30 protein-coding genes and 1 rRNA gene (1 of these 31 running past the window's edge) are annotated in these 42,144 nt (G+C 49.8%); 21 read left to right on the forward strand and 10 right to left on the reverse strand.

Annotation, left to right across the window (positions count from 1 at the left end; all coding sequences use genetic code 11):
• From DUE52_RS18820 to DUE52_RS18830, 3 genes are all read right to left on the reverse strand, one after another.
• Positions 1-536, reverse strand: partial view of a SusC/RagA family TonB-linked outer membrane protein gene (locus DUE52_RS18820; protein ID WP_229312221.1) — the beginning only. Its footprint begins 2,893 nt before the window's first position; 536 of the gene's 3,429 nt are visible here — the first part of the coding sequence; it begins with the start codon at positions 534-536; its stop codon lies off the left edge, out of view.
• Positions 537-742: 206 nt separating this feature from the next.
• Positions 743-1,831, reverse strand: a complete 1,089-nt coding sequence (locus DUE52_RS18825; RefSeq protein ID WP_114407581.1) for a FecR family protein — start codon at positions 1,829-1,831, stop codon at positions 743-745.
• On the reverse strand, positions 1,828-2,412 hold the full coding sequence (locus DUE52_RS18830) for an RNA polymerase sigma factor (RefSeq protein WP_114407582.1): 585 nt from the start codon (positions 2,410-2,412) through the stop codon (positions 1,828-1,830). The genes DUE52_RS18825 and DUE52_RS18830 overlap by 4 nt, the downstream gene beginning before the upstream one ends.
• 390 nt (positions 2,413-2,802) lie before the next feature.
• Here DUE52_RS18830 and DUE52_RS18835 point away from each other — a divergent pair, with 390 nt between their 5' ends.
• Complete coding sequence (locus tag DUE52_RS18835; RefSeq protein WP_114407583.1) at positions 2,803-3,804, forward strand: type I glyceraldehyde-3-phosphate dehydrogenase; 1,002 nt, start codon at positions 2,803-2,805, stop codon at positions 3,802-3,804.
• Between the two features lie 60 nt (positions 3,805-3,864).
• Positions 3,865-4,338, forward strand: coding sequence for a Dps family protein (locus DUE52_RS18840; protein WP_114407584.1), 474 nt, complete (start codon positions 3,865-3,867; stop codon positions 4,336-4,338).
• Positions 4,339-4,465: 127 nt separating this feature from the next.
• Here the strand turns inward: DUE52_RS18840 and DUE52_RS18845 are convergent, their stop codons facing one another.
• A complete protein-coding gene (locus DUE52_RS18845; protein WP_114407585.1) occupies positions 4,466-7,372 on the reverse strand; it encodes a T9SS type B sorting domain-containing protein in 2,907 nt (968 codons plus the stop codon).
• Between the two features lie 122 nt (positions 7,373-7,494).
• Between DUE52_RS18845 and DUE52_RS18850 the strand changes: the two genes are divergently transcribed.
• Positions 7,495-7,800: a hypothetical protein gene (locus DUE52_RS18850; protein WP_133299875.1), complete on the forward strand. Its 306-nt coding sequence runs from the start codon at positions 7,495-7,497 to the stop codon at positions 7,798-7,800.
• A gap of 110 nt (positions 7,801-7,910) precedes the next feature.
• On the opposite strand, the gene DUE52_RS18855 is transcribed toward DUE52_RS18850, so the two are convergent.
• Positions 7,911-9,596, reverse strand: coding sequence for a hypothetical protein (locus tag DUE52_RS18855; protein WP_114407587.1), 1,686 nt, complete (start codon positions 9,594-9,596; stop codon positions 7,911-7,913).
• A gap of 215 nt (positions 9,597-9,811) precedes the next feature.
• Positions 9,812-11,212 (reverse strand): dihydrolipoyl dehydrogenase, encoded by a 1,401-nt coding sequence (gene lpdA / locus DUE52_RS18860; protein WP_114407588.1) that lies wholly within the window; start codon positions 11,210-11,212, stop codon positions 9,812-9,814.
• 185 nt (positions 11,213-11,397) lie between these two features.
• On the opposite strand from lpdA, the gene DUE52_RS18865 reads away from it, so the two are divergent.
• The 3 genes from DUE52_RS18865 to DUE52_RS18875 all read left to right on the forward strand — a co-directional run bounded on the left by DUE52_RS18865 (position 11,398) and on the right by DUE52_RS18875 (position 14,300).
• Entirely contained in the window at positions 11,398-12,255 is an 858-nt protein-coding gene (locus DUE52_RS18865) for an RpnC/YadD family protein (RefSeq protein ID WP_114407589.1), read from the forward strand.
• A gap of 133 nt (positions 12,256-12,388) precedes the next feature.
• Positions 12,389-13,466 (forward strand): peptide chain release factor 2 gene (gene prfB, locus DUE52_RS18870; RefSeq protein WP_114407590.1). Its coding sequence is split into 2 segments (ribosomal slippage): positions 12,389-12,448 and positions 12,450-13,466, totalling 1,077 coding nucleotides; the frame shifts between segments, so codons are not numbered across the junction.
• Positions 13,467-13,541: 75 nt separating this feature from the next.
• Entirely contained in the window at positions 13,542-14,300 is a 759-nt protein-coding gene (locus DUE52_RS18875) for an alpha/beta fold hydrolase (protein WP_114407591.1), read from the forward strand.
• On the opposite strand, the gene DUE52_RS18880 is transcribed toward DUE52_RS18875, so the two are convergent.
• Positions 14,297-14,974 (reverse strand): TVP38/TMEM64 family protein, encoded by a 678-nt coding sequence (locus DUE52_RS18880; protein ID WP_114407592.1) that lies wholly within the window; start codon positions 14,972-14,974, stop codon positions 14,297-14,299. The genes DUE52_RS18875 and DUE52_RS18880 overlap by 4 nt on opposite strands.
• A gap of 66 nt (positions 14,975-15,040) precedes the next feature.
• Here DUE52_RS18880 and DUE52_RS18885 point away from each other — a divergent pair, with 66 nt between their 5' ends.
• Positions 15,041-16,180, forward strand: a complete 1,140-nt coding sequence (locus DUE52_RS18885) for a cystathionine gamma-synthase (RefSeq protein WP_114407617.1) — start codon at positions 15,041-15,043, stop codon at positions 16,178-16,180.
• 91 nt (positions 16,181-16,271) lie between these two features.
• On the opposite strand, the gene DUE52_RS18890 is transcribed toward DUE52_RS18885, so the two are convergent.
• Entirely contained in the window at positions 16,272-18,653 is a 2,382-nt protein-coding gene (locus tag DUE52_RS18890; RefSeq protein ID WP_114407593.1) for a TonB-dependent receptor, read from the reverse strand.
• Positions 18,654-19,013: 360 nt separating this feature from the next.
• Between DUE52_RS18890 and DUE52_RS18895 the strand changes: the two genes are divergently transcribed.
• The 6 genes from DUE52_RS18895 to DUE52_RS18920 all read left to right on the forward strand — a co-directional run bounded on the left by DUE52_RS18895 (position 19,014) and on the right by DUE52_RS18920 (position 26,293).
• A complete protein-coding gene (locus tag DUE52_RS18895; protein ID WP_114407594.1) occupies positions 19,014-19,955 on the forward strand; it encodes a ring-cleaving dioxygenase in 942 nt (313 codons plus the stop codon).
• Positions 19,956-20,033: 78 nt separating this feature from the next.
• Positions 20,034-20,699 carry an alpha/beta hydrolase gene (locus DUE52_RS18900; RefSeq protein ID WP_114407595.1) on the forward strand — a complete coding sequence of 222 codons (666 nt, stop codon included), beginning with the start codon at positions 20,034-20,036 and terminating at the stop codon, positions 20,697-20,699.
• A gap of 13 nt (positions 20,700-20,712) precedes the next feature.
• Positions 20,713-21,009, forward strand: a complete 297-nt coding sequence (locus DUE52_RS18905) for a muconolactone Delta-isomerase family protein (protein ID WP_114407596.1) — start codon at positions 20,713-20,715, stop codon at positions 21,007-21,009.
• Positions 21,010-21,040: 31 nt separating this feature from the next.
• Entirely contained in the window at positions 21,041-21,478 is a 438-nt protein-coding gene (locus DUE52_RS18910; protein ID WP_114407597.1) for a barstar family protein, read from the forward strand.
• Positions 21,479-21,571: 93 nt separating this feature from the next.
• Positions 21,572-24,925, forward strand: coding sequence for a transcription-repair coupling factor (gene mfd, locus DUE52_RS18915; protein WP_114407618.1), 3,354 nt, complete (start codon positions 21,572-21,574; stop codon positions 24,923-24,925).
• Positions 24,926-25,015: 90 nt separating this feature from the next.
• On the forward strand, positions 25,016-26,293 hold the full coding sequence (locus tag DUE52_RS18920; protein ID WP_114407598.1) for an SUMF1/EgtB/PvdO family nonheme iron enzyme: 1,278 nt from the start codon (positions 25,016-25,018) through the stop codon (positions 26,291-26,293).
• 36 nt (positions 26,294-26,329) lie between these two features.
• Here the strand turns inward: DUE52_RS18920 and DUE52_RS18925 are convergent, their stop codons facing one another.
• Positions 26,330-27,046: a ComF family protein gene (locus DUE52_RS18925; protein WP_229312222.1), complete on the reverse strand. Its 717-nt coding sequence runs from the start codon at positions 27,044-27,046 to the stop codon at positions 26,330-26,332.
• A 136-nt stretch (positions 27,047-27,182) separates the two neighbouring features.
• Here DUE52_RS18925 and DUE52_RS18930 point away from each other — a divergent pair, with 136 nt between their 5' ends.
• From DUE52_RS18930 to DUE52_RS18955, 6 genes are all read left to right on the forward strand, one after another.
• Positions 27,183-27,542, forward strand: coding sequence for a hypothetical protein (locus tag DUE52_RS18930; RefSeq protein ID WP_114407599.1), 360 nt, complete (start codon positions 27,183-27,185; stop codon positions 27,540-27,542).
• Between the two features lie 141 nt (positions 27,543-27,683).
• Positions 27,684-31,151, forward strand: coding sequence for a DUF4175 family protein (locus tag DUE52_RS18935; RefSeq protein ID WP_170315703.1), 3,468 nt, complete (start codon positions 27,684-27,686; stop codon positions 31,149-31,151).
• A 173-nt stretch (positions 31,152-31,324) separates the two neighbouring features.
• Positions 31,325-33,187 carry a tRNA uridine-5-carboxymethylaminomethyl(34) synthesis enzyme MnmG gene (gene mnmG, locus DUE52_RS18940; protein WP_114407600.1) on the forward strand — a complete coding sequence of 621 codons (1,863 nt, stop codon included), beginning with the start codon at positions 31,325-31,327 and terminating at the stop codon, positions 33,185-33,187.
• 62 nt (positions 33,188-33,249) lie between these two features.
• Positions 33,250-34,080 carry a class I SAM-dependent methyltransferase gene (locus DUE52_RS18945; RefSeq protein WP_229312223.1) on the forward strand — a complete coding sequence of 277 codons (831 nt, stop codon included), beginning with the start codon at positions 33,250-33,252 and terminating at the stop codon, positions 34,078-34,080.
• 56 nt (positions 34,081-34,136) lie between these two features.
• Positions 34,137-35,744, forward strand: coding sequence for an Ig-like domain-containing domain (locus DUE52_RS18950; protein WP_114407602.1), 1,608 nt, complete (start codon positions 34,137-34,139; stop codon positions 35,742-35,744).
• A gap of 452 nt (positions 35,745-36,196) precedes the next feature.
• Positions 36,197-38,005 carry a tetratricopeptide repeat protein gene (locus tag DUE52_RS18955; protein ID WP_229312224.1) on the forward strand — a complete coding sequence of 603 codons (1,809 nt, stop codon included), beginning with the start codon at positions 36,197-36,199 and terminating at the stop codon, positions 38,003-38,005.
• 37 nt (positions 38,006-38,042) lie between these two features.
• On the opposite strand, the gene thrC is transcribed toward DUE52_RS18955, so the two are convergent.
• On the reverse strand, positions 38,043-39,347 hold the full coding sequence (gene thrC / locus DUE52_RS18960) for a threonine synthase (RefSeq protein ID WP_114407604.1): 1,305 nt from the start codon (positions 39,345-39,347) through the stop codon (positions 38,043-38,045).
• A 157-nt stretch (positions 39,348-39,504) separates the two neighbouring features.
• Here thrC and pruA point away from each other — a divergent pair, with 157 nt between their 5' ends.
• Both pruA and DUE52_RS18970 read left to right on the forward strand, forming a co-directional pair.
• Entirely contained in the window at positions 39,505-41,136 is a 1,632-nt protein-coding gene (gene pruA / locus DUE52_RS18965) for an L-glutamate gamma-semialdehyde dehydrogenase (RefSeq protein ID WP_114407605.1), read from the forward strand.
• Positions 41,137-41,383: 247 nt separating this feature from the next.
• Positions 41,384-42,144 (forward strand): 16S ribosomal RNA (locus DUE52_RS18970); the annotation flags it as partial.

The following is a 42,144-nucleotide window of genomic DNA, read 5'->3' on the forward strand; positions in this document are numbered from 1 at the left end:
ACCAGCACCGATTTGGTATCCGGCACCGAAAGGCGAAAAGCGCCCTCGGCATCGGTGGACGTTCCTTTGGTCGTGCCTTTCACCACCACGCTCACCCCGGGAAGCGCCAGCCCGGCTTCATCCCGCACGGTTCCGCTGACGGTTTGCTCGACCGAACCCACAAAAGCCGTGTTTTCACTGGCTACCGGAAGGGAAGACTCAGGTTTGGAAGGCTCCGGAATCGGCGAAATAACAATCTGACGTCCAACGACTTCATAGCGAAGCCGGAGCGGTTTTACCACTTTATCCAAAACCGCCCCCAGCGATTCGTTGGACACAATGAGGGTCGTTTTGCGGTCGAAGGGAATCTCCCGGGGCCGGAACGCAAACCGGATGTTGGTCTGGTTTTCGATTTCTTTCAGCACCTTGCGTAAGCCCTGATTTTCAAACCGAAAGCTTACCCGCTTATTCAATACTTCCTGGGCGGTGGCGTCGTAGGCCAGCGAAACACCCGTACAAATCATGGCCAGAATGACCTGGGCCAGCGAGAGTTTCATGAGTAATAGCAGGGTTTGGATTGGTATTGGTTTTTTCATTAGCTTTAAAGGTTTTGTTAATTTTTAGGACAAAACAACCCTCTTCATCCTGAAAAGGACGACGGCAAAACCAGCGCATCGAGGGGAATCGGCATCAGTGGTGTTACGAGCACCACTGATGTTTTTTGGGCAAAAAGCTTATCGGATTGGCATACCAGCAGGGTTTTTTACAGGGGTTTAGGACAGCCTTTGCTATAGATGACAATCTGTGCATTGAGCAGTTTATAGCGGGCGTCGAGCACTTTGCAAATGACATCCAGTTTCTGAAAAAGATCTTCATTGTCGATGCTCATCGTCAGCGTACAATGCTGCATCACTTCCTCATCGAAAATAATATCGATCCCGTAAGCCCGCTCAATGGCCGTAAAAACCCGGTCTACGGAAGCATCTTCGAACACAAACCGCTGCATTTCTTTTTTAGGAATCAGCGGAAGCGGTTTTTCCACTACCAGTTTGTTGAGCGTTGCAGCGTCGCGCTGAAAAACGACTTTCTGGTTGGGTGTCAACACCATTCCTTTTGATTCAGGATCCTGAACGCGGCTCGGCTGGTTGGGGTAGACCGACACCCGACCGGTTTTGACATCCACCGTCACCGTCGGTGCATCGGCGGGAGCTTTGATCCGGAAACTGGTTCCCAACACCTTTGTTACCAACCCATTGGCATAAACGACGAACGGTTTTTTAGGATTCTTTTTCACATCAAAAAAGGCCTCCCCGGTCAGAAAAACTTCCCGCTGGGTTCCCGCCAGTTCTTTCCGGTAGCGGAGACGCCCGCCTTTTTGCAGGTCGACCCGGCTGCCATCCGCCAGTTGAATGTGCATGATCTGGCTGGCTTCATTGAGTGTTTCCACCCATTCATTCCCGGTCAGAGAACGTTCCATCGGCGAAAAACCGGCTTTGTGCAGTTGCTGCCAACCGAACCAGCCGACGCCCAGCATCAGCAAAACCGCTGCCGCCACTTTCCAGCTCCGGGAGCCTGTCAACCAACGTTCCACCGGCATCGGACGGGTACTTTCGAGCGTGTTTTCGATCCGGTTCCAGATGGCGTCTACGTTTTTCGTGAGCGCGGGCTGGTGCTGAATGTCCCGCAAACCGCTCACCAGTTGCCGGGCCTCCGCTACCTGGTAATATCGCTCCGGATACTCCCGCAGGAACTCCGTCCAGAAGGCCTCTGTTTCGGGACCGGGCGAGCTGACCCACTCCTTGAAGTAGTCGTCAGCCGCCAGATCCTCCGTGCTGAATTGATAATAATTCATGGTTGTATATGCGTTAAGAATCCTTCTAGCCCGACCCACAAAAGTCCCCAGGAAAAAATCCGGACGGCTTCCCGGAGGGTTTTCAACGCGGAGTAAATAAACCGGCAGGCCGACTGGTAGTTGACGCCCATGATGCGGGCGATTTCTTCGTTGCTGAAGTGCTGGTAAAACCGAAGATTCAGGGCTTCCTGCTGGCGGGGTGTCAGCAGCTCGTAGCTTTTGCGAAGCTGCCGGTGTACCTGTTCCTGCTGTTCGTGCTCGATGAGGGTATTTTCAATGATAAAATCGTCCGCCGTATGAACGGTGTCAATGTCCGAAGCCTGAAAAAACGGATCGCGGTGGCGGGTTTTGTTAATCTTGTTGCGCAGCGATCGAAACAGATAGAACCGGATCGAATCCGTGTCGCTCAGGTTAGCCCGGCTTTGCCACAGTTCGATGAACAGGTCGTGGATGCTGTCTTCGATGAGCGGCACATCGTTGGTTACTTTATAGCCATAATTGAGCAAATCGCGCGCATACAACCGGTAAATCTGTTGAAAAGCCGCTTCATCCCCCTGGCGGAAGGCATACCACAAATCCATAGGGGGATGATGAGTCGGCACAGTGGTAAAAAGTCGGGTTAGGAATAGTTGAACAATGGTAGGATTTATCTGCCCAAAACCATGTCCGTTTAATTACTAATGCCGAGTCGTATCAATTTTAATCCTTTTTTTTCTAAAAATAGTTGAAAATCTGGGCTGAGAGCTTAGAAATACCGGTTTTAGCGGGTTCGAGAAATAACCGTTCATTGGTATTCTACCTTTGTTAAACGCCTTGTGAGCACAATTTCCCGGTTCGTATATTTATTACAGTTCACTGAACTTTTTGAAGGCTCCTCTCCCTTATCATTTTGTAAGGGCGTCGAGATCAGCCGACCATTTTAGCGTGCATCTACGCCACATTCCCCGTTTGTTCAACAAATCATCTTTCGTATGGCAACTATTGCATTGTATGGATTCGGTCGCATTGGGCGGCAGTTTCTGCGTGTTGGTTTGAGCAATAATCTCTTTGTTCCCGTTTCGATTTCCGACATCCGTGATGAGCCCACCCTGGCGGCTCTGTTTGCGGTTGATACCAACTATGGCCGCTGGCCGGAGCCGGTTTCCGGCAGTGAAGGCCAGTTGACCATTGGCGACCGGACCATTCCGTATATCAATTCCGCCAAGGAAGTCCCCGACTGGAAGGCGCTGGGCGTCGATCTGGTAGTCGATTGTACGGGCCGGGCCACCACCCGCGCCGGAGCACAGGTTCACCTGGACCGGGGCGCTAAATACGTACTCATCAGTGCGCCCAGCAAATCCCTGGCCGACTGCGACGCGGTGTTGCTGAAAGGCATTAACCTCGACACGTTCGATCCCGAAAATCACCACATCATCAGCATGGGCAGTTGCACGACCAATGCGCTGGCGGCCGTGGTGAAAGTGATTCGGGAGAATTTTGGCATTCAATACGGTTTATTTTCGACGGTTCACTCGTATACCAACACCCAGTCGCTGACCGATCAGCCGATGAAAGACCGGCGGGATTCGTGGGCTGCGGCCGAAAACATTATTCCGTCGTCTTCAGGAGCCGCCCGCGCCTTGCAATTTATCTGGAAAGACCTCAAAATCACCGGGAAAGCCTACCGCGTTCCGACGCGCACCGGCAGCATTGCCGAGTTGAATCTGATTACTGAAAAAGACTGCACCGTTCAGGAAGTCAACGACGCATTCCGCAAAGCTGCATCGGAAGGGCCCTTGAAAGGCGTACTGGATGTGCTGGAGCAGGAGTGGGCCTCGTCGCGGATTGTGGCCGACCCGCATTCGTCGATTATCGATCTGCCGTTGACGGCCAAAGAAGGTAATCTGCTGTCGGTAGCTGCCTGGTACGATAACGAGTGGGGTTTCTCAAACCGTCTGGCCGAAGTGGCCGCCCATCTGGCCGAACGGATTTAACAGCGTTTTCTCTAAATTGCCCTTCAAGCCACTCAGTTACCGTTTTAACACACACAAAAGATGAAAACAAGTATTGGTATTTCAGCCGAAAACCGGGAGGTTGTCGCTCACCAACTGGCCAAATTGCTGGCCGATGAATTTGTATTGTACACAAAAACCCTCAATGCCCACTGGAATCTGGAAGGCATGGATTTCCATTCGGTTCACCTGTATTTTGAGGAGTTATACACGCAGTCCGCCGGCATTGTGGATGACGTCGCCGAACGGATTCGCCAATTGGGACATTACGCGCCCGCCACGCTGAAAAGCTTTCTGGAACTGACGCATTTAACCGAGCACGATGCCGGTGGTAACGACAGCCGCAGCCTGATCAAAAAACTGCTGGCCGACCACGAAAGCATCATTGCGTTTATCCGGGGCAATATCGACGAGTTTGCCGATGCCCACAAAGATGCCGGAACGAGTGATTACATTACCGGTTTAATGGAAAAACACGAGAAAATTGCCTGGATGCTGCGGGCGCATATTAAATAAAAGGGATTTTTAAATGTAAAATGATGAATATTAAATGGAGAAGTGCCAGAACAGGAGGTACTTTTATATTTAGAATTCATCATTTTACATTTAAAATTCAGATTCGTTCAAAACCGGAATCGCTTCATCAATTCGTTCCGCCGGATTCTCTCAGAATCTCCACCCAGCCTTTGTAGATTTCCTCGGGTGCCGCGCAATTCAGCCGCGTGAATTTCACCCGAATCTGGTAATAATATAAACCGCCCGGCAATTCCTGACCGCGGCTGTTGGTACCGTTCCAGGTCAGAGCACCATCGACGCTGTTGTTCTGATAGACTTGCCCACCCCACCGGTTTACAATAATCAATTCGGCCGACTCCACAAACCGGGGGCATTGCATAGGCTGAAACTCGTCATTTTTGCCATCGCCATTGGGCGTAAAGACATTGGGCATCATCAGATACGGGCAATTGTCCTTACAAACCCGGTTGGAAGCCACACTTTCCTGACCACTCCGACTCACCGCCCGGACTTCGTAACAGCCCGCAAAGGAAGTCAGATTTTCGTGCCGATAGGTCATCGTAGGCGCGTTCACCGACGCCAGTAAAACCAACTCCTGGCCTTCGCAAGGCGCATAATAGATATTGTATTTGACCACGTTTTGGTCACATTCGCCCGTTGTCGGCCTTTGCCACGTTAACGTGTTGGCAAAGGTTGTCTGATTGCAGAACGCTTCGGGTGTCAGACTGGCGCAATTGAGCGTATCGATGGCCAACTGCGGGGGGCACGGTCTGGTCGTGTCAATAGGCATGGCACACACGCCCTGCGAGAAATTGTTCAGCAACATCGTCGTCAGCGGAGCCGAATAACGCCCTACGGTTTCCACCCGGTAACAATAATTGCTATCGACCGACATGGTCACGGGCTGAACGCCATCGGCCGCGTAGGTATCGGCTCCCTGATCGGTATACGTGTAGCTATTCGCCGTGGTAACCGGAACCACCGCCACCAGGTTGAACGGCCCGTTGGGGCCGGTTTTGCTGCGGTACACGCGGTGCTGCTGGTTGTCGTTGCTCCAGGGCACGTTGGCTTCCCAGGCAAGCTGAACGCGTCGCGTGCCGGGGGTTGCTGTCAGCCGGACCGAACTGGCGTTTTCCGTCGCATCGAGCCGCTGCAACTGGCCGGAAGCCGGGTCGGTGAAATAGAATTCGATGCGGTAGCGGTAGGCATTCGCCACGGTATTCAGCCCACGGTCGGTATACACTGTATCCGCAACACCAGGTTGCAGCGTGGTGCTGATGGCCGCAATCTGGGTAAAGTTGGTGCCCGTGAGACCGGTAGCCCGGAACAGACGGTACTGAAACGGGCCGGTGCCATCGTTGGGGTCGACACCGGGTGGGCGGGTCCAGCGAACCGTGACAACGCCCCGGGTATCGTAGGTACTGTCGACCGTAACGTGGGTAATCAGCGGCACCTGTTGGGGAAGCGTCACACAAACCTGCTCAGAAACCGCACTTTGGCCGTTGTTAGGACGCGGTAGAATAACCACAATCCGGTAGCTATACTGCACACCCCGCGATAGTCCCTGACTGGAATTGTTATCCGTAAACGTGGTTTGGTCGATCGGTACTTCGCCAATTTTCACATAACCGGTCGACGCCAGCAAACCGGCCTCGGTGCAGGGGTCGAGGATGAGGTTCTCACAGCCTTCCTTGCGATAAATAGCCATTTGCGTATCCGACGGCAGCGACGAAACTCCGCAGGCATAGGCAGCCCAATTGAGAATGATGGCACGGCCGGCCGGATCCGTGGTTGGTCGGGCGGTCAGATTCTGGGGTTTGGGAGCATAAATCCTGATTCGGAACGATTCGAGTGTTGCCAGTTGAGTCTGACCCGCTCTTTGCGGGAAATCGACAACGCGGAAAATGACATCGTACGGTTCGGCCCGGACGTGGGCGCAGTTGGTTTGCCAGCGAAAAGTCGATGTTGCGGGACTGTTCTGAACACCCGCTGGCGTCAGCGTAGCGGTCGGCGGAGCCACCAGTTGAACGGTGGCATTGTTGGGGCCTCTGTTAAAAGGCCCGCCATAACCGGTCAATTCCAGCCGGTTTCCGTCGGGATCGGTAGCCGTAATGGTCTGGTTGATGAGCGTTCCGGCCTCCACACAGAGATCTTCGGGCACCCTCAGTTCCGGACGTTTGTTGATCGAGGGCGTCACAATGATTTGAATATCCCGGACAATTTCGCCGATTTTGACACCATCCCGCCATTCTTCCACAATGAACGCAATGTTGTATTGCCCTACTTCGGCCGGAGCGTCCCAGCACACATCGCCGGTCAGGGCGTTGACTGTCAGGGTCGCCGGGCCGGTATTGGCTTCATTGACCCGATTGAGACCAATTGTCGTGGGGTCCGAATAACCGGCCACAAAACCCAGGTCGCAGGAAGCATCGTCGGTCTCGTTTATTTTCCCGGAAGGCGTGTAAAGCCGGTAAGCCAGACTATCGCCGTCAGCATCGAAAGCCGCCGGGTTGTGGCACCATTTCTGGCCAACACGGGCCGAATCCAACGGGGGGTTCAACAAAACCGGGGTGCTGTTGAGCCCCAGATTGGCATTCACCACAATGGTGGTCCGCAGTTTAAAGCTGGTATTGATCGAAACAGGAATATTACGGGTTCCTTCGTTCCGGTTGACGATGGTGCAACTGATATCGTAGACACCGGGACCCGAATAGGTATAGGTGGTTCGGTAAATGTTGATGGTGGTATTGGCATTGATGTTTCGGGTTTCAGCATCGACCCGGGGCACCCGGCGCATTTGCTGCCCAACGCCGAAACAGAAATTGACATCCCGTTGAGCAAGAGCGGCATCAAAGCCCCCGCCGGGGCCGCGTGTGACGTCGTAATAAACCGTTAAAGTGATTTCGTAGGTCAGCGACGTAGACGACACCCGCCGGGTCGTAATTTCACCCGCCCGAACGTGGGTGGCCAGCGCATCCGAAACCGCTGCCAGATTCAGCAATGCCCAGAAGATCAGAAGTAGATACCTTTTCATAGAGCCCGTCGTATTTCATATAAACGGCTCATCATCTGGTTTTTGCATACCCATCCATCGCTTTTGCGTGAAAAAAAACGGCGGTGCTGCTTATATTGCGCTATAAAATTCAATTCCCAATCATGGATACAACGATCGAAAAGGTTTATAAACGCATCCGGCAGCTCTGGAACGATGAATTTGAGCTAAATCCCGGCCACCGGATTATTCAGTCGGTAGAGATGACTCCCGACGAGAAAATCGAGGTAGAACTGCTGGATTTTCGCTTCTCCTTAGCGGCTGAAAAAGATCACCTGACGGCTACCTTTGAATCAATACCGCATGTTGATGCTCCCTCGGCCGAGGACATGAAAGCCGTTGTCGTTCACGTAGCGGACCTGGTCAAAAACCTGACGGGTGATCTGCCGGTTGAAATTATTCCGGCCTGACGATTACGGTCTTTGGGCCTTTCTGGTTGCTTAAAAACCAATAGGGGTTTGGCATAAACGATCGACGAAAACCGTTTCTGCCAAACCCTTTGCAGGAGGTGTGGATGTTATTAATTCGATACGCAGTTCCGAATCAACTGCCTGAACGCTTCGGCTACGTAGCGGCCTTTTTCAATGTCGCCAAGCTGAATTTTTACCGTGTGGACGTAGTCGGAAGGCTTTCCGTCTTTAAAGGTTTTCACCAGTTTTTCTTTGCCTTTGGTTACCAGACTGACGTAGACCGTTTTGCCGTCGACATCAAAGTTGGTGGCATCCGCATTCAGGTCTTTCAAAGCCAGGTCATAGACGAGTTCCGACACTTTCCGTCCGCCTTGTGCCACCGTCAGCTTCAGATCGCAGGTACCATTTTCGGCCGCCAGTGTATAAGTAACCGGCTCTTTTTCACCGGATTCCTTGGGAAGCTGCTGCGAAATCCAGTCCAGCCGGGCTTGTTGACCAGCCGTTGGCACGGGGCTTTTCCGGGATTGCGCACACACCTGAACGGCTTTCTCAAACGCCTGTGACATGTATCGGACGTTCTCCAGGTTGTCGGACGCCAGTTCGATTTCGGACACATAATTTTGACGAACACCGTTCTTGGTATACCCAATAAACCGGCGGTTGTCGCGCGTTTTCAGATCGATGGTGTAGAGTTCTTTATCGACACCCAGTTTGGCACCTTTCTCCGCCAGATCGGCCAGATTGAATTCATAGACTTCTTCGGTATTGTTTTTATTGTAGGTTTCGCGCCGGGTGTACGTACAGATGCAATCCGGTTTCAGGCTCTGCTCAATCGTGCGGTCGTTCGTTTTGGCCGGTTGGATGCTCGATTCCAGGTATTTCTGAGCAGCAGGCATCGCGGCAAAAACCGGCTTTTTTGATTCCAGTTGCTTGACAGCCAGCGGAATCAGCTTGCGCCAGGCGGCAGCCACATCCCGGATTTTGTCGGCATCGCCACTGATGATTTCAAACGTCTGAACGACGTTATCCAGTTTTCCGTCCTTCGCGTAGCCCATCAGCTTCTGTTTTTGCTGAACGACCAGCGACAGTTCAAATCGCTTGCCTTTTGATTCAATTTGCAGCCCTTCCAGCCCCAGATCACCGAGGTTAAACGAGAACGTTTCTGAAGAGGCCGATCCTTTTCCGCCCACTTCGCTCCGGCGGAAAACCGCCCGCAATGGATTATCAAAATCAAAGGTAAGCGCCTGTTCGTATTTGTCGGAACCGATGGCTTCGTTGCCAATGTTGGTTTTCAGCCACTGGCGCAAATCGTCCAGCGTCTCGGGCGTACGGGCGGGTTTATACGATTTTTCAGCCGCCAGAATCGCCTTTTTCAACGACTCGACGAGTGCTTTGGCAATGTCCGGATTATCGGCGTAGAGTTTAACGCGGTCGGTCAGGTTTTTCAACTCGCCGTTTTCGCTGTAGCGGACAAATTTGCGGTGTTGTTTGGTATCGGCCAAAACCGCAATCACGTCTCGTTCAACCTTATACGTTACCGTTGAGACATCCAGATCCGATAGATTCAGAAAATACGTATTTTCATCGCCTTTGCCTTTATCGCTGGTTTTGGTCACCGAAAACGTCGCCCGGTAGTTGGGTTGCGATGCTTCAATTTTCTGAATAAACTGCGCATTCCCGGTTTTGACGGGTTTCAATTGGGTGGATACGCCGGAAAGCGGCCCGGTCATGAGGTCTTGGGCATTGGCCGCGACACAAAAGGTGGCTGCCAACCAGAACAGTACTGGTTTTTTCATGAGTGTTTAGCGGTATTTGTTGTTGGTATACCGGTTTTATAAACCGTTCGACAAAGATAGGCGCGCGGGGACAGGCCGAAAGCAGACAAATCAGCAAACGGAAGTTCAGCACGTTCAACTGCACATTTTGCTGACTGAATCGTAAAACAGAAATGCCGCCGGGAACATCCTCCCGGCGGCATTTCTGTAAAAAACTAAAACTCTATTTTCCTGACTTAGAGGTGAATTGCTTCGCCGTAAGCCGCTTCCGTCGCATCCTTGATGGATTCCGAGATGGTCGGGTGGGGGTGAACTGCTTTCAGGATTTCATGCCCCGTGGTTTCCAACCGGCGGGCGACAACCACTTCAGCAATGATTTCAGTAACGTTATACCCGATGAAGTGAGCGCCCAACCACTCGCCGTATTTTTTATCGAAGATCACTTTCACAAAGCCTTCCGGCGCACCGGCGGCTTTGGCTTTTCCTGATGCCGACAACGGAAATTTTCCAACCAAAATGTCATAACCGGCTTCTTTGGCCGCAGCCTCCGTGTAGCCAACCGACGCGATTTCCGGCGTACAGTACGTACAACCCGGAATGTTGTTGTAGTTCATCGGCTCGACATGATCGAGACCGGCGATTTTTTCCACGCAAATGATGCCTTCCGCTGAGGCAACGTGCGCCAGCGCCTGACCTTTTGTACAGTCACCGATGGCGTAATAACCGTCCACATTCGTGCGGTAAAAGTCGTCCGTGGTAATTTTACCCCGTTCAGTTTTGATCCCGGTTTCTTCCAGACCGATGTTTTCGATGTTAGCCACCACACCAGCCGCCGACAGCACTACTTCCACATCGAACGTTTTTTCGCCATCCGGCGTCTTGACGTATACTTTGCTGAGTTTTCCGCTCGTATCGACTTTAGTTACTTCCGAGCTTGTATAAATATCAATGCCCAGTTTTTTGTAATTTTTAGCTAGTTCTTTCGAGATTTCCTCGTCTTCGACCGGCACAATGCGCGGCATAAATTCGACAATGGTCACTTTCGTGCCCATCGACGCGTAGACATAGGCAAACTCCACTCCAATAGCCCCTGAACCAATCACCAGCATCGATTCGGGTTGTTTTGTCAGTGACATCGCCTTGCGGTATTCGATCACCTTTTCACCATCGATCGGAACGGCGGGCAGGGCGCGGGCGCGGCCACCGGTGGCAATGATGATGTGTTTGGCTTCATATTCGGCGGTTTTACCGTCTTTATCCGTTACGTCGATTTTCTTACCCGGTTTTACTTTTCCATTACCGAGCAGAACATCGATTTTATTTTTCTTCATCAGGAAGGTAACGCCCTTGCTCATGGAATCGGCCACACCGCGGCTGCGTTGAATTACCGCACCAAAATCGGGTTTGGCTTCACCACTGATGGTAATACCGTATTTGTCCGCATGTTTGATGTATTCAAAAACCTGCGCGCTTTTCAACAAGGCTTTGGTTGGGATACAACCCCAGTTCAGGCAGATTCCACCCAGACTTTCGCGTTCGATAATGGCGGTTTTCATACCTAATTGCGACGCGCGAATAGCAGCTACGTAGCCTCCGGGGCCGCTGCCAAGAACAATTACATCATATTGTGATGCCATAATTTGCGGAATGTTAATGAATAGTAGAATGAACCGTAACTCTATCAGGGGAACGCAAAGTTAGTTTGAAAAGTTGATTTACCACCTACTTCTACTCCGTCCCGGTTTTCAATCCTTACCTATTCCCGCATTACTTTCCACAACCTTTCCCGTCTAAGGAGAAACCGCTTTGAAATCGTGCGTTCATGTCACAGGATTACGATAAGATTTTTCGGGAAAATCTGGCAACAATTATCTTACCTCTGGTTCGGAAAACCGTTGGCCTGAATCCGATAAGGCTCGAAAATCTGCCGGAAAAATTGCAGCGAACCGTCGAACGGATTCCCGACTTTTTAAAGAAAGTCGTCGATGTGGAGAATGATCCATACATTCTCCACATCGAGATTCAGACCACCGACACGCCGGATATGGTGTACCGGATGCTGGAATATGCCGCCATGATGCTGCGGAAGTACAAGTTACTGGTTCGGCAGTATGTGTTTTACATTGGTGAAGGCCACGCCCGAATGCCGGTTCAATTGGAAACCGGGACCTTGCGGTATCAATTCACACTCGTCAATCTGAGCGAAATTCCGTATCAGCAATTTATCAATTCCGAAAAACCGGAAGAACTGATTCTGACGATTTTAGCGGATTTTCAGCAGGAAAAACCGCGTGAGATTATCAGCCAGATTTTACTGAATTTACATCAGTTAGCGCCCGATCATCTCCAGTTGGGCAAATTCATCAGGCAGTTGGAAATCTTGTCCCAACTCCGTAATTTTAATTCAATCGTTTCAGAAGAAGCAGAAACCATGGCACACGGATTCGACATCACCATTGACCGGCTTTATATCAAAGGCCGGGAAGAAGGCATAAAAACCGGGATAAAAGAAGGTGTACGGGAAGGCATGGAGAATGGCGTTAAGATAGGCAAAGAACAGGCTCAACGGAAGTTGATTTTTTCTGCTCTTCGAAAAAATTTATTATCCACTGAACAGATCGCCGAACTACTCGATATTCCGATTGCCCTGGTCCTCGACGTCCAACAAAAAGGCATTTAACCGGTTTTATCTCCACAATGGGAAGCGGATGATTTCATCCGCTTTTTTGTTGCGTTCGGATAGCGGTTTGCAAAATCGTATCTTTGCAGGCTAATTACTGAGACATTCACCATTCAATTATTTTTTCACGCATATGACGACCGACCAATTAAAGGACGTGAGGGCCAGAGTAGAGGCCCTGAGGGGGTATCTTTGACTACGATAGCAAAAAAGAACAACTCGCTGATTTAGAAGACCGAACAACGCAACCGGAGTTCTGGCAGGACGCCGAAGGTGCCGAGAAAACCATGAAGCAGGTCCGCGCCCTGAAAGGCTGGACGGGCGGTTTTGAGCACGTCGACTCCTTAGTGGGCGACCTCGAAACGCTTTATGAATTCTACGAAGCCGGCGACGTTACGGAAGAAGAAGTTGACGCCGAGGGCGAAAAAGTAAAAGCCGCGCTCGACGATCTGGAGCTGAAGAAAATGCTCAGCAACGAGGAAGACCAGCTTAGTGCGGTGTTGGAAATCAACTCGGGCGCGGGCGGAACCGAAAGCCAGGACTGGGCCGATATGCTCTACCGAATGTACCTGATGTGGTCCGAAAAACACGGCTACAAGGTGAAACAGGTAGATTATCAGCCCGGCGACGGTGCCGGTATCAAGTCGGCGACGCTGGAAGTGGACGGCCCACTGGCCTACGGTTTCCTGAAATCGGAAAACGGCGTTCACCGGCTCGTGCGGATTTCGCCGTACGACGCCAACGCCCGTCGGCATACGTCGTTTGCTTCCGTTTACGCCTATCCGCTCATCGACGATTCGATTGAGATTGAAGTCAATCCGGCTGACATTGACTGGGATACGTTCCGGTCGGGTGGTGCTGGTGGTCAGAACGTTAACAAGGTCGAAACCGCCGTACGGCTGCGTCACCGGCCCTCGGGTCTGATCATCGAATGCCAGCAGGAGCGGAGCCAGTTGCAGAACAAGGAAGTGGCGATGCGGCTGTTGAAATCGAAACTGTACCAGATCGAAGTTGAAAAACGCAATGCGGCCCGCGCGGAAGTGGAAGCCAGCAAAAAGAAAATCGAGTGGGGCTCTCAAATCCGCAGTTACGTCCTCGACGACCGCCGGGTGAAAGATCACCGCACCGGTTATCAGACATCCAATACCGATGCGGTTTTGAACGGCAACCTGGACGAATTCATCAAAGCGTATCTGCTCATGCAGGATTAAGTCTTTTTGGTTCCAACACCTTGTCCCCGATAGGCTCTGGCTTGTCGGGGACAGTCGTTTATTGTATGTTTGGCCATGCTCCCGGTTTTCAAGCTGTCAAACGGCCCCGTTCCCTTATTGGCTTTCCACGGAATTGGTCAGGATCACCGGGCCTTTGAACCGCTGGCGCAGCAACTGGAAGGGCGGTATGCGGTTTATGCTTTCGATCTGTTTTTTCACGGTTCCCAACCTGCTCCGGTTTCTGACGATGTCCTGACCAAACAACGGTTTCAGGAAATCATTCAGGCTTTTCTGCATCAATACCAGATCGATCGCTTCGCCGTTTTGGGGTTCAGCATGGGCGGACGGTTTGCGCTGGCCGTTGCCGAGGCATTTCCTAAACACACAACCGAGTTGATTTTGCTGGCTCCCGATGGAATCACGCTCAGCCCCTGGTATCGCATCGCAACGAATACCGGTCTGGGTCGACAGCTTTTTCGGTATTTCCTGAAACACATGCCGCTTTTCCACCGGTTTGGGTTGTTTTTTTTAGCGCTGGGTCTTATCAATCGCAGTGTGTTGCGGTTCGCCGAAAGTACGCTTGCCACGCCGGAACAGCGGGAATCCGTGTATAATGCCTGGGTGTATTTCCGGAAATTACAGTTCAATCATCGAAAACTGAGCGAGATTTTGAATAATCACCCGGTACGCGTGCGTTTTTTTGCCGGACATTTTGATCAGGTGCTGCCAGTTTCATACATCAAACCCTTGAGCCGACGATTGCACGCGTACGAACTGATCGTTTTGAAAACCGGCCACAACCGGCTCCTCGAACGCGTAGGGAAGATTCTTTAACGGTTTAAGGCCCGATTCAGGACGACAAACAACCCAACAACCGATGCCAACAGCAGAATCCCAATGAGAAGCTGCGTTTCATTGCCGGCATTTGGATTTTCGACCAAAGCCCGGATTTCTTTGGCTTGCTTTGCCGTCCAGACCGCAATCAGGGTTCGTGGAATCATGCCCAGAAAACCGCCCAGCAAAATATTGTTCAACCGCGCACCCGACAGTGCAAACACCAGATTCGTTACGGCAAACGGCAAAACCGGTGATAGTTTCGTAAAAAATATCACCTTCAACTCCTGTTCCCGGATGCGCTCCAGTACGTTTTTGGCCTTGGGATTTTGCTCGATAAAATGCACGAACCGGTCCTGATCAAACCAGCTTACCAGTTTGTTGACCAGTAAGATACAAACCATATTGAGCGCAAAAAGCGGCAGCAAGGCATTCCAGCCCAGAAAATAACCAAAAATTAGCGCTAGAAAGGTCGGTGGCGTCAGGGCAAACGTCGACGTCAGGCAACAGGCGATGGTTAATAGCAGCCATTCCCAGCCGTTAAATTGAGCAACGGTTTCTTCGTTCGAAATGGTCAGATACGTCAGCGCCGAACTGAACAGGAGGGGGGCCACCGACAGGACCAATCCCGCCAGTGCTGGTCCCGAAAATGCTTTGAGTAGTACCGTCTTCACACACCAAACTTACAGCTTTTCATGGCAATGACTGGCACCGTTTCCAAAACCGTGTTACATTCGGGTATGAAATTCGCAACCAAAGCCATCCACGCCGGCATTGAACCGGACCCCACGACGGGCGCCATCATGACGCCCATTTATCAGACATCGACCTACGTACAGGAATCGCCGGGCAAGCACAAGGGCTATGAATATGCCCGGACGCAAAACCCGACGCGGACGGTTTTGCAAAACAACCTGGCCGCGCTGGAAAACGGCAAACACGGGATTTGTTACGCATCCGGTCTGGCAGCCACCGACGCCATTCTAAAGCTTTTTAAACCCGGCGACGAGATTATTGCCAGCAACGATCTCTACGGCGGTACCTACCGGATTATGGTGCGGGTTTTTCAGGAATACGGTATCAAGTTCACGTTTATCGGACTGGAGAATCCGTCAGCATTGGAGAGCGCTATTACGCCCAAAACGAAAATGGTCTGGATCGAAACGCCAACCAATCCACTGCTGCGAATCGTTGATATTCAAGCCATTGCCGCGATTACGAAAGCAAAAAACACGTTGCTGGTGGTCGATAATACGTTTGCGTCGCCGTATCTGCAAAACCCGCTGGACCAGGGCGCTGATATCGTGCTTCACTCGGTGACGAAATACCTCGGTGGTCATTCCGACACGGTGATGGGCGCAATTGTTCTGAACGATGATGAGATTGCGAAACGGCTGGAATTTATCCAGAATGCGTGTGGGGCCGTTCCGGGGCCGCAGGATTGCTTTCTGGTGCTGCGCGGCATTAAAACGCTGCACATCCGGATGCAGCGGCACTGCGAAAATGCGCTGCAAGTTGCCCGGTTTCTGAACCAGCATCCGAAAGTGAGTCAGGTGAATTATCCGGGGCTGGAAACCCATCCTCAGCACGAACTGGCGAAGAAGCAGATGCGCGGTTTTGGCGGGATGGTGTCCTTCGAACTCCACGGTGATTCGCTGCCGGAAGCCATCAAGGTGATGGAAAGTTTTAAGGTTTTTTCGCTGGGCGAATCGCTCGGGGGTGTCGAGTCACTTTGCACGCATCCGGCTTCGATGACGCACGCCAGCATTCCGAAAGAAGAACGGGCCAAGAACGGCTTGAAAGACACATTGATTCGGTTAAGTGTTGGTATTGAGGACGTTGATGATTTGATCGCGGATTTGAATCAGGCGATTGGGTGATGAATAGGAACGCGGATTTGGCGGATTGAACGGATTTTCACGGATAAAAAATCTGTTGTAATCCATTCAATCCACCAAATCCGCGTTCCCATCAAAACTTCATCCGAACTCCCGCCAGAAAATTCCGTCCGGCTTGCGGATAATAGAAGTTTTCCGTCACGGTTTTCCCTTCCGAAATGTAGCTGAACGTGTAGCCGTTCGACTCATACAACTCACTCAGAACGTTATTCAGCAAAAATGAAAACGAAAGTTCGTTCATCCCTTTGGGCTTGACGGTGTAAATAAACCGCAGATCATTCACAAAATAGGCCTCCAGTTGGCGGTTTTCGTTGGATGTATTGTCAAGATATTGCTTCCCGACGTATTTCGATAACAACCCGATTTCCAGCCCTTTCGCGGGCGTATACAGCAATTGCGAACCCACGATGGTATTCGGCGCGAAGGCAATGTCGGTGTTTGCATACTGATTTACTTTCTGCTCGCCGGTATCGTAATTGTCCAGAAACTCCGTAAATGTTTTGACTTTGTTCTGGCTGAAAGTCGCGTTGACGTTCCAGCGCAGGTTTTTTGCCAGGGCCGTTCCCGCTTCCAGCTCAATGCCGACGCGGTAACTGTTCGGCACGTTGACCCGGTTTTGGGCACCTACATCGTTGAGTTGGCCGGTCAGAATTAGCTCATTTTTGTATTTCATGTAATACAGATTGGCCGAAAAAGCCAGCCGCTGGGTTTGCAGTTTGTACCCCGCTTCCCAGTCATTCAATGCCTCCGCTTTCGGGCGGCTGGCCGGTGTCGATTGCGTGTAGTCATTGCGGTTGGGTTCCCGGTGACCAACACCGTAGGAAACATACACCGTGCTGCGGTCGTTCAGGGCGTACGTAATACCGGCTTTCGGGTTGAAAAAGCTCAAATTGGCGTCCTGCTGCACATTTCGTAGTTGATTGTCGAAGCCTAAAAACGAGTAACCAACCGTTCGCACCTGCAAATCGACAAAAGCGTTTAGTTTTGACGTAAACTGATAGTAGGCCTTCCCGTACAGATTAAAATCGGTTTTGGTGGCATCGTTGTCGTAATACCGGTGCCGGATGTTGCCCGTGCTGGCAAACCGCGCCCAGATGACCTCGCCGTAATGTTTGCCCCGGTATTGATTCCAGCCCCCGCCGATGTGGGCCGTGAGTTTCCCGAAACTGTTGTAATCCAGCGAAAAAACCGCCCCGTAAAAGTCATTGTCCAGCCAGCGACGGCGGATCAAATCCGTTCGGCTGATGGTCGAATCACGGATCACAATCGACGGCAAACCATAGTCGGCCAGTTCATTGTCGGCCCGGTATTGCTCATAATAGCCCCGGCCCTGCGTGTAGTGTAACGACGCATTCAAACGCCAGTTCCGGCTCAGTTCGTGCGAGCTAATCAACTGGTAATGATCCTGCTGATAATTGTCCACTTCGTTGTCGTAGGTGTAGGAATTATACGTACGATTGGTTTTCAGCAAGCTTTCGGGAATACCATTCCAGGATTGGTACGTCTTTTCTGTCCCGGAAAAGACATTCAGCCGCACGAAGCTTTTTTTGCCGTACCAGCCCCCTGAAAGGTAAAACGATTTCAGATTGGACGACGCGCGATCGACAAAACCGTCGGAAACAATGCGGGAAAGCCGGGCGTCTACCACAAAATGGTTGTTAAGTAGCCCTGAACCGGCTTTTACCGTCGTTTTCAACGTATTGAATGAACCGCCCGAAACATCTACTTCGCCATAGGGATTTTTCTCAAAACTATTGGTTTGCACATTGACCGACGCCCCAAAAGCCCCCGCGCCGTTGGTCGATGTGCCGACGCCCCGCTGAATCTGAATGCTGCTGACCGATGAAGCCAGATCCGGCATATTGACCCAAAACGTCCCCTGCGATTCGGCATCGTTGTATGGTATTCCATTAACGGTGACGTTAATCCGCGTCGCATCCGAACCCCGAATCCGAAAACCGGTGTAGCCCACGCCCGCGCCCGCGTCGGAGGTCGTAACCAGCGATGGCGTGAAATTGAGCAGCAGCGGAATGTCCTGACCCAGATTCTGTTTGTTGAGGTCCCGCGCCGAAACGTTCGTGTAGGCAATCGCTGACTTCTGATTGGCCCGCGTGGCACTAACCACCACCTCATCGATGGCAACGGCGGTTTTGGTGAGCGATACGGCGATCTCAGCATCCCGATTCAGTTCGACGGCTTGCAAAACCGGCTCATAACCCAGCAGGGAAACACGAAGCTGGAGTGAACCCGGTTTGAGATTGGTCAGACGAAAAGCACCACTGGCGTCGGCATAGGTACCTTTGTACGTGCCTTCGACCGCAATGGCAGCTCCGGGTAAGATTCCACCGTCGGCATCGCTGACTCTTCCTGAAATGGAGAATTGGGCCCAGGCGGGCAGGCATGACAGAACCAATAACGCTGTCACACCAACAAGATAGGTCGTAACTTTTTTCATGTTGTATGAAAAGTTTACGATAGGCAAGGGGCCAACCTACCTTTTGGTTGTTTGGATGATAAATTAAATTGTGCGGTCGAGCCACTCTGGCCCTATCCGCAGATCCGTTCCCTTCGCCGGCATTACCCGGTGCAGGTTCAATGGGTATAATCTCAGCCCGTTGTATTAAGGCACCCCTTATTAAGATTAGCGACGCAAAGGTAATGCATAAAAGCGGTCATGCTGACAAAATAGGCATCTTTACACTTTTATTTAAAACCAGTGAACTCAAATCCCAGTTTAAATGTATATACATTAAATGTAACAACATTTAAAAAACTCAAACCAAAACGAATTACTTTAATTAACTGATATTCAATTATGGAAACGCTCGTCAATGGGTTACACCACGTCACCGCTCTCGCCGGAGAAGCCCAACGCAATGTTGATTTTTACACCCATATTTTGGGTTTACGACTGGTCAAAAAAACCATCAATTTCGATGCTCCGGATGTATATCACCTGTATTACGGTGACGAAACCGGGTCGCCGGGCAGCATTCTGACCTTTTTCCCGTACGGAAAAAACATTCACCGCGGACGCAAGGGCGGGGGACAACTGACCTACACCGCGTTTTCCATTCCAGCCGCGTCGTTGACTTACTGGATCAACCGGTTGAATGAATTCAATATTGCGCATACCGAACCGCTGCAACGGTTTAACGAAACGTATCTGCGGTTTGAAGATTTCGACGGCATGGGCATCGAACTGGTTGCCAATGACGCTGATCAAAGGCCGGGCTGGTCGAACGGTTTTATTCCCGCTGAACACGCCGTAAAAGGGTTCCACACCGTTACGCTGAACGAGTTTCGGATCGACGACACGGTAAAATTATTAACCGAATCACTCGGCCACACGTTGGTATCGGAAGAAGCCGGACGGTTCCGGTTCCAGGCAGGTAAAGGCGGTTCCGGCAATTACGTCGACGTGCAGCATTCACCGAATGATGTTCGGGGACAACAGGGCGGAGGCTCGGTTCACCACGTGGCTTTCTCGACGGATACGGACGAATCACAACTCGTTCTCCAGCATCAGCTTCTGGAAGCCGGGTATCAGGTGACGCCCGTTCAGGATCGGAATTATTTCCACAGCATTTATTTCCGCGAACCGGGCGGTATTTTATTCGAAGTTGCCACCAATCCTCCGGGCTTCTCGGTTGATGAACCGGTTGCGGAATTGGGTAAAACGCTTAAATTGCCGGAGTGGTACGAACCCCGTCGCGCTAAAATCGAAGCGGCTTTACCGAAAATCGAAGTGAAGTAATTGCTTTTCCCATCCGGTTTTGTCATTTCAGTCCTTCCGATTGACCTGGCAAAACCGGAATAATCCGTAGAAGTTGCTATGATACACAATCCGAATAATTTCGTAACCGCCGGGAAACCGCTGGAAAAGGCCACCAAAGTCATGGTTATGATCCACGGTCGGGGAGCGCCGGCGCGGGATATTTTGTCGTTGTCGAGCCACATCGACGACAAGGAATTTGCCTTTATTGCGCCCCAGGCCAGCCAGAATACGTGGTATCCGTATTCGTTTTTGAGTCCTCTCGAACAAAACGAACCGTATTTGTCTTCGGCACTTCAGGTTTTAAGCAGTCTACGGGCGCGGCTGCAATCCGATTATAATTTCAAAACGCCCCAGATTTTCTGGCTGGGCTTTTCGCAGGGCGCCTGTCTGGCGCTCGAATACGTGGCCCGCAACGCAATGCCGTACGGGGGCGTCTTTGGTTTGAGCGGTGGTTTGATCGGCCCTCCGGGAACACCCCGGCTGTATGAAGGTGAACTGGAAGAAACGCCGGTTTTTCTGGGTTGCAGCGATATTGACCCACACATCCCGAAAGAACGCGTGATTGAGTCGGAAGGTGTGTTCCGGTCGATGGGCGCAGAGGTCAAGATGAAATTATATCCAAATTTTCCGCATTCGGTCAACGAAGATGAGCTAAAGATTGTTAATCAATTGATTGCCGGTTCGCCAACGTCCGGTGCCACCATTCGAGAGTTGTACACCTAAAACTACCACCGCTATGAGCCAGTTTATGGTAGAATTTGATCTTCCGGTCGACATGACGGAGGAATTTACGGTAAAAATCCCGCTCCAGCGACTGAAAGTAAATGAGTTGATGGAAAGCGGGAAACTGCTGTCCTATGCCTTGTCGCTCGACCGTCAGAAACTGTGGTGCGTGGTGAAAGCGCAGACGGAATTTGATGTGATGGCAATCATTTCGGAATTCCCGTTGATCAGCTATATGGACCCGACCATTACGGAACTGATGTTCAACAATATCGTTTCGTTACGAATGCCCTTGTTTTCGCTGAATTGACTATTTTTGCCTTCTCATCTTCCGCTTATTCATGGCAAATTTTAGAGTCGTTCAATCGGATTCGGACCTAAAACCGTACGCTGCTTTTCGGGTGGCTCGAATCGACGGCCAGAAGGCCCAGACGTTCAAAGCATTTTACGAGCAAATGGCCCGCGAACTCAAATTCCCGGATTATTTTGAATTCAACCTGGAATCCCTGGATGAATTACTGAACGATCTGGACTGGCTGGATGACGACAAAATTGCGCTGTACATCACCCATTCGGATGCTTTTCTGTCGCAGGAAAAAAATGAAGCGCGCAAGGTGGAATTGCTGAACGTTCTGGACGTGGCCGCCGAAGACTGGAAATGGGTCGATGAAGAAGAAGAGGGCGTTACGCCCCGCGAGCTGGTGATTTTGTTTCAACCTGGCGACGCGTTCACTGCGCTGTTGGATAAAGAAGATTTTGCGTACGACCGCGCCGTTTAAATTTGCAACCAAAACCGTTCACACACGGTTAATCAGTTGCTGTGTGCCGCATGGAAATTTCGCTCCCTGCGGCTTTTGGCATTTTATTTTTCTATGAAAGTAGCCGATTTAATCACTTTATATACCGAAGATAGTTTCATCAAAATCATTGGTGAACAATTCCGACAGCCGCATACGACAGAACCTTCGCGCATTCAACTGAAAGGCATTACCGGTAGCCTGGATGCCGTGCTGGCCGCGTCGATTTACCGCACAAATCCCTCCACGTTTCTGTTCATTTTAAGCGACCGGGAAGAAGCGTCGTATTTCTACAATGACCTGCAAAATATTCTGGGTCAGGAAGTTCTATTTTTTCCGATGTCGTATAAAAAACCGTATCAATACGAGGAAATCGAAAATGCCAATGTGCTGATGCGGGCGGAAGTGCTGAATAAACTCAATTCGGAGGCCAAAGAAAATGCCGTTGTCGTTACCTATCCGGAAGCGCTATCAGAAAAAGTAATCAACAAACGGTCGTTGCGGGCCAATACGCTGTCGGTCCAAACCGGCGATAAACTGGATGCCAATTTCATCAATGAACTGCTGAACAGTTATGATTTCGAGAAAACCGACTTTGTATACGAAGCCGGTCAATTCTCCATTCGCGGGGGAATTATCGACGTCTTTTCGTTTGCCAGCGAGTTTCCATACCGGATCGAACTCTTTGGCGATGAGATCGAAAGCATCCGGTTGTTTAATCCCGAAAGTCAGCTTTCCACCGATCCCGTAAGCCGTATCAGCATTATTCCCAACATCGAAAACAAGCTGACGCACGAAAGCCGGGAGCCGTTTCTGGAGTTTTTTCCGGAAACCGCCACGCTCTGGTTCAAGGATGTGGAACTCACGCTTGAAATCATTGAGAAGAGTTTTGAAAAAGCGGAAGAGAGCCTGGCCAGCCTGGTGGGTGCCAAGGGCGCGATCAAAATTGTTTCCGACCCGAATACCTTGTTTGAAACCCGGCGCGGTTTTCTGAATCAGATCAAGCCGTTTCGGACGGTGGAGTTTGGCCGCCGGTTTTATTTTAAATCCGACGACAAACTCACCTACGCTTCCAAAGCCCAGCCGTCGTTCAACAAAGATTTCAAGCGACTGGTCGAAAACCTGGCCGAAAACCAGTCGAAAGGCTACACCAACATCATCGCGGCTGAGTCGTATAAACAGCACGAACGCTTAAAAACGATTTTTGAAGAACTCGATCCGTTTCTCAAATTTCAGGCCTTAGGGATTTCGCTGAAAGAAGGATTTGTGGACGAGCAGACGAAAATCGTCTGTTATACCGACCACCAGATTTTTGACCGGTATTACAAATACCGCGTTCGCGATAAATTCTCCAAATCGAAAGCCCTCACGCTGCGCGAACTGAAAACGCTGCAACCCGGCGATTACGTCACGCACGTCGACCACGGCATCGGGCGGTTTGCGGGGCTGGAAAAAGTGGATGTCGGCGGTCGAGAACAGGAAGCGATCCGGCTCATTTACCGCGATAACGACATTTTGCTGGTCAGCATTCACAGCCTGCACAAGATTGCTAAATACACTGGCAAGGAAGGTACGCCACCGGTGATGAGCAAATTGGGTTCGCAGGAGTGGGATCTGAAAAAATCGCGGGTCAAGAAGCAGGTCAAAGACATTGCCAAAGAACTGATTGCCTTGTATGCCAAACGCCGACAAGCCCCCGGTTTTGCGTTTTCGCCCGACAGTTTTCTGCAAGCCGAGCTGGAATCGTCGTTTATTTACGAGGATACGCCCGATCAGGCCAAAGCGACGGCGGACGTGAAAGTTGATATGGAACAGTCACACCCGATGGATCGGCTGGTGTGCGGTGATGTCGGTTTTGGCAAAACCGAAGTGGCGATTCGGGCGGCTTTCAAAGCCGTTACGGACAATAAACAGGTGGCGGTTTTGGTGCCGACGACCATTCTGGCCATGCAACACCACAATACTTTCCGCGAGCGGCTGGCCGATTTCCCGGTTAAAATCGAATACATCAACCGGTTTCGAACGGCGGCACAAATCAAGGAAACGCTGAAACGGGTGGCTTCAGGCGAAACCGGCATTCTGATCGGAACGCACCGGATCGTGAATAAAGACATCAAATTCAAGGATTTAGGGTTGCTGGTTATCGATGAAGAGCAAAAGTTCGGCGTCAAAACAAAGGATCGGCTGAAAGAAATGCGGGTCGATGTTGACGTGCTAACGCTGACGGCGACGCCGATTCCCCGAACGCTGCACTTTTCGCTCATGGGTGCGCGCGATCTTTCGGTGATTGCGACACCACCGCCCAACCGCCAGCCGGTGACGACCGAAGTACACACGTTTAGTGAAGCCGTCATCCGCGACGCCGTTAGCTATGAAGTTCGGCGGGGTGGTCAGGTATTTTTTGTTCACAACCGGGTGAGCGACATCGAGTCGATGGCCAATCTGATCATGCGGCTGGTGCCCGACGCCCGCGTGTCGGTGGCCCACGGCCAGATGGAAGGCGACCGGCTGGAACGGGTGATGACCCGGTTTATCGAGGGGGAAAATGACGTGCTGGTTTCGACAAACATCATCGAATCCGGTCTGGATATTCCGAATGCCAACACCATCATTATCAACCAGGCGCACATGTTTGGTTTGTCGGATTTACACCAGATGCGCGGCAGGGTGGGGCGTTCCAACAAAAAAGCGTTCTGTTACCTGATGACGCCCCCGGTTTCGGTGATCACGACGGATGCCCGGAAACGGCTGCAAACGCTCGAAGATTTTTCGGAATTGGGCGAAGGTTTTAAAATTGCGATGCGTGACCTCGACATCCGGGGTGCCGGAAATCTGCTGGGTGCCGAACAGAGCGGTTTTGTGAATGACCTCGGTTTTGAAATGTACCACAAGATTCTGGACGAAGCCGTTCAGGAACTGAAAGAAACCGAGTTCAAAAACCTGTTTATGCCCAATGACGAAACGCTGAAAAGTCTGTTGCCGGACACGCTCATCGAAACGGATTTGCAAGTGTTGATTCCCGAACGATACGTAGCCAATATCTCGGAGCGTCTGTCGTTGTATAATCAGTTGGATAACATTCAAAACCAGACGGAACTGTCGAGTTTTCAGCGATCTATCGCCGACCGGTTTGGCCCGATGCCGGAAGAAGTCGAGAATCTGATTAAATTGGTGATGGTTCGCTGGAAAGCCGAGCGTTTGCAGCTTGAAAAATTGACACTAAAAAATAATATCATGAAGGGAACCTTCGTTTCTTCTGGGAATGACGCTTTCTTCAACTCCGGGCAGTTTGGCAAAGTAATTGATTATGTCAAGAAAAATTCGGCAACCTGCTCATTAAAAGACTTTAAAGGAAAATTGATTTTTACGCAACGAGACGTAAATGCAGTCGATCAGATGGATGATGTGTTGAGCCAGATGGTAGAGTGATGGTCGGAAATTAAAAGATCTGGCTGTTTGTAATCGTGAAAGTTTCCTGACAAACTGTAATTTTGAAATTCTATTAGTTACCTAATCACAATGAATCGAAAACAACCGTTACGCTCGATGGTCTATCTGCTGGCTTTTGCCGCAGTGTTAGGCGCGTGTAAGTCCAAGCACCCGACCAGCGTGAAGCCGGGAAAGGAAAGTACGGCCACCGGTATTAACTACAACAAGGAAAACGGATTTCAGGTAGCTAAGTACAGAGGACAATCGGCCGGCCCGAACCTCGTCTTCATCGAAGGAGGCCGTTTCACGATGGGTGCGCTGGAAGAAGATGTCATGAATTCGCGTGACAACCGCGAGCGGACCGTCAGTATTCAGTCGTTTTACATGGACGAAACCGAAATCGCCAACATTCACTACCTTGAATACCTTGACGCCATTCAACGCGATTCGTCGGAAGAAATTTACAGCCGCGCGCTGCCCGATACGAACGTGTGGAAAAATCCGCTGTCGTATAACGATCCTTACGTAACGCAATACCTGCGTTTCCCAGGCTTCCGGTATTATCCGGTCGTTGGGGTTTCGTGGGAACAGGCCGTGGATTATTCCACCTGGCGGACGGATGCCGTCAATGCCAACCTGGCCCAGAAAGGTGCCGCCAGCAGCAAGAAAAAAGGATTCTCGCTGAAACGCAAGAAGAAAGAAGAAGCGGCTCCGGCCGTGGCTGAAGGCGAACAACCGGTAGCAGTCGCCAAAAATTCGCAAACGACGGCTTCGATGGAGAGCGGCAATGTGTTGCCAAATTACCGACTGCCTTCCGAAGCGGAGTGGGAGTATGCCGCCAAAGCCATGATCGGTACGCAGTATATCGACGAAAACCAGTCGAACCAGCGAATCTATCCGTGGGATGGTTCGTCTGTTCGGAACGCCAAGAAAGGCCGGAAGCAAGGTCAGATGATGGCCAACTTCAAACGCGGTCGTGGTGACTACGCCGGTATTGCCGGAAAATCGAACGATGCTGCGATTATCACCGCTGAAATTTATACCTACCTGCCCAACGACTTCGGTTTATATAACATGGCCGGAAACGTGAACGAGTGGGTATATGACGTCTATCGTCCGCTGTCGTATCAGGACATGAACGACCTCAACCCGCTGCGTCGGGATGGGTATCAGGATGATGAGAAAAACTACGATACGAAAAACGGCAACTCGATCATCAACGATAAATTACGGGTTTACAAAGGTGGTTCGTGGGCCGATGTTGCCTACTGGTTGTCACCTGGTACCCGTCGATTCATGGCGCAGGATTCGGCAACAGCCACCATCGGTTTCCGTTGTGCCATGATCGCCGGAGGACGGAACAAATAAGAACTAACTTCCTGGACCCTTACAGCGGCCATCCGACTATCGGGTGGCCGCTATTGTTACAATCCCGACCGATTGGCTGTTGGCGGCCAATAAAGTTGCCGTACAGGCCTCCAAAGTCGCTCCGGTAGTCAGGACATCATCGACCAGTAAAATCCGCTTATTCGCCACTAAATCCGGATCGCCAATCCCGAAGACGTTGTTGACATTCTGCCAGCGTTCAATTCGATCTTTTCCGGTTTGGCTAATGGTGTAGAGATTGCGTACCAGCGCCCGATCGCTCCACGGTATTTCCAGCGTTTCCGACAGTCCCTGAGCAAACCAGTCACTCTGGTTATAGCCGCGTTGCCGAAGTTTGGCCGGATGCAGCGGTACGCCCACAATAAGATCGATCTGTTCATTTAATTGAATGTCGGTTTTTAGCTGATAACCATACCAGCGGCCGAGTAAACTTCCAACCTCTTTCGTATTGCGGTATTTCAGGGCGTGAATCAGTCGCTGCGTTTTCCCTTTCTTGTTAAAATAGAGATAAGAATACACAAAATTCACCGGCACCTTGCCGGCAAACCGGAGTTGACCCGAAACCAGTGCCTCGCCCCGGTGCTGTCCGGTTTCGGGAAGTTTAAGACGACATGTCGTGCAGACCAGTTGTTCCTGGCTTTGCAGCGTATTGCGGCACAGCAAACAGGGATTCGGGTAAAACAGATTGAGCAAATCCCGAAAACCGCCCGCAACCAATTTTCCAATGATTTTCACGAACTTGGTTTGTTGAAATTATTTTGATGCAACGAGGTGCAGAATCCATTCCTCTTTTGTTCTCTTCCTATGTGACGAAGACGGGTGGAAAAAGTCATAAAAATGAGTGAACAAACTCCATAAATTTTTAGGAAGGATGATTACACAGGAAATTGAACAGGAGTGGGAGCAGGTGCTGGACTTTCTGGAGAAAGCCATTGGCAAACGACCAGCCGATTTAAACAGCGTGTTATTTCTGATTGGTGTGCAGGAACTGGGCCGGGGAACGCAGATTTTTACGAAAGAACAGAAACAGGATTTGATGCACATTGCCATCTGCAAAGTCCTGAGCTTTTCGGGGTATTACGAACTGGCAGGAACCGATCAGGACGGCTGGCCCCATTGGAAACTGGTTCAGAAAGTTCCGTATGTCGACTTGCTAACGCAGGAGAATTTTCTAAAACTTCACGTCATTACCTACTTTAATGATTACCTCGATTTGCCCGAAAACCAGTGAGTCGTGCCACGGGATAAAATTGTACAACGATCTTTTTCGTTATCAGAAGGAAGTTAAGGTTCAATTGATTATCTTCATTTTAGGATCATTGAGTTGTGATGACCGGAGCAGTGCCAACCCTTTAAGACTAAACCGATGCAGATGCAAGAATCCATTCAAACGCTGCTGCTGCGTATTGAAGAATACCGAAAGAAATTTTACATCAACCAGGTTGCGAAAGGTGCCATATTTTTCATTGCCTTTACGCTGTCGATCTATCTGCTGATGAACACGGCCGAGTTTTTCGGTCGGTTTAGCTCGCCGGTTCGCGGTGTGCTGTTTTTTGGTTCGTTGACGGTTTTGCTGCTGGCTTTGTACTACTGGATCATCAATCCGCTGGTGCATCTGTATGGCATCGGAAAATCGCTGACCAACGAAGAAGCCGCCCAACAGATCGGCCGTTTTTTTCCGGAGGTAGGGGATAAGCTCTTGAACACGCTGCAACTTCGGGCGTTGACGCGTCAGCAAAGCGATTTGCTCGAAGCCAGCATCAACCAGCGGTCGAAACAACTGCTGATCGTTCGGTTTGCCGACGCGATCCAAATCAATCAAAACCGCCGTTTCATCAAATTTGCCATCATTCCGGCCTTCATCATCGGCGGTTTACTGCTCCTGTATCCGGCTTTTCTGACCAGTACGTCGAAGCGCATTATCAGCTACGATCAGGAGTTTTCGGAAGAAGCACCGTTTCAGTTTCAATTGCGCAACAAAAATCTCAAAGCGTTTCGGAATGAAGACTATACGCTGGAGTTACAGATCCAGGGAAACAGCTTGCCACAGGACGTCTACCTGGTTTCGAACAACACACGCTTCAAGCTGACCAACGATGGCAAAGGGCTTTTTACGTATACGTTTGATAATGTTCAACGCGATATTCCGTTCCGTTTCGAAGCCGTCGGATTCAACTCGCCGGGCTACGAATTGGTCGTTCTGGATCGTCCGGGTTTGCTGGCTTTCGACGTCAGTCTGGTGTATCCGTCCTATCTCAACAAACCGTCGGAGCAACTTTCGAACGTTGGTAATCTGCTCGTTCCCGAAGGGACGCAGGTGACCTGGCGGTTTTCGGCCGCCAATACCGACTCGGTTTTGGTGCGGTTTGGCAATGAGCCACGGGGTTTGGTGGCTGACAAACAGTCGTCAGACGAGTTCGAATTCTCCCGCGTGGTGAAGAAATCTTCGACCTATTCCATTTCCCTGAAGAACAAAGTAGCCGCCAGCCGGGACAATATTCAGTATACGCTGAACGTCGTCAATGACAAATTTCCGCAGGTTTCGCTGGAGAACTTCAAGGATACTACCTTCTATAATTATGTCATGCTCGGGGGGACCATCACCGATGATTACGGTTTTTCCAACCTGAAAGTGATGTATAAAGTGATCCGGGCCGGTCAAAATTCACCGGATAAATTCTTAACCCGTGCGGTTCCGTTCAATCGATCGGCGGCTACCCAAAACTTTTATTACCAGTGGGGACTCGATAGCCTGAAAATGCAGCCCGGCGACCGGCTTGAGTATTTCGTTCAGGTTTGGGATAATGACGTGGTCAATGGCTACAAAAGCGCCCGTTCCAGCTTCGCTCAGTTTGCCGTTCCCGATCAGGCCAAGCTGGCAGAAGCCGCCGAGCAGTCGGCCCAGAAAACCGAAAACCAGATCAGCAAAACGCTGACGAAAGCACAGCAACTCAAAAAAGATTTGAATGCGCTGGAAAACCGCCTGCAAACGAAGAAGAATCTGGATTTTCAGGACAAAAAACAGGCCGAAGATTTGCTGAAAAAGCGGGAAGAATTGATGCAGGAGCTGAAAGAACTGCAGGAACAGAACAAGACCAACAACGAACGCCAGGAACGGTTTAACAACCAGAATCCGGAAATGCTCCAGAAATTTGAGCAACTCCAGAAGCTCATGAACGAGTTGATGGACCCGGAAACGCAGAAGCTGTATGAAGAGCTGAAGAAGATGCTGGAGCAGAAGCAGGACGATAAAATGATCGACATGCTCGACCGGCTGAAGAATAAAGAGAAAAATCTGGAGAAAGAATTAGAGCGCGCTTTGGAGCTTTTCAAACAGCTTCAGATGGAACAGAAGATGGAAAATGCCATCAAGGATCTGGAGAAGCAAGCGGAAAAACAGGAGAAGCTGGCGAACGAAACGGAAAAACAGGAAGCTCAGAAAGAAAAAGAAGACAAAGCTCAGTCGAAAAAAGACGATGCAAATTCGAAGAAGGACGAGAAAGCCCAGTCGAAGAAGGATGAAAACGGCGATAAGAAGGATCAGAATGGTGATTCTAAGAAAGAGGACAATGCCAAAAAAGACGAGAATGCGGAGTTGAGCAAAAAGCAGGAGGAACTCAATAAGGAGTTTGAGAAGACCCGCGAAGATCTGAAAGAGATTGAAAAAATGGCGGAGGAGATGAAAAATCCGCAGGAAAAAGACACGCGTGAGGATCTTCAGCAGGACATCAGCAACGAGCAAAAAGAGAGTCAGAAACAACTCGATCAGAAACAAAACGATAAAGCGTCAAAATCGCAGAAGAAAGCCGCCAAGCAAATGAAGGAGTTGAGCCAGCAATTGGAGCAACAACAGCAGTCGGCGGAGATGGAAGAGTCGCAGGAAAACATGGACGATTTGCGCGACATTCTCGAAAATCTGATTCAACTCTCATTTGATCAGGAACGCGTCATGAAGGATTTCAAGGCGGTTTCGTTGCAGGATCCCCGCTTTGTAAAACTCGCTCAGGATCAATTAAAGCTCCAGGATGACGCCAAAATCATTGAAGACAGTCTGTATGCACTGGCCAATCGGGTTCTGCAAATTCAGTCTTTTGTAACCCGGGAATTGAATAGCATGAAAGGATACATGGATGAAAGTGTTAAATACATTCGCGAACGTCGATTAAATGTCGCAACATCGAAACAGCAGTTTGCGATGACTTCCATCAACAATCTGGCCCTCATGCTTAGTGATGTTTTCAAGCAAATGCAGGAGCAGATGAGCCAAATGTCGGCATCCGGTTCTGGAAAGGGCAAGAAAAAAGGCAAAGGCAAGAGCATGTCGATGGGGGAAATGCAAAAGCAATTGAACGAGCGGATGCAAAAACTCATGAAAGAAGGGCAGGGGCAGGGCGGAAAAGGTGGACGCGGCATGTCGGAAGAGCTTTCTCGTCTGGCTGCCGAACAGGCCATGATGCGGAAAATGCTGAAAGAACTTCAGGACGCTCAGAAAGGCACTGAAATGGGTAAGAAGTTGGGTGGTGAAATGAATGACATCATGAATAAAATGGACGAGACCGAAACCGATCTGGTCAACAAACGTGTCACTCAGAATACCATTAAACGGCAGCAGGAGATGTTGATCCGCCTGCTGGAATCCGAAAAAGCGATTAAAGAGCAGGAGGAAGATCTGCAACGAAAAGCGGAATCGGCTAAGCCGGTTATGCGGAAACCACCACCACAATACGAACAACTGGTGAAGGACAAGCAAAAACAAGTTGAATTGTTGCGCTCGGTTCCGCCCGATTTTTCACCTTTCTATAAACGCGAAGTGGATTCGTATCTCAAAAAGTTAAAGTAAGTTAAGGGGCTTCGGCCCCTTTTTTCTTTTGAATCTTTTTAGCCCGACGTACGTTGATTTCAACGATCCTTCTCTTTACGCTTGTTTTATTTCTATTTTTGTGTTTCTTTTTTGTCGTGCTGTGAAATGTTTCCACGTGGAACATTTTTTCAAAATTGTAAAATCTCAGATCAATGTTCAATAAGTATGATGTTATTGTAGTAGGAGCGGGTCATGCCGGTTGTGAAGCTGCCACAGCAGCCGCAACGATGGGCTCATCCGTTTTACTGATTACAATGAACATGCAAACGATTGCTCAAATGTCATGCAATCCGGCAATGGGTGGTGTGGCAAAAGGGCAAATCGTTCGGGAAATCGATGCATTAGGGGGTCAATCGGGAATCATCAGCGATAAATCGATGATTCAATTCCGAATGCTCAATCGCTCCAAAGGTCCCGCGATGTGGAGTCCACGTTGTCAAAGTGACCGAATGGTTTTCGCTGCTGAGTGGCGTAAAACCATGGAAGAAACACCCAATCTTGATTTCTGGCAGGATATGGTGACCGAAATCATCGTGAAAGACAAACGAGTCACCGGGGTGAAAACCAGCATGGGAATGGAAATCATGGCTGATTCCGTTGTACTTACAAACGGAACATTCCTGAATGGAAAAATATACATTGGTGAAAAAACATTCGGGGGCGGGCGGACCGCCGAGCGATCAGCCACTGGTTTAACGGAACAACTCGTACAACTCGGATTTGAAGCAGGCCGGATGAAAACCGGAACACCACCACGGGTCGATGGTCGCAGTTTAAATTATAATTTGATGGAAGAACAGCCCGGCGATGAAAATCCGGGCAAGTTTTCTTACCTCAATACAGCCGCTTTAACCAAACAACGGCACTGCTGGATCACCTATACAAACCCGGAAGTACATGAAATTTTGAAGACCGGTTTTGAGCGTTCACCGATGTTTACAGGCCGGATTAAGGGTTTAGGCCCCCGGTATTGCCCCTCCGTGGAAGATAAAATCAACCGGTTTGCCGACAAAGATCGCCACCAGATTTTCGTAGAACCGGAAGGATGGGACACCGTTGAGGTGTACGTCAATGGTTTTTCGACTTCCTTACCGGAAGATGTGCAGATAAAAGCGTTGCGAAAAATACCGGGTTTTGAAAATGCCAAGATGTTTCGCCCCGGCTACGCGGTCGAATATGACTACTTTCCACCGACCCAATTGAAGCAGACGCTGGAAACCCAGTTGGTCGACGGGCTGTTTTTTGCCGGTCAAATCAATGGAACAACCGGTTATGAAGAAGCCGCCTGTCAAGGTTTGATGGCCGGCATCAATGCTCACAATACCGCAAAAGAACTTGGCGAATTCACGCTGAAACGCTCCGAAGCCTACATTGGCGTGCTGATCGATGACCTGATTACGAAGGGAACGGAGGAACCATATCGCATGTTTACATCCCGCGCTGAATACCGAACCATTCTCCGGCAGGACAATGCCGACCTGCGTCTGACGGAAAAAGGATATAAAATTGGCCTCGCTTCGCAGGAACGGTTCGACCTCATGCAAACCAAACAGGCCAATGTAACGGCCATTCTGGATGAAATGAGACAGATGCGGGTGCAACCGGAAACCATCAACACCCTGCTGGATTCGCTGGGAAGTGCGCAGATTCGTGAAAAAACATCGCCTTACGCTCTATTGAGACGACCGGAAATTAACCGCAAAGAACTAACCATGCTGGGCGACAACGTTGCCGATTACCTCAACGCGTTCAATGAAGAAACCGTAGAAGAAGCCGTGATTCTGGTGAAATACGAAAGCTATATTGAAAAGGAGCGGATGTTGGTGGAACGCACGGAGAAGCTGGAAAGCCTGATTATCCGTCCGGATTTTGACTTCGACCGGCTTTCCGCTTTGTCGTTCGAAGGCCGGGAAAAGCTGAAGCGGATCCGTCCCCAAACCATTGGCCAGGCATCGCGCATCAGCGGTGTCAGTGCTTCCGATATTTCCATTTTAATGATTTATTTAGGCCGGTAAACATGACGGTTGAGCACCTTATAGAATGCCCGGTTTGCGGAAATCAGTCCTTTTCCAACTGGATGACTTGTACCGATTTTCTGGTCTCGAAGAACGAATTTACCATTCAGCGTTGTGAACAATGCGGTTTCAAGGCGACGAATCCACGGCCGGTAGAGGCAGAAATTGGGCAGTATTACCAATCGGAAGAATACATTTCGCACAGTGATACGCGAAAAGGAATCATCAGTCAACTCTATCATACCGTTCGAACGATAACCGTTCAGCAAAAGGTAAAACTGATTACGGGACTGTCTCCACGAAAAGGTCAGTTGCTGGACATCGGCTGCGGCTCCGGCTATTTTCTCGCAGCCAGTCAGGAAGCGGGCTGGAAAATCAGGGGCACCGAACCGGATGTCAATACGCGACGGCAAGCCGCGGAACGGACTAAAACGGAGCTTGGAAAATCCATTTTTGAGCTTGAAGTCACAGAGCCGTTTGATGTAATTACGATGTGGCACGTGTTGGAACACGTTCATGAATTGCAGGAAACCCTGGAATGGATACGCAGCCACAGTCGTCCGAAAGGGCATCTGGTAATTGCCGTTCCAAACTATCATTCGTGGGATGCCCGGCATTACAAACAGTTCTGGGCGGCTTATGATGTACCCCGGCACCTCTATCACTTTTCGCCCGATACCATGAAAACGTTGTTGAAACGATACGGTTTTGAACTGAAAGAACAGCGGCCGATGATGTTTGATGCGTTCTATGTGAACATGCTCAGTACGAAAAACCGGGACGGAAAGCCGGCTTATCTTGAAAGTTTTTGGAATGGAATTCGTTCTAATTGGTCAGCCTATCAGGATGGAGGAAATTATTCAAGCTTGATTTACGTCGCTCAGGCCCAATAATTAATCATTTTTCATGCCCTGATCAGGAAACTGTTCAGGGTTTTTTATTGCCAAAAATGAAACAAGCACTCGCTCTATTCGCCATTATCGTCGTTTTTCTGAATTCATGCTCCCAATATGCCGCACCGATTGGGGGTAAAAAAGACACCCTTGCACCCGTGCTGGTGGTCAGCACACCCATCAACAAACAGAAGAATTTTAAAGGAAAAACCATCGAGGTTTTCTTTAACGAATACATTCGGGTGGAGAATGCCAACCAGAAAATTCTGATCACACCGGAGCCGGAAGCACCTTTCAAAGTCAAAATCAAACCGACGAGTTTGCGGCTTTCGTTCGACAAACCGTTCAAGGATAGTACGACGTACACCTTCAATTTTACGGATGCTGTGAAAGACGTGACCGAAAACAACCCGGCTCTGAGTCTCAAATTAGTCTTCAGCACGGGCAGCTCCATCGACTCGCTCAGGGTAGGAGGGAAGGTAATCGACATCCAGACCGGCCAGCCCACCTTGAATACATTGGTGGGACTCTACATACCGAATGATACGCTGACCCCCACCAAAAGCAAACCGTATTACTTCACGCGCACCGATACATCCGGGGTGTTTTTATTGGAAAACGTGAAAGACGGTCGCTATAAACTATTTGCGTTCGACGACAAAAACCTGAATTTTATCCTGAATCCAAACACGGAAAAAGTAGCTTTTCTGAAAGGTGATCTTGACCTGAAGGCGAATAATGATACCTTGAATTTACAGTTATTTTCGTTTTACAACACCCCTCCGCGATCGGTCCGAACACAACAAATGGTCAACACCTACACGTATGTATTTGATCGGGGAATTGAAAAGTATTCCATCCGTTTTAACAATGCCGAGGACAGCATTCCATCGTATTTCAGAACACCGACGGAGCTGACCTTCTTCAATGCGAAGGCAACATCGGATACGATTCGGGTGAAGATTTCAGTAACGGACTCGCTAAAAAACACGACGGAGCTTACCCAGAAATTCAAGTTTCGAACCTCCACACGCCGGGAAACACCGGAGCCGGTAACGATCACGGCCAAGCCGGCCGACAACGGAGATAGTGATCGAAACCTGGAAGTCGTACTTGAGTTTTCGAAACCGATGAAACAGATCACCCCGGATTCGTTGGTGCTCTTTAGTGATAGTACAAACCGCATTCCGCTGACCCAGCAGGACTACCGATGGGAGAATAATCAAACCCGTTTTGTGCTGACCAAATCGACCACCGCCCGGAACAACCTTATCCTCCGATTGGGACGGGGAGCATTTATCAGTGCCCTCAATGACTCGACGGCACGAACGGAATTGAACTATACCATCCGTGATCCCGAGAAATATGGCGTCCTGACGGGGCGGGTAAATACCTCAGCAAAGCAGTTTATTGTGGAATTACTGGATGAGAATTTCAAGCTGGTTGAGAAGCAGCTAAACAACCCCACTTATCGATTCGTTAACATAAAACCGGGTCGCTACCGGCTTCGGGTCATCATCGATGAAAACGGAAACGGCCGGTGGGACAGTGGGAATGTGACCGAAAACCGCCTGCCCGAACCCATCTTTTTCTTCACCAGGAACAAAGGACTTATCCCAATTAAGGCCAATTTTGATATTAACGAAGACATTGATGCCTTTTGAAAGGTCAATGTGAAATTAAAAAAACACAAGTTATCGGTGGAAAAGTACGTGGAAAAGTGGATAAAGGGTGTGGATAAAATGTGACGGGGTACAAAAATTGCTGTGGACAAACGGACTCAGGCTGTGGATAAGAAAAAAGTAAAGTGTGGATAGTGTATAACTCTGCTATTTTCCACAACTTATTCTTATCTTCATCAACATGTGGAAATGTTTATACTGTATCTTGTGGAAATGTGTCTAAAAGGCCGGCTTATTCCAGAGTGCGAATGTTGATAAATAATTAACAGGCTTATAATCAATAGATTACGTGTTGATAAGTACGTTAACAATGTGGATAAGTCGTTTTTGTTATCCACAGAATTTTGAAAGAAATGTGTATAAAGAAGTTGTCCACATATCCACAGGCAACAATCCTTTAAATCCTTTTATTCTTTAATTAATAAAAAAAGAAAATGAAGAAGATAGTAGGACTCCTGATGATGCTACTGTTGGTGGGCTCATTGAATGGATTTGCTCAGGAAGGAGCGGACTTGGCAGATGAATATTTCAAAAAAGGCGAATTTGAAAAAGCGCACACGATCTACCAGAAATTGATGAAGCCTGGAGCCAGCAAGCAAATCATCAGCCGCTATGTGGAGAGTTCGGTCAAGTTGAACAAAATACCGGAAGCAGAAAAGGTGGTCAGAAAGCTGGTAAAGTCGGACGACAAAAATCCGTATGTGTTTCTACAGGCCGGCATTCTCGAAGAGAGCCGGAGCGATTCGGCTAAAGCAGATGTTTACTTTAACAAAGCTATTGTTGTTGCAGGAAATGCAATTAACGGGTTGCCGGAACTGGCTCAGGATTTTGCCGAGCAACAAAAACAGAACTGGGCCATCAAAGTACTGAAGAAGGGGCGTGAACAAAGTCGGGAACCGCTGGCCTATGCCGGCGAGCTGGCGCGCCTGTATGGTGCGGTTGGGCAAAAGGAGAACATGATCGACGAATTGCTGCACTGGGGACTCATCCCGGGCAATCGCGACAATGTGCAGGCCATTTTGCAGGACAACCTAAAAGACGCCGATCAGAAAATGCTGGAGACGGTTCTGTACAAGAAAGTGCAGGAAAATCCGAACGAGATGTTTTATACCGAGATGCTCGTCTGGTACTTAACGCAGAAGAAGGAGTTTTATAAAGCATTCATTCAGGAACGCGCCCTCGACAAACGCTTAAAATTGACCGGTGTGCGTGTTTATGATCTGGGAGCAGTCGCACTCCAGAATAAAGATTATAAGAACGCTGCGGCCATGTTTGAGTACGTAGCGAAGGAATATCCCCAGGGGCAACTCTATCCGTTTGCCCGGCGGCTGGTGATCAAGGCCCGGGAGGAGCAGGTGAAGAATACTTATCCGGTGGATAACCTGGAAATCCGGAAGCTCATTGCCGATTATCAGAAGATGTTTCAGGAACTGGGCAAAAACAACCGGACGCTCGAAGCACTTCGGAGTACGGCCAGTCTGTATGCGTTTTACCTCGATGAAAAAGACACGGCTTTAACGATTCTGAAACTGGCCACCGAAATCAGCAAAAACGAAAAAGGGTTTATCGACCGGTGCAAACTGGATATGGGCGATATTTACCTCCTGAAAGGCGAACCCTGGGAAGCCACGTTGCTGTATTCACAGGTTGAAAAATCGCAGAAAGAAGAGTTGCTGGGCTACGAAGCCAAGCTGCGGAATGCCCGGTTGCACTACTACAAAGGCGAATTTGAGCTGTCGAAAGATGTGTTGGACATTCTGAAACAGGCCACCAGCCGGGAAATTGCCAACGACGCCGGGGCGCTCAGTTTGCTCATTATGGACAATACCGGCATGGATTCAGATAGCAACGAAACCGCCATGAAGGAATTTGCTTCGATTGAGCTGATGTTGTTTCAGAACAAGGTCGATTCTGCCGCGCTGGAACTTAATCAGTTGTATACCAAATACAAAGATCATAGTCTGGCCGACAACATTTTGTGGCTGCGGGCCAATACGCTGATCAAACAGAATAAGATCGATGAAGCCCTGCAGGATCTGGAAAAAATCTCAGCCAACTACGGAGAAGATGTCCTGGGCGACGATGCGCTCTTTCTGACGGCCAAAACGTACGAGGAAAACAAGCAGGATAAACCCAAAGCGATGGAACTCTACAACCAGCTTTTGCAGAAATATCCGGGCAGTATTTTCGGAGCCGACGCCCGAAAGCGATTTCGGTCCTTGCGGGGCGATACCATCAATTAATCAAAAAGACCCGCCGAGTAGCGGGTCTTTTTGATTTTCAGGCGGTTTGCAAAAGGAAATCTTTAAACTCCGCAAAATCAGCTTTCATTTTAAAACTGCTTTTTGGCCGGTTCATCAGTTCTTCCAAAGCCGCCGGAATATCCACAGGCGTGTGGATAACTGACTCGACCAGTTCTTTAAACTTGGCCGGATGAGCCGTAGCCAGTGTTATTCCACACACATCCGGGTTGGTTTGTTGATAACGTTGTAAGCCGAGGTAGCCAACTGCGGTATGTGGACACATCACGTAGTTATATTGTTGATAAACAGCCGCCATAGCTTGTTTGGTCTGCTCATCATCGAAGAAGTAACCGGATAGAACGTGTTTCAGCGTTTCAAAATTATCATCAAACAAGTGAACCAGTCGAACGAAATTACTCGGACTTCCCACGTCCATCGCGTTCGAAATCGTTTCGACAGACGGTTTTGGCTCGTATATACCGGTTTCCAAATACTTCGGAACCACATAATTCAGGTTCGTCGACGCAATGAACTGTTGAACCGGCAGGCCCATTTTGTAAGCCAATGCCCCCGCACTGAGATTACCGAAATTGCCGCTGGGCGTAGAGAAAACCACCGGTTTTCCCAAATGCTTCACTTGTCCGTAGGCCCGGGCGTAGTAAAAGCTTTGCGGAATCAGGCGGAAGATATTGATGGAATTGGCCGACGCCAGGCTAAACTGCTGATTCAATTCAGAATCGGTAAAGGCGGTTTTCACCAGCGCCTGACAATCGTCAAACGAACCGTCGACTTCAATGGCGGTAATGTTTTGCCCCAGGGTCGTCAACTGCTTTTCCTGCAATTCACTGACCCGACCGGTGGGGTACAGAATCGTCACCTTAATACCGGGCACGCCCAGAAAGCCCATGGCCACCGCGCCACCCGTATCACCGGACGTCGCGACCAGGATATGCACTTCCCGGTTCGATTTCTCCAGATAATACCCCATCATGGCCGCCATATAGCGGGCGCCCACGTCTTTAAAAGCCAGTGAAGGCCCGTGGAACAACTCCAGAACGTGCGTTTTTCCGTCTTCGAGCGCCACCACGGGCGTATCGAACGGAAAAGCGTGGTGAACCAGTTCTTCCAACTTAGGAGCTGGAATAGAGTCATTAAAAAGGGCCGAGCTGATTTGAAAGCCAATATCGGCCAGTGAGCCGCCGGAAATGGAATTGAAAAAATCCGCGCCCATCGCTGGGATCGTTTCCGGCATATAAAGGCCCCGGTCTGCTGGCAAACTTCGGAGCAACGCTTCTTCCATCGAAACCCGGACAGAAGGATTATTCGTACTGTAAAACTTCATGGTAAGGAGCTAAAAAATTGCCGCAAGTTACGAAAACCCAAACCGTTAAGCGAACAATTGAATCGACAAATGACAAAAACTGTGGTATAAACCACTGGGAACCTAAATCGGTTACATTCAATTATCTAGTTTAGCAGCTTCAAAAATCAACAAACGTATGTCAGTAGGCTTTTTTCAGGTTCCGATTCCACAAAATGAGCCGGTTAAAGAGTATCGTCCCGGTTCCGACGAGCGCGCAAAGTTAAAAGCCGCCCTCGCCGAGGCTTCTTCGAAAACCGTTGATATCCCGATGTATATCGGTGCAGAAGAGGTAAGAACCGAAATTCAGAAGGAATTGGTTGCTCCGCATAACCGCCAACAGATTCTGGCGCATTTTCATGAAGGAGATCAATCGCATGTTGAACAAGCTATTACGGCGGCACTGAATGCGAAAGAGGAGTGGGCGAATCTGTCGTGGGAGCACCGCGCCAGCATTTTTCTGAAAGCCGCTGAACTGCTGGCTGGGCCGTATCGCTACAAAATGAATGCGGCAACCATGCTGGGACAGTCGAAAAACGCCTACCAGGCCGAAATTGATTCGGCTTGTGAACTGATTGATTTTCTACGGTATAATGTGCATTACGCAACGGAAATCTACAACCAGCAGCCCAAATCTTCGCCCGGCGTCTGGAACCGTCTGGAATACCGTCCGCTGGAAGGCTTCGTTTTTGCCCTGACGCCATTCAACTTCACCGCCATTGCCGGCAATCTGCCCACCGCGCCCGCTTTGTTGGGGAATACCGTGGTTTGGAAACCGGCCTACCAGCAAATTTATTCAGCGCAAGTCATCATGGAAGTGCTGAAAGAAGCCGGTTTGCCCGATGGTGTCATCAATTTGATTTACGTGGATGGGCCACTGGCGGGTGAAGTGATTTTTAAACACCCGGATTTTGCGGGAATTCACTTTACAGGAAGCACCGGTGTTTTCCAGCAGATCTGGAAAACGATTGGCGAGAACATCCATTTGTATAAATCCTATCCAAGAATTGTTGGAGAAACCGGCGGAAAAGACTTCGTATTGGTTCACGAATCAGCCGATCCGAAAGCCGTGGCGACTGGCCTGGTTCGCGGGGCCTTTGAATACCAGGGGCAGAAATGCTCGGCGGCATCCCGGGCTTATATTCCGGCAACCCTTTGGGCAGAAATCCGAGACTACATTGTCGCGGATTTGCAGGCTATTAAAATGGGGAGTGTCGAAGATTTCGGGAATTTCGTCAACGCCGTTATCGACGAAAAATCCTTCGATAAGATCAGCAAATACATTTCTGATGCGAAGGCTGATCCGACCGTCGAAATCATTGCGGGGGGAAATGTGGATAAAACCGACGGTTTTTTTGTGGAACCAACGGTTTTGGTCGCGGCCAATCCGCTGTATGTAACGATGTGTGAGGAAATATTCGGCCCGGTTTTGACCATTTATCTCTATCATCCCGACAATTTTGAACAAACCATCGAACTGGTCGATCAAACGTCACCTTATGCCTTGACGGGGGCGGTTTTCGCCAAAGATCGGTATGCCGTTGAATTGGTCACGAAAAAACTGTCGAATGCGGCCGGTAATTTCTACATCAATGACAAACCAACGGGAGCCGTCGTGGGTCAGCAACCCTTTGGCGGAGCACGGGCTTCGGGGACAAACGACAAAGCCGGTTCCTTATTAAACTTGCTGCGGTGGGTTTCGGCCCGAACCATCAAGGAGACTTTGGTGTCACCAACTGACTTCCGGTATCCTTTTTTGGAGAGTGAATAACATTTAAAATGATCAATAAGGAGATAGAATTGCATTCAAAAAAGAATGTTGAGGTAAATCAACTTTTTTCGAAAAAGGACTTGCGCTAAGCAAAACAAACCTCTATCTTTGCAGTCCCAAATAAGTGATACGGCTGGACGGAAGCGTTCAGCAACAGTTTTCCAAGCGAGGAAAACACGTTCTTTGACAACTTGACCAAGTAAGTAAGAAGTAAGGATTCTGCGTAAAGTATAAGTACAAATCATTTACAATGGAGAGTTTGATCCTGGCTCAGGATGAACGCTAGCGGCAGGCCTAATACATGCAAGTCGAACGGATGTCCTTCGGGGCATTAGTGGCGTACGGGTGCGTAACGCGTAAACAATCTACCTCATACTGGGGGATAGCCCTGGGAAACCGGGAGTAAGCCCGCATGGCACCACGAGATTTCATGGTTTTGTGGTTAAAGATTTATCGGTATGAGATGAGTTTGCGTCTGATTAGCTAGTTGGCGGGGTAACGGCCCACCAAGGCGATGATCAGTAGGGGCTCTGAGAGGAGCGGCCCCCACACTGGCACTGAGACACGGGCCAGACTCCTACGGGAGGCAGCAGTAGGGAATATTGGGCAATGGACGGAAGTCTGACCCAGCCATGCCGCGTGCAGGAAGACGGCGCTCAGCGTTGTAAACTGCTTTTATCTGGGAAGAAAAGAAGCCCTGCGGGGTTTTGTGACGGTACCAGAGGAATAAGCACCGGCTAACTCCGTGCCAGCAGCCGCGGTAATACGGAGGGTGCAAGCGTTGTCCGGATTTATTGGGTTTAAAGGGTGCGTAGGTGGCTTTTTAAGTCAGACCTGAAAGTGGGCCGCTTAACGGCACAGGGTGGTTTGATACTGAAGAGCTTGAAGAGGGTGGAGGCCGCCGGAACGGATCGTGTAGCGGTGAAATGCATAGAGATGATCCAGAACCCCGATTGCGAAGGCAGGCGGCTACGCCCCACTTGACACTGAGGCACGAGAGCATGGGGA

Origin of the sequence: Larkinella punicea, from assembly GCF_003334855.1 — a bacterium.
Lineage (GTDB): Bacteria > Bacteroidota > Bacteroidia > Cytophagales > Spirosomataceae > Larkinella > Larkinella punicea.

Excerpts from the sequence above, each read along its gene's own strand:
- DUE52_RS18825 (WP_114407581.1), bottom strand. The coding sequence starts at position 1,831 with ATGAATTATTATCAATTCAGCACGGAGGATCTGGCGGCTGACGACTAC.
- DUE52_RS18830 (WP_114407582.1), bottom strand. The coding sequence starts at position 2,412 with ATGGATTTGTGGTATGCCTTCCGCCAGGGGGATGAAGCGGCTTTTCAA.
- DUE52_RS18835 (WP_114407583.1), top strand. The coding sequence starts at position 2,803 with ATGGCAACTATTGCATTGTATGGATTCGGTCGCATTGGGCGGCAGTTT.
- DUE52_RS18840 (WP_114407584.1), top strand. The coding sequence starts at position 3,865 with ATGAAAACAAGTATTGGTATTTCAGCCGAAAACCGGGAGGTTGTCGCT.
- DUE52_RS18845 (WP_114407585.1), bottom strand. The coding sequence starts at position 7,372 with ATGAAAAGGTATCTACTTCTGATCTTCTGGGCATTGCTGAATCTGGCA.
- DUE52_RS18850 (WP_133299875.1), top strand. The coding sequence starts at position 7,495 with ATGGATACAACGATCGAAAAGGTTTATAAACGCATCCGGCAGCTCTGG.
- DUE52_RS18855 (WP_114407587.1), bottom strand. The coding sequence starts at position 9,596 with ATGAAAAAACCAGTACTGTTCTGGTTGGCAGCCACCTTTTGTGTCGCG.
- lpdA (WP_114407588.1), bottom strand. The coding sequence starts at position 11,212 with ATGGCATCACAATATGATGTAATTGTTCTTGGCAGCGGCCCCGGAGGC.
- DUE52_RS18865 (WP_114407589.1), top strand. The coding sequence starts at position 11,398 with ATGTCACAGGATTACGATAAGATTTTTCGGGAAAATCTGGCAACAATT.
- DUE52_RS18875 (WP_114407591.1), top strand. The coding sequence starts at position 13,542 with ATGCTCCCGGTTTTCAAGCTGTCAAACGGCCCCGTTCCCTTATTGGCT.
- DUE52_RS18885 (WP_114407617.1), top strand. The coding sequence starts at position 15,041 with ATGAAATTCGCAACCAAAGCCATCCACGCCGGCATTGAACCGGACCCC.
- DUE52_RS18890 (WP_114407593.1), bottom strand. The coding sequence starts at position 18,653 with ATGAAAAAAGTTACGACCTATCTTGTTGGTGTGACAGCGTTATTGGTT.
- DUE52_RS18895 (WP_114407594.1), top strand. The coding sequence starts at position 19,014 with ATGGAAACGCTCGTCAATGGGTTACACCACGTCACCGCTCTCGCCGGA.
- DUE52_RS18900 (WP_114407595.1), top strand. The coding sequence starts at position 20,034 with ATGATACACAATCCGAATAATTTCGTAACCGCCGGGAAACCGCTGGAA.
- DUE52_RS18905 (WP_114407596.1), top strand. The coding sequence starts at position 20,713 with ATGAGCCAGTTTATGGTAGAATTTGATCTTCCGGTCGACATGACGGAG.
- DUE52_RS18910 (WP_114407597.1), top strand. The coding sequence starts at position 21,041 with ATGGCAAATTTTAGAGTCGTTCAATCGGATTCGGACCTAAAACCGTAC.
- mfd (WP_114407618.1), top strand. The coding sequence starts at position 21,572 with ATGAAAGTAGCCGATTTAATCACTTTATATACCGAAGATAGTTTCATC.
- DUE52_RS18920 (WP_114407598.1), top strand. The coding sequence starts at position 25,016 with ATGAATCGAAAACAACCGTTACGCTCGATGGTCTATCTGCTGGCTTTT.
- DUE52_RS18930 (WP_114407599.1), top strand. The coding sequence starts at position 27,183 with ATGATTACACAGGAAATTGAACAGGAGTGGGAGCAGGTGCTGGACTTT.
- DUE52_RS18935 (WP_170315703.1), top strand. The coding sequence starts at position 27,684 with ATGCAAGAATCCATTCAAACGCTGCTGCTGCGTATTGAAGAATACCGA.
- mnmG (WP_114407600.1), top strand. The coding sequence starts at position 31,325 with ATGTTCAATAAGTATGATGTTATTGTAGTAGGAGCGGGTCATGCCGGT.
- DUE52_RS18945 (WP_229312223.1), top strand. The coding sequence starts at position 33,250 with ATGACTTGTACCGATTTTCTGGTCTCGAAGAACGAATTTACCATTCAG.
- DUE52_RS18950 (WP_114407602.1), top strand. The coding sequence starts at position 34,137 with ATGAAACAAGCACTCGCTCTATTCGCCATTATCGTCGTTTTTCTGAAT.
- DUE52_RS18955 (WP_229312224.1), top strand. The coding sequence starts at position 36,197 with ATGAAGAAGATAGTAGGACTCCTGATGATGCTACTGTTGGTGGGCTCA.
- thrC (WP_114407604.1), bottom strand. The coding sequence starts at position 39,347 with ATGAAGTTTTACAGTACGAATAATCCTTCTGTCCGGGTTTCGATGGAA.
- pruA (WP_114407605.1), top strand. The coding sequence starts at position 39,505 with ATGTCAGTAGGCTTTTTTCAGGTTCCGATTCCACAAAATGAGCCGGTT.